The sequence below is a fragment of the Saccharopolyspora sp. NPDC050389 genome, from assembly GCF_040655595.1.
In the GTDB taxonomy this organism is placed as follows: Bacteria; Actinomycetota; Actinomycetes; order Mycobacteriales; family Pseudonocardiaceae; genus Saccharopolyspora.
Genome location: NZ_JBFAKG010000040.1, coordinates 1 through 57,671 on the forward strand (window position 1 = coordinate 1; position 57,671 = coordinate 57,671).

Sequence of the window (57,671 nt, forward strand, 5' to 3'; positions counted from 1 at the left end):
GTCCCGAATCGGGAAGTTGTCCCTTCCGGGGCTTCGATCGCCGAGCGGACTTCCAGGTGCGCATCGTCACGTCCCCCTGCGACAACCAACAGCGGCGTGGGTGACGTCCCGGCCACGACGAGGTGGACCCGGACGGCGGTTTCAGACCTGAGTGTCCGCCGCCGCCCTTCCGGAACGCCCGCCGCGCGGTGGCGGTTCGGAACGTGCAGGGGTAATCCTCACCAGATCGAATCCGTCCGAATGGGACGAAGACATCAGCCGACGAACCGGGACCCTTGGTCGCGGAGATCCTCCGGCCTACCGGGCAGGCAGACGAGATCACCGAAGATGTTCACCCCGTTGTGGATGAGGAAGCTCTCCACCGGAATGTTCGCCACCGGTCGCGCTTCCTCCGGCGCCAATTTGCGACGAACTGTAAGTTCTGGATATTTCAACCAATTTTCGAGCAATTCGTCCGGTTCGACCAGATGCTCGGCGCAGAATTCCAGCAAGGCCGCCAGGCATCTGCGCCGCTCGGCATCGTCCATCCCGACCTTGCGCTCCAACGCTTCCTGCCACCTCGGAACGGATTTCGGCATTGCCGGACCTCCACATCGTGGGACACGGACCGTAGTTGGACAGATCCCTGTTGTGACAACAAACCACGCGCCGGTACATTCTTGTCACGTTGTGTGAATGATCGGGGAGCAGCAACGATGGATACGAGGAAGTCCTCGCAGCGGCATCCGCGCTACTCCGACTCATCCGCGGAGAGCAGCGGTGAGCATCGGCAGTTGCTCCACGACATGGGCAACGAACTCGGCGTGGCGCTCGGCACAGCCGAGCTGCTGGCCCAGAGCGAACAGCTTCCGGCCTCCGCGAGACAAGGTCTCCGCACGATCGCAGAGGCGATCTCACGCGCCGGAGCACTGCGGAGTTCGATCACGCTCCGCAACACCAACCTCCTGGATGCGGCCAATCTGCTGACCTGCCAATCGGCCGTGCTCGAACTGATCGCCAGGAAAGCACCACTCTCCGCGACACTGGCCAGGCTCGCCAGCGGAATGGAACAGCACCTGCCCGGCACCCATTGCTCGATACTCCTGCTCGATTCGGACAGCAGCCGGCTCTACCACGGGGCGGCGCCGACTCTGCCCGCCAGCTACATCTCCGAGATCGACGGCATGTCCATCGGCCCCGTGGCCGGGTCGTGCGGAACCGCCGCTTTCGCGGGCAAACCGGTCATCGTCAGCGACATCCTCGAAGACCAGCGATGGGATGCCTTCCGGGACCTCGGGGTGCGCCACGGCTTGCGGGCATGCTGGTCGTCCCCGGTGGTCAGTCCACGGAGTTCGGACGTCCTCGGCACTTTCGCGGTGTACCACAACACTCCGCACCGCCCGAGCGTCGAGGAGCTAGTGGTCGTCGAGCGGTTCACCCATCTGGCCGCGGTCGCGATCGAGCACCACCGCTTGTTCGGTGCGCTGCACGAAAGCGAGGAGCGGTTCCGCAGCGCTTTCACCGACGCGGCCATCGGCATGGCGTTGGGAGACCGGGACGGGCGGCTGGTCCACGTCAACGCCGCGTTGTGCACCGACACCGGGTACGACGTGGACGAACTCCACGGCACCTACGTGTCCGACCTGATCAGCGGGGAAGGCTCCGCGGAAGTGCGCGCCGCGGTGCGAAAGCTGGTCGCCGGCACGTCGACCAGCTACCTCAAGGTGCACGAGTACCGGCACGCCGACGGCACGCTGCATTCCGCGATCGTGGTGATCTCCCCGGTCAAGGACTCCGAGGGCCGCACCCGGTTCGTGTGCCTCCAACTCCGCGACATCACCGACCGGTTGCGCATCGAACGCGAGACCCGAGCCCGCGAGGCGGCCGAACGCGCCAACCTCGTCAAGAGCGAGTTCGTCTCCCAACTGAGCCACGAGCTGCGCACCCCGATCACCGCAGTGCTCGGCTTCGCCGAGCTGCTCACCCAGGGCGGGTTGCCCACGGACGGCGCCGCGGACTGCGCGCGGCACATCATGGACGCTGCGGAGCACCTGGAGCGGCTGATCGACGACACGCTGTGCATGACGCACGCCGATGCCGGCCGGCTGCCCATCCGGTCCGAGCCGATCGACCTGGCGGAGGTCGTCGGCGACAGCCTGGCGCTCATACGCTCCGTGGCCGAACGCAATGCCGTCGCGCTGCGAGTGCTGGCCACCAGCCGCGAGTCCGTCGTCGTCGGCGATCGTCAGCGCTTGCGCCAGGTGCTGCTGAACCTGCTGACCAACGCGATCAAGTACAACCGGCCGGGCGGCCTGGTGACGGTGCGGACCGAACCGGCTGGGGAGTTCACCCGGCTCGTCGTCGAGGACACCGGGCGCGGCATCGCACCGGCCGACCTCCCTCGCATCTTCGCCCCGTTCCAGCGCCCAGGTGTGCAGCCCGGGGACCCGCCCGGCCACGGCCTCGGCCTGGCTGTCGCCAAGAAGCTCGTCACCGCGATGGGCGGCCGCATGACCGCCGACAGCGAACCGGGCGTCGGCTCCAGGTTCTGGGTCGAACTTCCGCGGCACGATGAGGCAGGCGAAGTGGTGCGCACGCCGTGGGTCCCGCCGCAGCGCTGCGGCGAGAATCCCGTGGTGTTGTACCTGCACAGCGACCTGCACAGCATCGAGGCCGTCGCGGAAGCTCAACGGGCGCGCCCGCGCATCCGGCTGCGGTGCGTGTACCAGTTCTACGGCGAGGTCGAGGAGTTGATCCGCTTCGAACGCCCCGACCTGGTGGTGATCGACCTTGACGACACCGACAGGTCGCGCAGCCTCCTGAGCCTCGTCCGCCGGCATCCGCTGACCATGGAGAGGCCGGTGGTGTGCCTCACCGACACGTCTGCGGCGGCGCCGCCCGACGACGTCGGGGCACCGTACTTCCTCCGCATCCCGGTCGACCTTTCCGAGCTGTTGGAGATCTTCGACCGGAAGCTGCCGATTCCAGGGGAAGCGAACGCGACCTGATGAAGCGCGTGCTCGTGATCGAGGACGATCACCGGATGCGCGACCTTCTGGTCCGCCAGCTCGCCGCGCTGCGCTGCGTCGCCTTCGCCGTGGGCGCTCCGTCGAGCGCCCAGCAGGCCGTCGACGCGCACCGGCCCGACGTCGTCATCGTCGACATCGGACTGCCCGAAATGGACGGATTCGCCCTGGCTGACATGCTGCGCCACAACGGGATTCCGATGATCGCCAGCACGGGAAGCGCGGATCCGGACCTCGACGGACGCGTCCGCGAGGCCGGTTTCTCCGGACTGCTGCGCAAACCGTTCAGGTTGCAGGACCTCGCTCGCGAACTCCGCTGCCCCTTGCCCGGGAACTGACCTGAGACGCCCGACCAGTCCGACGAGAACTGGTCCACGACGCACACCGATCGATTGGAAGGAGCCGCACCACACATGTTCCCCACACGCGCGTCCGGCCACGCCGTGCTGGTCGTTGATGACGACGAGCGCATCCGGCGGCTGGCCGCCCAAGCCCTTCGCGAAGGCGGGTTCGACGTGAGCGAAGCCGGGGACGGCAGAGCGGCTTTCGAGCACGTCCGGCGGAATCGGACGGACTTGGTGGTGCTCGACATTGGCCTGCCCGGTGTCGACGGCCTGGATCTGTTGCACCAGTTCCGCGGCGAGGGGGACATCCCGATCATCCTGCTCACCGCGCGGCGCGGGGAGACCGACCGGGTACTGGGCCTGGAGCTGGGCGCCGACGACTACGTGACCAAGCCGTTCTCCTCCCGCGAACTCGTCGCCAGGGTGCGGACCGTGCTCCGTAGGAGCGGCCGCGACCAGCGCGGCGGATCGCGGCAGGAGTTCGACGGCCTCGTCATCGACGGAGGCACGCGCGAGGTCATCGTGAACGGCGCGGTCGTGGAGCTCACGGCGAAGGAATTCGACCTGCTGGGGCACCTCGCATCCGCTCCCCGGCAGGTCTTCTCCCGACGGCAACTGCTGCAGGCGGTGTGGCACGCCGCGCCGGACTGGCAGGCCGAGTCCACGGTCACCGAGCACATCCACCGGTTGCGGCACAAGATCGAGGACGACGCCTCCCGCCCCCGCCGGATCCGGACCGTTCGCGGGGTCGGGTACCGCTTCGAACCGTAGGGGCCGGCTCTGGGCCGGCTGCGGATCATCCCGGTCCGCAGCCGGTCCAGAGCTGTTTCGCGAGCCGCTTCAGGCGCCCACGGCGAGTCCGGCGGGGATCCGCTGGTACAGCGTCGTGCGCTGCACCAGGTCACGTCCCAGCGGCGCGAGCAGCGCCGTGAAATCGGCTTCGCCCATCATCTGCCCGTGCGCGGCACCCGCGGCGCGGCTGATGTTCTCGTCCATCAGGGTGCCACCGAGGTCGTTGACACCCGCCTGCAGCAGTTGGCGGAGCGCCGGAGCACCCAGCTTCACCCAAGAAGCCTGAACGTTGTCGATCAACCCGTGGTAGAAGATCCGGGCCACGGCGTGCACCAGGACCACTTCCCGCCAGGTCGGCCCGCGCCTGGCCGCACGGCGCAGGTACATGGGTGCCGCCATGTGGACGAACGGGAGCCCGACGAACTCGGTGAACCCGCCGGTCCGGCGCTGGAGGTCCCGAGTCGCGACGAAGTGCCTCGCCCACGAGATCGGCTGCTCGATCGCGCCGAACATCATGGTGATGTTGGACCGCAGGCCCACCTCGTGCGCCGTCTCGTGGCATTCCAGCCACTGGTCGGTGGAGATCTTGTCCGGGCAGAGCAGCCGGCGGACCGGCTCGTCGAGGATCTCGGCCGCAGTTCCCGGCAGCGAGCGCAATCCCGCGTCCGCCAGCCTGCGCAGGTAGTCGCGCAGCGGCTCGTCCAGTCGGCGAGCGCCTTCGAAGACCTCCAGGGCGGTGAACCCGTGCACGTGGATGTCCGGCACCGCTTCCTTCACCGCGCGGGCGACGTCGATGTAGTAGTCGCCGTCGAACCGAGGGTGGATACCGCCCTGCAGGCAGACCTCGGTGGCTCCGGCCTGCCACGCTTCCCGGGTGCGTTCGGCGATGTCGTCCAGGCCGAGCAGGTACGGCTTCCCGCGCAGGTTCAGCGACGACTGGCCCTTGGCGAATCCGCAGAAGCGGCAGCGGAACGTGCACACGTTGGTGTAGTTGATGTTCCGGTTGCGCACGTAGGTCACGTGGTCCCCGACCACTTCGGCGCGGAGGTGGTCGGCGTACTCCGCGACCGCGGCGACATCCGGTCCGCGGGCGGTGAGCAGGGTGACGAGCTCGCCGATCCCCAGCTCGTGCCCCTCGGCGTGACCATCGAGGACCTCCCGCACTGCCGCGGACGGGATGGCACCCGATGGCCCCGGGACCAGCACCGGCGGATCGACGGTGCCGCCGCTGACCCAGGTGCCCGAACGGCGCCCGATGAGCACGACCTCGGCTCCGTCGCCGACGTTCTTGGCGGCGGCCACCCGCTCCGGGAACATCGGCCCGGGGTCGTCCCGGCCCAGCCCGGCGGCGTCGGACCGGTCCAGCACCGGGAAGTGCAGGTCTTCGTGCAACCAGCGCTCCGGGGCCGCCGCGAACTCGGGGTAGACGGGCAGGCGGGGCACCAGGCGGTGGCCACGTTCCTCGGTCACGCTCGTCAGCCGATCGAGGTGCGGCCACGGGCGCTCCGGGTTGACGTGGTCGGAGGTGATCGGCGATACGCCGCCCCAGTCGTCGATGCCGCAGTCGAGCAGCGCTCCCGGGTCGTCGCTGAGGTTCGGCGGTGCCTGCAGGTGCACGTCGTCCGGCAGCAGGACGCGCGCCAGCGCGATCGCGCGCTGGTGCCGCTCGGGGGAGCACGGCGGCGCATCGCGCATGGCGGTGTCGGCCTTCGGCAGGAAGTTCTGCACGATCACTTCCTGGATGTGGCCGTACTCCTGGTGGATCTCGGCGATCGTCTGCAACGCCGCGATCCAGTCGTCGTCGCGTTCCCCGATGCCGACGAGGATGCCCGTGGTGAACGGGATTCCGAGTTCTCCGGCCGCGCGCAACGTCGCGATCCGACGCGCCGGGACCTTGTCGGGGGCCCCGCGATGCGCGGGCAGGTCCTCGACCAGGGACTCCAACATCATGCCCTGGCTCGCGGACACCGGCCGCAGCGCGGCCATCTCCGGACCGGTCAGGGCACCGGCGTTGACATGTGGCAGCACACCCGTCTCGGCGAGGACCGTCGCGCACATCGCGACCAGGTAGTCCACAGTGGATCCGTAGCCGTGCTCGGTCAGCCACTGCTGCGCTCCCGGGTACCGGAGCTCCGGCCGCTCCCCCAGGGTGAACAGCGCCTCGTGGCATCCCACCTCAGCACCCTGGACCGCGATCCGCAGGACCTCCTCCCGGGTGAGGTAGGGGGCGCTCAGGCTCCGCGGCCCCGTTGCGAAAGTGCAGTAACCGCAGCGGTCCCGGCACAGCTTCGTCAGGGGGATGAAGACCTTCGGCGAGTAGGTCACCGTGGTTCCGCGGGTGCGATCCCGCCGCTCCCGCGCCATCGCTTGCAACTCCGCCAGCGGCAGCCGCAGCAGGTCACGCGCCGTTCCTTCCATTCCATACTCCTTCGCGATTGCGCGGTTCGGTTCTGCGGCGATTTCGCGCGAAATCGCCAACCACCCCATGCCGCACGGGCTCTTCGTCGAGGACCTGGTTCGGGCGAGCCGTAGGTTGCTACGTCCCCGCCAGAGCCCCAGCGCCGGCCGAGACCTCCAGCACCTGCCTGGCGAGCGAGACGCCGTCCTGCGGCGTGTTCACCAGGGTCGGCATCGTGGCGGTTCGAATGCCCATCGCGGCGATCTCCACGGTTTCCCCGGCGTCCGCCTCGTCGACGACGAAGAGGTCGCAGATGTCCCGGTACATCGACGCGACACCGGCCGCGCTGTGGCGCAGATCGCGCTGGGCCAGCAGCGCCGCTCGGCTGCGCGCCCGGCCGGCCTCACCCGGGTCCGTGATCGGGACACCGGACACCACCGGGGTCACCGCGATGACCTGGGCCGCGGTCGTGCGCAGCGCATCGCGCACACCGGGCAGGGCGAGCACCGGGCCGACGCTGGCCACCGGGTTGCTCGGTCCCAGGATCACCAGCCTGGAGCGCTCGATGGCTTCCAGCACGCCGGCGGCCGGGCGCGCATCGGCGATCCCGCGGTAGTTCGCGGCCTCGACCTCGTCCCGCGCGCCACGGCGCACCAGGAACTCCTGGTAGTGCATCGTTTCGCCGGTGGCCACCCGGACGAACGTGCTGACCTCGGCGTCCGTCATCGGCAGCACCCGGTGGCGGACGCCCATGCCGGCGGCCAGCCGGCTGGTGGCCTCCGAGAGCGTGCGACCGGACTTGAGCATCCCGGTGCGCAGCAGGTGGGTGGCCAGGTCTCGATCACCCAGCTGGAACCAGGTCTGCTCGCCCAGCCCGCCGAGTTCCGACATGCACCGGAAGGTCTCGTCCGCCACCCCCCACCCGCGTTCGGTGTCCTGGCGACCGGACAACGCGTACAGGACGGTGTCGAGATCCGGGCAGATGCGCAGGCCGTGCAACCACAGGTCGTCGGCGGTGTTGACGACGAAGGTCAGGGGTTCCTCGGCGATCTCGGCGATGCCGCACCACAGCCGGGCGGCCCCGATCCCGCCTCCGAGCAGCGTGATCAAATCAACCACTCCGGCATCTCCGGCGGCACGCGCCGCCCGTTGGCGATGAAGAACGCGCGGATGACGTTGCCCTTGGCGACCTGCTGGCCCCTGGGCACGTCGAGCTGCTCGGAGAACTCCTTGATCTTCGTGGCGTAGAAGCCGCGCTTGCGGTACTTCCGGGTCTGCGTGTTGAAGATCTCGGCGACCATCTCGTCCGGGGTGCGCTCGACGAACTCCGCGAACTTGCGCAGCGTGTCGAGGCGGTCCGCGCGCTCGTCCTCGGTCAGGTCGGAGTCGAGTTGGTCGGCGTAGCGGCGAACGGTTTCGAAGTCGGTGAACAGATCCTGTGACATTGACTCTCCCGAAGTGGAACTGCGGCGGTGGGTGGCGGCGATGTCGGCAGCGCGACATCGCCGCCGACGCGTCACTCCGGCAGGCCGAAAAGCCCTGCCAGAGCACGGATCTCCGCCTTGCGCCACGGCTGCGGGGCAGCCGCCTGGATCTCGCCCGCCTCGATCAGCTCCTGCACGACCTCCGGGTCGCGCTCGAAGCTCTCGCCCCACTTGCCGCGGAAGTACAGCTGCTCGAAGTCCGGGCGCGGCCGCTGACCGCCCGCCTCGGCGTCCTCTGCCGGGTAGCCCAGCAGCTGGATCTGTGCCGGGGTGGCGTGCTCCGGCATGCCCAGCAGCTCGCGGATGCGGTCGCGCTTGCCGGTCAACAAGCCCGTGCCCAGCCCTTCGTCGACAGCTGCGAGCAGGGTGGACCCGATGGCCAGGCCCATCTCGATCGCGCTCAGCCATTCGGCGAAACGCATGTCACCGGCCATCACGTTGAAGTCCGGCGTCTTCATCGGGACTTCGTCGACGAACTGCTCGCTCCAGCCGTAGCTGGAGGTCAGGGCGCCGACTTCGATCAACTTGAGCAGTTCGGGACGCATGCTCTCCCAGCCGCTCATGTCGATGGTCCAGTAGATGTGCACCGGGGCCTGCGCCGCGGCCGGCTGGTTGTACAGCGCCTCGCAGAGCCCGTCCCAGATCTCCTTGGGCGTCTCGTCCCGGACCACGACGACGGCCTTGCGGATCAGCTGGGCGTTGCCGTGGTTGGACTGCAGGCGGGCCGCTTCCAGCACCTTCTGGATCTTCGCCGATTCCACCGGGCGCCACGGCTGGTAGTAGCGGATCGACCGCCGGGTGCCGACGACCTTCTTGAACTCCATGGTTCTCCCTTCACCTTCCCGGCGAATTGCCGGAAGACTCTTCGTCGTTGCGCAGCAGGTGCTTCTGGATCTTTCCCACCGAGGTGCGCGGCAGACGGTCGACGAACTGCATGAACTCGGGGACCTTGAACTTCGCGAGCCGCTGCGCGCACCAGTGCCGCAGGTCCTCGGCGGATGCCTCGGCATCGGTGTGCAGGGCCACGAACGCCTTGACCGCTTCGTCCCGCATCGCGTCGGGCACGGCCACGACCGCGGATTCGAAGACCGCGGGGTGCTCGTTGAGCACGCGTTCGACCTCGGCGGACGCCACGTTCTCCCCGGACCGCTTGATGACGTCCTTGGCCCGGTCCACGAAGTGCAGGTAGCCGTCCGGGTCCGCGCGCACGGTGTCCCCGGTGTGCAACCACCCGTCGCGCAACGCTTTCGCGGTCGACTCCGGGTCGTCGAGGTAGCCGGTCATGAGCGTCCGGCCCGGCTCGCCGCCGACCAGCAGTTCGCCCGCCTCGCCGGTTTCGACGTCCTTCCCCCAGTCGTCGACGATCCGCAGCACGGCTCCCGGGACCGGGCGGCCGATGCTGTGCGGTCGGCGATCTCCGTGCAGCGGCCCCATGGTGGGCGGGGTGACGGTCTCGGTCATCCCGTACAGCTGCACCATGGGAACGCCGAAACGCCCCTCGAACTCCAGCAGTTCCGCTTCGGAGACGTTCTGGGCGAACATCCCGACCCGCAGCCGGTGCCTGCGGTCGTGCTCCGAAGGTTCAGCCGCCAAGATCATGCGCATGGGGGCCGCGAACAGGCTCGTGACCGTGGCTTCGAGCGCCGCGGCCTGCGCCGACCACCGCCGAGCGCTGAACCGGGGCACCAGGCCGATCGACGTGCCGGTGACCAGCGCAGACATCGTCGAGTAGTACTGGGCGTTGCCGTGGAACAGCGGCAGCACCACCAGCTGGCGGTCGTCCGGCCGGAGCCGCAACTGACCCGCGACCGTCTCGCCGGCCGCGACGTAGGCGGCGTGCGAGACGAGCACCCCTTTGGGACGGCTAGTGGTTCCGGAGGTGTAGAGCACGCCGGCGATCCGGTCCGAAGCCGTGTCGATGCCGTCGACCGCCGAGTGCGGTGCGCTGGCACGGACACATGCGTCGAAGTCGTCCGCACCTCCGGAACCGACCACGAAAACAGGTGTTCCGGCCTCGGCCTCCACCACCACTCGGTGCAGATCCCGCTCGGTGATGACCGCTCGGCAGTTCGCGTGCCGCAGCACGAAGCCGAGTTCGTCCGGGCTCGCCAGCGGATTCGTCGGCACCAGGACCGCGCCCGCCAGCGCCGCGCCGAACCAGCTCTCGTAGAACTCGGGTTGGTTCGTGAGGTGCACGTTGACGCGGTCGCCGGGGCGGATCCCGGCGTCGCGGAGCAGACCGGCGACCTGCCGGGCCCGCAGGAAGAATTCGCCGTAGCTGGTCGTGCGCACCTGCCCCGGCTCCTGTTCGAAGGCGAGGAAGGGGCGGCGGGGCGCGTAGGTGGCGTGCCAGGCCAGCAAGCCGTGCAGGGTCCGCCCGCCACCGGCGGTCAGCGTTCTTGTGAGCACGGCAACAGCGTTGCCCGGCGAGATCAGAGCATTCTCAAGGAATTATCAACATTTCATTGCCCGGACGGTTCGACCTCCGCCGGTGCATACCGTGATCGACGGCAACGTCACTGACCGGACGCCGCGTCCGGTTCGAATGTCAGGGAGGCGGCACGATGTCCCATCCCGCAGTGGACACCACCGGATCGACCACTTGTTCAGGTCGGGCGACCATTCCCACGCCGCACGGCGATTTCCAGGCGGTGGCCTACCGCGCCGCGGACGGTGTCGAGCACGTCGCGCTGGTCCGCGGCGAGGTGCGCGGTTCCGAACCCGTGCTGGCCCGCATCCACAGCGAATGCCTGACCGGTGATCTGTTCGACTCCCTGCGCTGCGACTGCGGTCCGCAACTGCGGACCGCGCTGGCCGCCATCGCGAGGGCGGGCCGGGGTGTCGTGGTGTACCTCCGCGGGCAGGAGGGGCGCGGGATCGGCATCGGTTGGAAGCTCCAGGCCTACGAGCTCCAGCAGTCGCTGGGGCTGGACACCGTCGATGCCAACACGCGCCTCGGGCTTCCGGTCGACACCCGGGACTACGGGGTCGCCGCGGAGATCCTCGCCGAACTGGGCGTGCAACGCGTTCGGCTGCTGACCAACAACCCGGACAAGCAGCACGCCCTCCAGCAGCACCGCATCCCGGTAGTCGAGCGGGTGCCCCTGCAAACGCAACCCACCCAGCACAACATCGACTACCTCACCGCGAAGCGGGACCGCCTCGGGCACCTCCTCGACCTGCCCATCACACTCGCGCGCTGACGGCGGGCACCTGACCCGAGCGCAAGGCGTCTCGCAGTGGCCGGCAGTCACCGGCGCGGGCCTCACGGCCACGGGCGACGGGCGAGCGGGCAGTCGCAGCAAATTCCCAGATTGCCTGTCAGCGGACAGTGTCGATCAGCGGAAGGAGTCGAAATGTTGCCTGATGGTGCGAAGATCGGGCGGTGGCAGCCGGTCAGCTGTGGTCGGCACGCCTTCGATCGGGCCGCACGAAACGCCGAACCCGGGTTGGTCGCCAAGGCGTTGTGCGGCGTCGATGTCAGTACTGACGAGTTGCAGCGGATCGCGCCGGAGATCGCCTGGGTACGCGAGGACACCTGCATGGCGTGTTGGCAGGTCCTCGCCTCCCGCCAGTAGCCGAACCGTTCATCGGAGGCCGGCGAACAGCCAGAAGTTCTACCCAACTACCCGACTAGGAACTCCGATGATGAAGGAGAACGCCGAGGTGCCTGCCCCGCACGCCGCTGAGAACGACCCGCTGGGCCAAGCCGACATGGTCGTCGGTGTGCTGGGCGGCACCGGCGACCAGGGGCGCGGCCTGGCCCGCCGGCTCGGCCTGGCCGGGCGCGAAGTCCTGATCGGCTCCCGATCGGCCGATCGGGCGCGTTCGATCGCACGAGACCTCCCCATCGCGACCGGCATGGACAACGCGGAGTGCGCGGCGCGCGCGGACCTGGTCGTCGTGGCGGTTCCGTGGGACAGCCACGAGGCGATCCTGTCCAAAGTGGCCGATGAGCTGACCGGGAAGATCATCGTCGACTGCGTTGTCCCGATGGGATTCGACAAAGGCGGTGCCCACGCGCTGGAGGTGCCGGAGGGCAGCGCCTGCCTGCAAGCCCAGCGGATCTGCCCCGAGAGCCGCGTGGTCGGCGCCTTCCACCACGTTTCCGCAGCGCTGCTGCTGGATCCTTCGGTGCCAAGCGTGGAAACCGACGTGATGGTGGTCGGTGACGACCGGGCCGCCACCGATGCGGTCATCGAACTGGCGGACACCATCCCGGGCATGCGCGGGATCTACGCGGGCAGGCTGCGCAACTCCCGCCAGGTGGAGGCGCTCACCGCCAACCTGATCTCGATCAACCGCCGGTACCGGGCGCATGCGGGCGTCCGGGTGACCGATGTCCCGGGGGCTTCAGCCCGCTGATCACCTCTCGATCGCTGTCGAGGTGGCCGGGCCGTGCCCGGTCATCGGCTTGGACCGGTCCCGGGAATCCTGGCCCGGGCCGTTCGAACGGAACGGAGCGGCCATGGAAGTGAAGCGTCACGTCGACGAACAGAGGAACTCTTCGCAGGTCCGAGTGCTCGTCGCGGACCGCCTTCCGGTGGTGCGGTACGGCGTGAGCCTGCTGCTGGGGGGCGGCCGAGCGTTCAAGCTGGTGGGCACCGCGGGGACGGGGGGCGAAACGATCGAAGCGGGCACCCGCACGCATCCGGACGTCGTGCTGCTCGACCTGCGTTTCAGCGATCTGCTGGCGCCCGAGATCATCACCGAGCTGCGGCGCAGGGACCCGCACGTCCGCACCGTCGTCTTCACTGCCTCCCCGGAGCACGCCATCGCGAAAGCCGCGGTGAACGCCGGGGCGTGCGAGGTGCTGTCGAAAGACGCGGGTCGCGGCGAGATCATGCACACCCTGCTGGCGGTCGCTCGCGGGGATCGGCTACCCAACTCGCCAGGTCGCCGGAAGGTTCGCGGACCGATCACCACGCGGGAGTACGACGTGCTGCGCAGGGCCGCGCTGGGCCAGAGCACCACCGAGATCGCCGCGGCGATGTACCTCTCGCCGAACACGGTCAAGGGGTACATGCAGAACACGCTGCGGAAACTGGACGCCCGCAACCGGATCGAAGCCATCGCCAAAGCCCGCGTCCTGGGCCTGCTGTAGGGCTTGGGCAGAGGTTGGAGGCCGCAGCTGCGGGTGGTTTCGAAGGTGCAGGTGGCATCGTCGGCAGCCGATGGATCCCAAAACCCGAGATCGAGTTGATCATTGCTGGAGATCTTTGATCAGCACATCGGAAGATTGGGGCCTCGGGCAACGGGTTCCGCTTTTGCGCGACCTTACGCGAGCCCCAGCTGGCATAAGCGTGCTGGGCGGGACCAGCTGCGGGCTGCACCGTCAAGGTCGCTCGCTCTTCTCGTCGGTATTCAAGGAGAAGGTCGTGAAGTTGCGCGGCCACTCCTGCCCGCCGCCATGGGCGGCGGCCGAGAAGCTCGAGGGGCGTGATGGGCTCGAAGAGCATCGGGAAAACCTGCTCGGCGAGCAGGGGCGTGGCCTGGATGTCGCCTACTCCACCAGTGTTCTCGTGGGCCGCTTGAACCTCGCAGCAGTCGCCCTGGGAATTCACCGTGCTGTCGTCGACGACACCGTGACCTTCACGAAATCCCAACGACGGTACGGCAAGCCGCTGGCCAATCTAGGGGTGATCAAGGGCAAGCTAGGCAGAATGCAAAGCACCCTCATCAGTGCGGCGTTCGCCACCTATAACGCCGCGTCTCTCCTAGACCGCGGAATCCAATGCGACATTGAACTGATCAACGCCAAGCTCGTCAACTCCCGCACCGTCCTGGATTCCGCCCGGGTCGCGATGGAAGCACACGGCGCATACGGCCTGCTCGCTCACAACTGGATCGAGCGTTACCTACGCGACGCCTACCACACCGTCGCTCCCGTCGGCACCGATGACGTGCAGCGACTACGGCTGTCGAATTCTCGTTGGGAACCGAGAAAACGCAGTGGTCGCAACAACTGTCGCACATTCTCGCGACACCCCGTGACGGAAACCCGACAATCGACCCCCTGCAAGAAGCAGCACCCGAAGAATGGTGATCAGAAACCGCAAATGGCCAGCACACCCGGCAACAGGATTCCCACGAACAGCCCGGGCAGTGAGTCGGGCGCGTTCGGGATGCCATGCTCTTCGATTCCGGTACCGGTGGTGGTTCCTGGAGGACGAGTTCGCCCTCCGGCATCTTCGGTCCCACGCGGCGCGCGGCCCGGTTGAACAACGTCGTGGTCAACGTGATCGCCCTTCTGGTGAATCGTTCCCCTACGGATTCGCCGCGCGCCCGTGCAACGGGTTCGCGAGCGGTTCGACGCGGCTACTTTTCGCCGTGTCGCGGTTGCGGCCAGCCAGAGAGGAACCGGACACCGAAATGAAAGGCACTGCCAAGGATGTCACAAGCCGACTCGCCAGGCTACGTCTGGCGGTCGGATCCCGATCGGTCGAACTCGCGCAACTCGCCCGGATCGAAGACTCCGCAGCCGCATTCACCTCACCGTCGGCACATGTGACCGTCGAGGCGCTGCTTCCCACCGACGGGAGCGCACGATGAGCCGCGCGTGTGCTGTTGGCGGGCACTACCCGGTCGTTGTGGTGGGCGGGGGCCAGGCCGGGCTGTCCGCCAGTTACTGCCTGCGGGAGCGGGCGATCGAACACGTGGTACTCGAATCGCACCAAGTGGCACACGACTGGCGGTCCCGCCGGTGGGACTCCTTCTGCCTTGTGACCCCGAACTGGCAGTGCTCGCTGCCCGGTTTTCCCTACCGTGGAGCGGATCCGCACGGGTTCATGGTGCGCGACGAGATCGTGGCGTACCTGGAGGACTACATGACAGCGTTCGATCCTCCGCTGGCCGAAGGTGTCCAAGTTACGCGGCTGCGCCGCACCGACAAGGGTCTGTTCCACCTCGACACCACTGCCGGTGAACTGACCGCGGACCAGGTGGTCGTTGCTACCGGCGCATATCACGAACCGAGCATGCCCCGGATCGCCGAACGGCTGCCCGGCACCGTCCGCCAGCTGCATTCGGCCGACTACCGCAACGCGGACGCCCTGCCCGTGGGGGCCGTGCTCGTGGTCGGCAGCGGGCAGTCCGGTGCGCAAATCGCGGAGGACCTGCACTTAGCGGGCCGTCAAGTGCACCTAGCTGTCGGGAACGCGCCGCGGGTCGCCCGCTTCTACCGGGGGCGCGACTGCGTGGCCTGGCTGGCGGACATGGGGTACTACGCCAAGACCATCGACGAGTTCCACGACCCCGCCCTGGTCCGCAAACGCGTCAACCACTACGTGACCGGCCGGGACGGCGGTCGGGACATCGACCTGCGCTCGTTCGCCCACGACGGGATGCGGCTGCACGGACGACTGCTCGACATCGACGGTGCGAACGCCGTGTTCGCCGACGACCTGGAGCGCAACCTGGATTCCGCCGATGCCGTCGCGGAATCCATCAAGGACTCGGTCGACACCTACATCGAGGAACGCAGGATTGACGCCCCGAGGGAGGAACGGTACGTACCGGTGTGGCGTCCAGATCCAGCGCAGGGTGGGCGGTTAGACCTGTCCGCGGCCGGGGTGACTTCGGTGATCTGGGCGACCGGGTTCCGCTCCGACTACCGCTGGATCGAGGTGCCCGTCTTCGACGGCCGCGGCTACCCGACGCATTGGCGCGGTGTGACCAGCGCACCGGGTCTGTACTTCCTCGGTCTGCCGTGGCAGCACACCTGGGGATCTGGGCGGATGGAAGCCGTAGGCAAGGATGCGGAGCACCTCGCCGAACGGATCGTGTCCTACAGCCCGCTGCGGCCTGGGGCGCGGCCGGTGCACAGCAGCAACGACATATGCGGCGCGCTCACCGGCTCCGCGACCACCGCCTCGCTGGCGTGCTGAGGAGGGCCGCCGGATGACCACTCGCCGCGTCCACGACGGTCACCGCCACCTCGGCGCGCTGCCCGCACACCCGTTCTACGGCGGTCCGCCGGTGAACCCGGACACCACCGCCCGTGCGACGATCAAAGAGTTGCTGGCCGACCTCGATGCGGAGGGAACGGAACGGGCCCTGGTGCTCCCCAACTACGGGGTGCCCGACCCGGCTGTGGCTTTTTCGCTCAACCACCTGGTGCTGGAGGCTGCCCAGACCGACGATCGTGTCCGGGCCGGGCTCTGGGTTTCGCCTCGGTCCGACGACGAGCAGCGCACCGCCGGAGCCCTCGCCCTGGCGGGCGAGAGCGGGGTCCGGGCGCTGAAGCTGAGTTTCCTGTTGGGCGGCTCCCCCAGCGACCCTGCCTGCCGACCACACCTGGACCGCATCTTCGCCACGGCCGAGCGGCACGACCTCGTGGTGCACGTCCACACCTCCCCAGGGTCCACTTCGGACATCGACGAGGTCGGGAAGCTGGTGGAGTGGTACGCCGACCGCGTGCGTGTGCATCTGGTGCACTTCGGTGGCGGGATGAGCGGGCACATCAAGCTCGCCGGTTCCCGCTTCTTCGACTGGATCAGCGCTGGCAAGCGCGTCTACACCGATCTCTCCTGGGCCATCGGGTTCGCTCCGCACTGGCTGGCCCGGGAGATCGAGCACCGCGGCATCGGACACGACCGCGTGCTCTTCGCCAGCGACCAGCCGTGGGGTGACTTCGCGGGCGAGTTCGCCCGACTGTACGCCGCGGCGGGCGACGGCGAACTCGGCGACCGGGTCTTCCTCGACACGTTCGCCGCGCTCTACGACTGAGCGAATCCCCTTCCACATCCCTAATGAGGAGGACATCCATGTCTGACACCGTCGAACTCACCGACTTGGAGCAGAAGTCGCTGGGCGAGATCCCGCACCCATCGCTGCCGGAAGGATCCAGCATCTACGGATCCACCAAGGTCTTCCCCGACTACCAGGCGGAGAACGGGGAAGCGTACTTCACCCTCGTACACGGCATCGCCCACGAATCCTCGGTGAGCTTCGTGGCCGTGCTGCAGGCGACCCGCGCCCTGCGCAAGGGCTTCGAGACCGCGATCTACTTCTACGGCCCCGGCTCTCTCAACTGCCTGGCCACCCGCGGCTTCCCGACCACGGGCAACTCCGCCTTCCCCGGCGAGCACAACATCAACAACCAGCTCAAGACCTTCATCGCCGAAGGCGGCAAGGTCTACTGCTGCCGCTTCGGCCTGTCGTTGCACGGTGCGCGTGAGGAAGACCTCATCGAAGGCGTCATCCCCGCGCATCCGCTGGACGTGCAGGACGCGATCATCCACTACGCGCGCAAGGGCGCGATCATCAACTCCACCTACCAGCTCTGAGAGGTGCACCGTGAGCGTTGGCACCGACAAGACGCGTACGACAAGCACGGCGGTGGACGTGCGGATCACCACCCGCGCTGAACTCGCCCTGCACGGGATTCGGGTGGACGCCGAGGTCCGGCGGCCGGACGGCGCCGGCCCCAGTGACGACGGGCACGTCCTCGTCGACGGTGCCAACGCCGCGCTGCCCACCAACCCCGCCAGCCCCTACACCGTTCGCGATGGGAAGGTCTGGCTCGGTGAGGAGGACACCGGCCTGGCAATTTCACCCGTGCAGCGCCCGCAGTTCTACAGCCTGTCTACTGAGGACGGTGTTCCGTACGAGCAGATAGCCCGGCTGCACGGCGCCGACGTGCTGGCCACCACGGTGGTCCAGACGTGCCTCCGCTACGGCGAATCCGACCGGTGCCGCTTCTGCACCATCGAGGAATCCCTGCGCTCCGGCGCCACCGTCGCGGCCAAGACACCGGCCCAGCTGGCCGAAGTCGCCGAAGCAGCCGTGCGGCTCGACGGGGTGCGGCAGATGGTGATGACCACTGGCACGACCGCCGGGCCCGACCGCGGCGCCCGCAACTTGGTGCGCTCCGTGCGCGCCGTGCTCGAAGCGGTCCCCGGACTGCCAATCCAGGTGCAGTGCGAGCCGCCGGGCGACCTGCGCTGGATCCGCGACCTGCATGACGCGGGAGCAACCTCCATCGGCATCCACGTCGAGGCGCTCGACGAGGACGTGCGACGCCGCTGGATGCCCGGCAAGTCGACCGTCCCCCTGGCCGAGTACGAGGCTGCGTGGGACGAGGCGGTGCGAGTCTTCGGCCGCAACCGCGTCTCCACCTACCTACTGGTCGGGCTGGGCGAGAACCCCGATGAACTGATCGACGGTGCGGCGGCTCTGATCGAGCGCGGCGTGTACCCGTTCGTGGTGCCCTTCCGGCCCATGCGCGGCACCCTCGCGGCCCGAGACGGCATCGGCGCGCCGAGCTCGGAGGTGCTGCGCTACGTCACCGAAGCGGTCGCGGAGCGGTTGCGGCGCGCCGGCATGTCCGGCGGAGATCAGAAAGCGGGTTGCGCTGCCTGTGGGGCCTGCTCGGTGCTGCGCTCGGCGGGCGGGTGATCCCGGATGGCGTTCGACGACGTACTCACTCTGACGGGGACCGGATCCCCACCACCGGCTCCGGACATCCTCTCGCTGCTCGGTGATCGCGCGACCCTGGCTCGGCAGGCGCCGTTCCGCATCGAGCAGGCTGACGGCCCGGCGGCGGTGGCGGCGTACCGCGCGCTGCGCAGCGATGTTTTCGTCGGAGAACAACGGCTTTTCGCGACCAGCGACTTCGACGATCGGGATGCTGATGCTCGCACCGTGGTGCTCGTGGCCAGGGACCGCACTGGCGCGGTGGTCGGCGGCGTGCGACTCGGCCCGGTCGACGACGGCCCGGACATCGGCTGGTGGCGCGGCGGTCGGCTGGTCGTGGCACGGAATTCTCGCCGGCTCGGTGGGGTCGGCCCGGCGCTGGTGCGGGCGGCCTGTGCCCGGGCCGAGGCCGAAGGCGCACTCCGCTTCGAGGCGACGGTGCAGCCGCGCAACAAGCGGCTGTTCGCCCGCCTCGGCTGGCGACGGGTCCGCGACGTCGTCGAGGCCGGCGCACCCCACGTGCTGATGCGGTGGCCGATCGACCGGATCGGGGCCCAGACATCAGCGACCAAGGCACCGCTGGGCCCGCTGCTGGCGGGACTGGCAGTCGGCGCCGGGACCGGCGCGCTCGGCGGGCCGGGGTTCACCGGCGACGACGGCGCACCGGTGCCCGGCAGCGACCTCGTCGCCGCCAGCGATGCCATCGTGCCGTCCATGGTGGAACGCGACCCGGAATGGGCCGGTTGGTGCTCGGTGCTGGTCAACCTCAACGACCTCGCCGCGATGGGTGCCGCACCTGTCGGGCTGTTGGATGCGCTCGCAGCCCGGGACAGCTCGCACGCGGATCGGGTCCTCACCGGGCTCAGGAATGCCGCGCAAGCGTACGGGCGGATCCCGGTCCTCGGTGGACACACGCAGATCGGCGTGCCCGCCTCGCTGTCGGTGACCGCACTCGGCCGCACCGCCCACCCGGTGCCCGGCGGTGGCGGGCACCCCGGCCACGAGGTGCGGCTCACCGCCGACCTCGGCGGAGCCTGGCGACCGGGCTACCTCGGAAAGCAGTGGGACTCGACCACCCGGCGCAGTCCCGCCGAGCTGACTGCGATGCTCGGTGCCATCGGCGCCGCCCGACCCGCTGCGGCCAAGGACGTCTCGATGGCCGGGATCGTCGGCACGCTCGGCATGCTCGCGGAGGCAAGCGGCTGCGGCGCAGTGCTGGACGTCGCGGCCGTCCCGCGCCCGTGCGAGGCATCCGCCGGCGACTGGCTGACCTGCTTCCCCGGCTTCGCGATGCTCACCACCGACCGACCGGGCGCACCGGGCCTGCCCGCAGGCCCGGCGGTCGGTGCGGTCTGCGGCGAGCTGACGGTAGGAGCAGGCGTCGGGCTGCGCTGGCCCGACGGGGAGATCACACAAGTGGTCACCGGCCCGGTGACCGGGTTGGGGAACGCGTGAGCACGCTACGGATGGCCGCCGTCTCGGCCGGATTCGGACGCGACCTGGAGCAGGACTTCCTCCACATCGAGCAGTTGATCAAGCAAGCGGACGCCGACGGCGTACAGCTCCTAGCGCTGCCCGAGGCATGCCTGGGCGGCTACTTGCTCAGTCTCGATGGCACCGGAGCTGCGGAGGACCCGGGGCCTCCCCCGCTCGACGTGGACGGACCCGAGATCCGGCGCCTCGCGGGCCTCGCGGGAGAGATGACCGTGATCACGGGCTACTGCGAGGCCGGTGCGGACGGGCGCCGCTACAACAGCGCGGTGTGCGTCAACGGTGACGGCGTGCTGGGAAACCATCGCAAGGTGCACCAGCCGTTGAGCGAGGACGCCAGCTACTCGTCCGGCGACGGCTTCCACGCCTTCGACACGCCGGTAGGCCGGATCGGCATGCTTATCTGCTACGACAAGGCCTTCCCCGAAGCGGCGCGGACGCTGGCCCTGGACGGTGCCGAGATCGGCGTCTGCATCTCGGCCTGGCCCGGGTCGCGCACGAACGCTGCGGGCGATCTGGCGCAGGACCGCTGGAAGCGCCGCTTCGACCTCTTCGACCGGGCCCGGGCCCTGGAGAACCAAATCGTGTGGGTCTCCGCCAACCAGGCGGGCTCATTCGGCTCGCTGCGCTTCGTGGGCAGCGCCAAGGTCGTCGAGCCCGGCGGCGAGGTTCTCGCCGATACCGGGGTCTCGCCAGGCATGGCCGTCGCCGAACTCGACGTGGCCGGTTCTCTGGAGACCGCCCGTCGGTTCATGGGACACCTCCGCGACCGGCGCCCGGATGCCTACCTGCACAGCGCAGGAGCGATCAACGCATGAGCACCGTTCAACGCCGACCGTCCGCCTATCGATAGGGGAACGCGTGAAGATCGCCCTCCTGAGCTACTCGACCAAACCGCGCGGCGGCGTCGTACACACGCTGGCTCTGGCCGAAGCACTGGCCGCTGCCGGCGAGGACGTGACGGTGTGGACGCTGGCCCGCGGCGGCGACACGGGTTTCTACCGCCCCGTCGACCCGGCGGTGAAGCTGCAAATCGTGCCGTTCCCCGACGGCCCCCCGCAGGAAACCGTCGGCGAACGCGTCCTGCGATCCATCGACGTGCTGCGCGCGGCCTTCCAACCGACCGAGTACGACGTCGTGCACGCCCAGGACTGCATCAGCGCCAACGCCGTCGGGCGGTGCGTGCGCACCGTCCACCACATCGACCACTTCACCACCCCGGAACTGGCCGCCTGCCACGAGCGGGCCATCGTCACCCCGCACACCCACATCTGCGTCTCGCGGTCGGTCGCCGACGAACTCGCCGACGGCTGGGGCATCAAAGCCACCGTCATCCCCAACGGGGTCGCCTACCAACGGTTCGCGACGACCGACCCCGAAGCCCGAGCACGCTGGAAGGATCAGCTCGGCCGCTACATCCTCACCGTCGGCGGCATCGAACCCCGCAAGGGCTCGATCGATCTGCTGGAGGCATACGCACTACTGCGCGACCAGCACCCAGACGTCAACCTCGTCATCGCCGGCGGCGAAACCCTCTTCGACTACCGCGACTACCGCACCCGCTGGGAGACCCGAGCCGCGGAACTGGGCGTCGAGCCGATCCTGCTCGGCACCCTCCCGGACCACGACCTCCCACCTCTGGTCGCCGCAGCCGAAGCGTTCGCATTCCCCTCCACCAAAGAAGGATTCGGGCTCGCCGCGATGGAAGCCCTCGCCGCCGGCGTCCCCCTGGTCGTCCGCGACCTACCAGTCCTGCGTGAAGTCTTCGACACCGCAGCGCATTTCGGCGACACCCCGCACTCCTTGGCCACCGAACTCAGTGCCGCCCTAACCACCGACAACCCGAGGAAACGGGCTCGCGGGTGCGAGCTCGCCGCCCGCCACACCTGGCGCGAAGCAGCCGAACGCCACATCGCTTTCTACCGGACCCTGCGCTGAACATTGTCGTGCCGCGACGACGGCGACCGCTAATCCGCGCGCTGAGAGCCATATCCGGTCGGTGGGGGTGTAGCGAACCTGTGCAATCTGGCGGCGTAGCACTGCGTTCTCATGCCGCAGGACAAGTACTTCGGCGTCTCCCAGGAGAGCCTGTCAGCGATCTTGTGGGCGCGGTGGTGATCCGACAAGCTGAGGCGCCGATGCCTCGGCGGAGAGGATCATCGTGTCGGAGAAGTCGACGTCGGCGGCCGCGGGGGTCGTCGGTCCCGGAGGATGCGGACGTGCAGGTGCTGTCCGGGGCCTCGTCACTGCCTAGCGGGTGCAGACTGGTTGGCCGACCTGCGGAAACCGACTCCAGGTTGCGTGTAAGACCTGCAAGTAGGAGCGCGAAATCGTCACCACCGAGGGCCGGCCAGTCGAGTCCGGGCGGGCCATCAGAACGCGATCTCGTTCGGGACCGGTTGGGGTGGTGGCGGGGGTCGGTCACTGCTGCGCAGCGCGAGCATCGATCAGGTCCGATAGCGTCACCGGGCGGCCGCTCCGCTTGGCGTGCGGGAGGAGGTCGATCAGTTGATGCCGTTCCCACGGATGGACCTCGGTGTCGTCGGCCAGGCCGAAGACCTGCCGAACCAGTGCATCGAGGTCTGTCACCCCAGATCACCGCCACGGCCCGACTCGAGCTGCCTTGCGGTACGGACTATTTCGCGCATCCGGTCAATCTCCGCGGCGGTGACCTCGGTGTGCTCAAGCAACCAATATTGGGACGCCTCACGCCACGGCTTTCCGGAGCGCAGCCGCGAGGATGCGCATGGACGCGGGCGCGCCAGGGTTGATCAGCACGTCAACGCCTTCTGCCGGCAGCAACCCGGCCAGCTCCGCGGCGGTGACCTCCCGCCAACCCGCGACCCGCACCCGGCGCCGGTGCGCGGGTGCCGTGGTCACCAGCATCGACGACACCCCGTCCGGCGCCGGCGCGACGACCGGATTTCCCTCCTCGTCGACGGCGATCCCGAACACCGCCTCGCGCAACGTCGCCAACAGCGCTCCGGCATCCGCCTCACCCTTGTTCACCAGCCGCAACGTGGCGTCGACCGGATCGGTCGGCGAGCCGGGGCCGGACGGCACGTAGTCGGGGTTGGCGTGGAAGCGCCCGGTCGTTCCGTCGGCCTCGACATGCCAGCCACCCACTACCGCCTGGCGGGGCGGCTGCCGCGGATCGCCGCCCTGCTCCTGCCAGGCCGGGTCGATCAGGAACACCCACTGGTTCTCCGCCGGCAGGGCCGAACCACCGCTCATCGCCATAGCCTCCTACCTCTCGTCCATCTCATCGTCGCCGCCGACAACCGTTTCGCCCTGGAGGAAACCGGCGGGCTCGTTCGCGCTCGTACCGACCGGCACCTGCCCACCAAATTCTGCCCAACCACCATTGGATTGGACCTGCGTGAAGGGGATAATGGGCTTCGACAGCCACGCAACGGTGATTACGTCGGTGGGCGCGAAGACGGTGCCGCTGTGCCCGAGCCTGCTAAGGGCCTGCTGGAAGTCGAAGGCGGATCCACCCGGCTCGTTGAGCTTGCCGGACTTGCAGGCCAGCAGCTGGTAGGAAGCGGAGCCCGACTGCTTCTCCCACAAGGCATTGAAGAGAGCCGCCCTCGTGACGATCACAGCGAAGGCCGCGCCGCCGATCGACGTCTTCGTGCCGTCGGTCCGCGTGACTAAAAAGTCTGTCTCGGTGGCGTGCGTGTTGATAAGGATCGGGTCCTGACCGGGCTCGAGCGGGGTGTCCCAGGGCAACAGCACCGGTGTCTTGGCGGACGCCTCCCACTCCTCCTCCGACATGCCCCGCGCCTCATCCGTGCTGAGCGGACTTGAGTAGTTCACCTTGTCCTCGGTGCCACCGATCTTCGTCCACGTCTGCATGTGCGCGCGCTCAGATGAATTGTGGTGGAAGGTGATCCCGATCAGGTCGCCGTAGCTGTCCTTAAGCGCAAACGACTGGACCTCGCCCGGGTCGAAGCGGACCTCCTCCCCGGTGTCCATGTTCCTCCCGGAGACGACGTCAGCCGCCTGAGCATCGGCCATCGTCCCGTCCCGGAAATGCGCATCGTCCGCATATGCGACGGCTCTCCCGTCCGAATTCACCACCATGAGCGAACCGCCGGAAGAGATCATCGCCCACAAACCATCGACGCTGACCGACACAGCACGACCATCGGGCAACGGATCCACGTTCACCCAGGACACCGCCTCCACACCCGGAAAATCAGGCGTAGCGGCAGGCCACGCCGCGGCTCCGCCGAAATCCGCCGATGCCTGAGCATCGGACTCCGTCACCGTCCCGTCCCGGGAACCCGAGGGCGCGAACTCGGCCAGCAACTCCGGCATATCGTCCATCAGGAATGATTTCAGCGATACCGACGATCCACCGAAACCACGCGGCTTCGTCGCCCAGTCCTTGTACAACGGATTCGGATCCTCCGCAGGACCACGCAACTCCCGCACAAACTCCCGCGCATCCTCCACCCCGCCCCGCTCGTAGCGAGCAACCAACTCGTCGAGATTCCGCCGATGCTGAGCGACCAGATCCCGGTCAACGCCCCCGTAATGCAAGTTCATCCGCCGGGCGAGCTCATGCGCCTTCCGCTTCACCTCGTCAGAAACACCGGACCGCGACACCGCGTCAGTTCCCGCGAATCCGGCTTTCGGTTCTCCAGCCGCGACGTCGTCGCTCGACGTCTCGGCCGCCCGCTGCTTTCCCCCGGCCTTTTCCGACAACGGCCCGCTCGACTCGTTCCCGAGCCGTTGCGAGGAGCGAGCGTCGCCGGATGCCTTCCGGTCCAGGTCCGAGGCCACGGTCTTGAGACCTTCGGTCTGCGTTCCCTCGTCGGTGCCCGAGTGCGGGGTGCTATCGCTGCCGGTCGACGCCGACGACGCCTTGTCCGTCGTCGTGCCCGATTCGATACCCAACTGCTGGCCGGTCGTCTCCGTGCTACCGGAGGTCAGCTGCTGCGCCACCGTTCCCGTCGCGTTGTCCTTCTCGTCCGTTGAATCGAACGACCACGCGGTTCCGGATTCCTCCGCGTCCCAGGCGTTGTCCTCCTCCGTCGGCTCGAACATCCACGTGGTTCCGGATTCCTCTGCTTCCCCACCGCCGACGTTGGTTTCGTCCAGGGCGGGACCGGTGGGCTCGTTCGTGTTCTTGCCGACCGGCACCTTGCCATCGAATTCGGCCCAACCACCGTTGGAGAAGACCACCGTGAAGGGGCTGCTGGGCCCCGGCTTCGACCCGGTGGAGGCTACTTCGGTAGGCGCGAAGACGGTGCCACCGTGCCCGAGCTTGCTGAGGGCCTGCTGGAAGTCGAAGGCGGATCCGCCCGGCTTGTTGAGCTTGCCAGCCTCGCAGGCCAGCAGCTGGTAGGAAGCGGAGCCGGACTGCTGCTCGCACAAAGCTTTGAAGATAGCCGGCTTCGTGACGATCTTGGCGAAGGCCTCGCCGCCGACCGCCACCGTCGTGCCGTCGGTCCGCGTCACTTCCACGGTTGTCGCGGTGGCGTGGGCGTTGATGGTGATCGGGTTCTGACCGGGCCCGAGCGAGGAGTCCCAGGGCAGCGGCACCGGCTTCTTGGCGGACGCCTCCCACTCCTCCTCCGACATGCCCTGCACCGCATCCTCGCTGAGCGGACTTGAGTAGTTCACCTTGTCCGCGGTGCCGCCGATCTCCGTCCACGTCTGCACGTCCTCGCGCTCGTCCGCATCGCTGAGGAAGGTGATCCCGATCAGGTCGCCGTTGCTGTCCTTCAACTCCCACGACTGGACCTCGCCCGGGTCGAAGCGGACCTCCTCCAAGGTGTCCACATTCCGCCCGACGACCCACCCGGGTTCGGAGGCATTACTGGTGGACGGTTCCTCAGAATCTGTGTTGGGCGCCGATTCCTGCTGCGTGGCAGCCGATTCCTGGTCCTCATCGAGGTTCGAGGTCGGCGCCGTATCTTGCTCCAGCACCTGAGTGGAAAGGTCTGCCAGGTCCTGGATCGACGGATCCGCAACCGCCTTTGCCGCCGATGCCTGGTCGGCGGCAGCGGAGCTGAAGGTGACCATCGACGGCCCCGGCGTCGGTTCTGCCTGGGCGTCGTACATCGCCTCGTGCAGCCCGACCCACTGCTCGTGGTGGACTGGGGTGCCGTTGGACTCGGCCTGGATGGACGCCAGCGCGATCTCGTTCGGGACCGCTTGGTGTGGTGGCGCGGGGGTCGGCCACTGCTGCGCCTCGCGGGCCTTGATCAGGTCCGACAGCGTCACCGGGTGGCCGCTCCGCTTGGTGTGCGGGACGAGGTCGATCAGCTGGCGCCGTTCCCACGGGCGGACCTCGGCATCGTCGGCCAGGCCGAAGACCTGCCGAACCAGTGCATCGAGGTCTGTCACGCCGCTGCGCTGCTGGAGGTCGGCGATGCGGCGGACCGAGGTCAGCCAGCTCGGATCGTCGCCGCGGTCCGGGTCGAGCTGCCGTGCGGTGCGGACGATCTCGCGCATCCGGTCGATCTCCTCGGCGGTGACCTCGGTGTGCTTGCCGAGGTGTTTGCCCAGCGGGGTCGGGGCCCGGTGCAGTCCCGTGGTGCGCGTCAGCTCGGCGAGTTCCTGCGGTGTCGGATCGGGTTTGCCCGGGCCTGGTTCCGCGAGCTGCGCGTGCACCTTCACGACCGTGCGGATCGGCTCATCGTCGTCGAAGCCGAACTCGCTGCGTTGTGCGTGCAGGGCCGCCACATCGCGGACGCGGTGGTCGATCACGACCGGCATCGTGCCCACGTCCAAGCCCAACGCTGCGGCGTGCTTGCGCAACTCCTGGACGACGGCCGCACTGCGCTGCTCGCGCGCGCCCAGTTCGTCGGGCAGCGATTCCACCGTGATGTGGACCGGCGGCAGTGGCGCGCCTTGCTTGGCCAGCCACGCCGCGTTGCCGGCGAGCTTGCTGATGAACCGCTTCGTCTGCGTGGTCGCCAACTCGTCCAGTTGCGTGGTACCGGCACCGAACTCGACCTGCACCCGCTTGTCGTCGTGGTCCGGAATGACGGTCAGCACCAGGGCGTTGGGCTTGTCCCCGAGGTGCGATTCGCTTTCGAACAGCGACTCACCGGGCGCGCGGCCGAACATCTCGAACCACCACTGGTCCCCGCTGGTGCCGAGCTCCTCGCCGCTGAGCGCCATCAGCGCACGCACCGCGTTGCCCTTGGCCGCGGCGAGTTCGCCCTTGATCCGCTGCCGCTCCTGGTCCGCAGCGGGGCTCTCGCCGAGCTCGTCCAGGTTCTTCTGGTGATCGATGATCTCCAGCAGGCTTTTCGTGAACAACTCGCGGGATCCGGTGCCCTCGTTCGCCTTCGTCTTCTCCTTCGCCTTCTCCTCGGCGAGGACCTGTTCGAGTTCGTGCACCCGCGTTGCGTAGTGGGTGAGGTTCTCCTCCAGCACTGTGCGCAGGAACTTGTTGTCCTTCTCCCGCCGCCTGGTGTTCTCCAGCACGATGTGGTGCTGGCCGTCGGAGCTTTCCAGCACGACCGGCGCGAAGCGGTAGAACCGCATCCGCTCGACCCGGCGCCCCTCGTCGGAACCGGAGGAGAAGTCCAGCGAGAACCGGCGGCTGCCGTCATCGTTGGTGCCGTGTGAGATCGGCTGGATGAGATAGCCCTCGCCGACCCGCGGACGAGCGTGCTCGTTGATGCCCAGCTTCGCGGCCACCGAGCCTCCCCCACCGGTGCGGGAGAATGCCCGGCCGTAGCCTTCCCCCGGCGTCGGGGAGTCGTACTCCTGCTCGTCCCAGCCCCGGCGCACCTGTCCGGCGGCCCACTCGGCGTCGGCCAGCTCCGACGTGGTCGAGACCAGCGCGTCGGCCAGCTGGTGGGTGCCGGATATCTCCTTGTCGCTGGTGGTGTTGATCTTCGCCGTGGCGAGCTTGCCGGTCCCGCCCGCGCCGGGCGGGCGCGTGTCGTAGAGGACGGCGTGCGTGGGCGAGTCGCCAAGCACGTCGCGGGTGAACTCCTTGGAGATGTCCGAGACACCACCGTCCCCGAAGTCCGGCACCACCCGGTAGAGCCGCTGCATCTTCCCGCCGACGTTGAACTCGATGCCGGTGCTGTCGTCCACCTGCAACTTCACGCCCCCGCCGACGCGGTCGAGGTCGGCCTGCGCCCTCCGCACCACGTCCAGCGTCGCGAAGACCTCCTTGGCCCCGTGACCGTGCGCGGCGATGGCCAGCGTGCCGTCGCCGGAGATCCGCACCGGCGGGTGCTCATCGACCAGCACCGGCCGCGCCCCGAGGAACCGGGGGAAGGACTGGTCTCCCCCATCGATGATCTGCTCGTTGGTCCGATAGGCGAACGGCCCGGCAGCAAGCTTCTGCGCCGCCGCATCAGTGCCCAAAGGGGATCCGAACGTCTGATACTTGGTAGTGGTCCACGAAGCCGGTGCGGCACCGCGGTCCGACATCGAGCGCGGATGCTGGTCCTCGCCCCCAGCCTTCACCGAAGGCGCCTCCGTGCCGCCACCGGCGTTGGAGTGCGTCGGGGCGGAATCGTCCGCACTGACGAGACTTTCCCCGCTGTCCGGTTCCGATGTCGACCCGGCGCTGTCATCGGCCCAGTAGTCCGAAGTATCCGAACTCTCCCCGCCGAGCGAAGCTTCCCCGTCCGACGATTCGGAGATGTTCGCGGCCCGCGGATGGTCGACGGGCAGGGTGAGGACTGCCTCGGCGTTGTCCGCCCAACGCACGAACCCTTCGAGGTCGAGCATCTGGACGTGGTCCACCTCCGGATCAGCGACCGAGAACAGCCGGGTGCCGTCTTGGCGGACCGCCTGGACCAAGACCGGCTGCGCATGCACCCCGATCGTGGCCCGCACCGCGCCGCCACTGCCGTGAACGCGCTCCCACAGCGGCCCCGACTCGGTCCCGCCGGTGATCCGCACCTGCTCCCGGATCACATTGGGACTCATACCGTCCGACAACGCGGCGCGCAGGCCATCGAGCGCGGGCCCGTCCCACATCAGCATCGCGCTCATCGTGGTGCTCCACGCCCTGGTCAGCTCGGCCCACTGCTCGTGGTGAATGGGAGTGCCGTCGGATTCGGCCCTGACGAACTCCAGGGCCGTCTGCTCGATGCTGTCGAAGGAGTCGTGCGCCAGCTGCTGGAGCTCGCCGAACGCCTCCTGCGCCTGGACGAGGTGCTGGCGGATGAACTCGTCGACAGCATTCCCGCCGCGCGCCCGAGCCACCGCGGTTTGGTCGAACCCTGCGCTCAGCGCGTTCAACTGGTCTTCCAAGTGCCGCAGCACGGTGTGGCCGACCTGCAGCAGCCCGCCGACGGTCGGCATCGTGCCCGCCTGCAGACCGTGTTGGGCGAGTAGGTCGCGCCAGGCATGACCATCGGTTCCGAACAAGGCGTTACCGAGGGCCTCTTCGTTGTCCAGCAGCTGCTGGAAGATGGCACCGCGCCCTAGCTGCTCGCGCAGTTCAGGGTTCAGGTTCACCATCGACAGCTGCGTCAGCCGGCGGGACGGGCCCTGCTCCGGCTCGTAACCGGAGTGGCGCAGCAGTGATTCGCGCGCCCGGAACGGGTCCTTGCCCTGGCCAGTGAGGACCGCGATGTTGTCCAACAGCTCCTGCAGACCATGCGGGGAAAGCGGCTGCACCGCCAGTCGCTCGTGCCAGGTGCTGATGCCGTGCTGCGCCGAACCCGAGACCACCACATCCCGCACCGGCACCAGCGCCGCCGACAGCACGGCATCGGCGACCAGCGACTTCAGCCGCGCAACATCAAGGTCAGGCACCAAATCCAGGTTCGCGCGGATCTTCTGCAGCGCGCGCCCCAGCTCCGGCCGCGACAGGATCTCCGCCGTGTAGTCCTCAACCGGGCCGCTACCCGCCCACTCACCCAGCTCTGCACGCGCCTGCCCGAATCGCTGTACATCCAGGCCGAACGCGGCAAGCTCCTCGGCAACCGACACCTGCAGTTCCGGCCTGTCGTCGGGAAGCTCGGACGGCTCTGGCGACTCCGTTGCGTGTTGCGAAGATTCCGACGACGAGGCGTCCGATTCAATCGATTCGTCGGCAGTGGACCACCTATCCGATGTGGACGCCGACGATTCCGGTGGTTGCTGCGTCTTCTTCGTCGGGACCTCGTCCCGGAAGGGCCGGTCCGGCAGATCGACCAGGTCCATCGTGAACTTGTTCCTGCGAGCCCACTCCAGCATTCCTGCCGGGCTGTAGTGGTCGGGGTGGGACTTCTTCGGATCGTGCACCAGGAATGCCTGCTGCCCGTCGCGTTGGACCGCTTCCAGCCGGAGCATGTGAGTGGCCGATCCCAGCATCGCACCGCCGCTGCGGTGCACCCGCTGCCAGCATTCGGCTGCGCCGAACTCTTCGATCCACCGCGCGAACTCCACTTCCCGTCGCGGCAGCCCCTCGCCGAGCAGCGTGGTCTGCAACGCCTTTCCGAGGGAGATGTTGTCCACCGACGCGAATCGCCGGAACGGGCGGTCGAGCACCATGAGCAGCGCCGAGACACCCGCGCTCCAGCCCCAATGGCCGCCGATGAGCTTGTTGGTCAGCACGGGGATGGAATCCGGTCCCTGCGACGGATCGACGATGACCGACAGCTTCTGCATGGTGCGCCCCCACCGCTGGCTGAGCTCGGCCCACGCATCGGGGTTCCGGCTGCCGCTGTCTACCAGCTCCGAGGCGCGGCGCTCGATGTCGTCGAACACCTCCGCCGCCTCGTCGAGGCGGTCGGAAACCAGCTCGCGGATGGTCCGTCCGAAGATCTGGTCGCGTTCGTCGAGCACCCGCGCCCACTGGGCCGGCGGGTTGTCGATCAACGTCCGCACCTGGCCGGCGAGGTTCCGACCGACCAGCAGCAGTCCCGCCGTCGTCGACACCTTGCCGAGCACCTCCGTGTTGGCCACCGACGAGATGCAGGTGGCCAGGAAGCGCTGTTCGTCGTGCCCGCCGGAGGCGAACATCGACTCGACCAAGCTGTCCCTGGAGCTCAGCAGACTCTGGAACAGGTAATCGTCGCGCAGTTGCAGCCGCGCCTGCGGAATCAGGTTGACCAGGGATAGCTGAACCAGCCGCTGCGGCAGCTGGTCCTCCGGCCGGTAGCCGGAGTGCTCCAGCGCGGACCAAGCCGCGTCGAACGGGTCGGTCCAGCTCTTGAGGTTCTTGGCGATGTCCACCAGGACCGCCTCCAGGCGGTTCGGGATCAGCACCCGCACCGCCGACCGCTGCTGCACCGCCGCGTGATCGAGTCCGGCCAACGAATCCGGGGCCGACTCCCGGACCGGCACCAGCGACGCGGCAAGCACCGCATCCGTCACCCAGGCCCGCAACCGGCCACGACTGGTCTCCGGGATCCGGTCGAGGTTGGCGTGGATGACCTGCAGCGCCTCCTGAACACCGGGGTTCGCGGCGATGTCCAGCGAATGGTCCTCCAGGTGGCCGGTGCCGGTGAGTTCCTCGAACTCCGCCCGGACCTCAGCGACCCGCTGCGGATCCAAACCGAGCTCGATGAGGTCGTTCAGCGCCGCCTCGTTTCCGACACCATCAGGCTTCGCCGCGGTCTCGGTGCCGGGCTCGATGTGCGGATCAGCGTCGCTCGCCGGAAGATCCGCATGAGCCGCCAGCCCGGAAGAGAACAACGTGGATCCCGTCCACGCCTGGCTCACCCAGCCCGAGCTGCCTCCTGGAGCACGGCCCCGCCTGGCGAAGTACTCGGCACGTTCCCGCAAGTACCGGTCGTACAACGCGTCTGGATCGACCCCGGACTCCCTGAGCCCGGCCTCGGCGCTGTCCAACCGCGCCTGCGCATCCGCCAGCTGCGCCTCGGCCTCTTCGACATGCCGAAGCACCTCCGGCGCACTCCGCGATCCACCCGCCGCGGAACGGTCCAGCGTTGCCTCTCGTCCGTCGCGCTCCGCGCGAGTTCGCGCGTATTCCTGCCACGCCTGGTATTCCTCGGGCATCACCTCGCCGCCGAACACCCCTTGGAGGGTCTCCCGCCACTGAGCGTCGAACCCACCGATCTCCACACGCGAGGCCTGCGCCGGAAGGTTGTTCCCAATCGCGACAGGCTCGTCGGCATCGGGGGCCTGCCGGCGGTCCGTCGTCCCGGTCGGCTGGTCGTCGTGTTTGGGACGCTTCGACGTGGGATCGGGCTCGTCATCGGCGGGCCGTTTCGGCGGCCCGCTCGGGGGCGTGTCCCCCGGTCCGTCCTCGTGGAACTCCTCCAGGACGATGCGGGTGGACGGCGCGTTGCCGCCGGGGTCTGGGACGTGGTCCACCGACGCCACGCGGAACCGGGTGCCCAGCGGGAACCCGACGGTCAGTTCCTGTTGGCCGGGGATCACCCGGGCGGACCGCCATAAGCTGCCGGGTGCCGGGCGGTAGGCGATGTGGACCCCGCCCGCGGGCTGGCCGGGCGCCGTCGCGAAGACGAACCCCTGGTGTTCGAACACCATTCCCGGCACGAGCCCGTCGTGCATCTCCGGAATCGCCTGGTGGACTTCCCCTCCCGCGTAGAGCGGGAGCCGGCGCAGCCCGGTGTTGATGACAGAGGCGACAGCAGCAGCTTGGAGCCGCCCTTCGGTCAGATCCTCCTCGAAGTTCGGCCACACCTCATTGAGCCGACCTTGAACCGCGTCGTCGAGAGCCGCGAGTTGGGTGATCTGGTCTAGGCGAAGCATCGGACTGACATCGGCGGCCGGTCCCCAGCAGCGGAGCGCATCCGAGACCAGTTCGCTGCCGCGCTGGAGGTGGGCGTTCCATTCCCTCGCAGGCCACAGGCTCTGGTACTGCATGCCGTCGAACGAGATCGGCTGATATCCGGTCAGCACCCGGCCGCGCGGATCCTCTTCGCCCCGCCAACCCTCAAGCCACTGCTTGGCTTCGCGGAGCACGGCCTTCGGATTCGCGCCCGGCTGCGCGACCCGGTAGATCAGGCCATCCGGAATACGGCCGAACAGGGTGCTCATCTCCACCAGGTCGGCGGTGGTGAATGCATCGCCGTCCGCACCGGCGCGCGGCAGGTCGGCGAGGTTCGCGAACCCTACCAGCGCTCTCAGGTCGACGCCCGGGGAGTCCTGCAGCCCCGCGACCCGCTGCGCGGTGATCCCCAGCCGGTCGGCTGCCCAGCTGCGCAGCAACGTGCGCGGATCCAGCCCCTGCTGCCGCGCGATATCAGGGAATTCCCTTGGCTGCAGGCCGGTTTTCGCGCTGTGCTCGACCAGCAGAGCCCGATCGCCGCCGAGCCCGAGCCGGTCCGCGACGTCCACCAGCGCGCGATGGTCGAATCCGGCGGTACCGGACAGCTGCGCCAACCGCACCGGGTTGATCCCCAGCCGCTCCGCCCGCCACTGCGCCACCGCGTGGGCCGCGTGCTGCGGATCCGAGCGGGCCCATTGCCCCAGGGACGAACCGCGGGCTCGCAGGAACTGGCCGAGGTCGCCGAACTCCTCCATCCGCACATCCAACGAGTGGGCGCGCTCGGCGACGACCGGAACGAACACGCGGCTCCCATCCGGAGTGGTGGGCAACCCAGACCGCACCAAGCTCTCGTGCAGGCCCTGGACCCACTCGTCGACGTTCAGCGGGTTGCCCGCGCGGGCCTGGTTCGCCAGATCGGTGCCGAACACGAGCAGGTGTTCCGGGTTGCGCATGCCCAGCAGACGTGCCGCACGAACCAGCGTGGCACCGTCGGCTTCCGGCAGACCGAGCCGCCGAGCCAGGTCGGGGATCTCCTTCGGGACGCGGCCGATCGATGCGGCGTAGGAGATCAGCTCGATCGAGCGCGGGCCCATGCCGATCCGGGAACCGAGCCTCGCCAGCGCCTCGCCGCCGTCAGCGCCGAACACCTGCCGGTAGTCCCCCGCCTCGATGGACAGGGCGCTGGACACCCAACGGTGGACGTGGTCGCGCAATTCCTGGCCGCCCGGCGGCGTCGCGTCGAACGCCCGGAGATCGTTGCCTTCGTGTTCCAGCACACCGACCATGTCGTCCCACCGTTCGAGTTGGGCGACCTCGTCCATGCCCCGCAACTCGCGCAGCGTCACGCCAAACCTGTTCTCCGCCATCACCAACCCGTTGAGCACCTGCAGCGGCCCCAACCGCGTCGGGCCGTAGCCGGTCACCGCGGAGTTGTCGACGAACTGGAACAGCCACGCCCGGTCGGCGTCGGACTCCGCACCCAGCAGGGCAGCGGCATCGCGCAGGCTGCGCACGAACCCGTCGAACTGGCCGGGCGCGTCGGGTCCGACGAAGCCGCGCAGGAACGGCCGCAGGTGCAGCGGGTACACGCCCAGCTTGTCGGCCGCGTCGAACACCGCCTTCTTGGCGGCGATGGGCTCGTGCACCGGATGCGCCGTGCTGCCCAGCTCCGCCAGGATCATTTCGTGCAGCACCGGGTCCACCACGGCCAAGTCGAGTCCGGCATGCTGGGGCAGCTCCGGGTCGTGCTCGGCGTAGGCGGGCGCGTCTTCTCCGTCGCCGGGTTCCGGCTGGGAATCCGCCAGGTCGGGTACAGCTTCGCCCTCGTCGACCGACATGCTCTCGAAGTCCTGCGACGGCGTGAAACCGTCGTCGCCGACGTGCGGCGCGGCCGCCTCGGCCAACATGTGCAGTGCACCGGCCTCCGCGTCGTCGACCGACATGCTCTCAAGGCCCTCGGTCAACACCGTGTCGTCATCACCAACATCTGAACGTTGAGCATCCGGAAGCGACGCCTCGGACTGCACATCAAGTTCATCGGCCCCCTTGTATGCCGCGAGCACAGCGGCGCGCACTTCGTCCGTCGCCGCGTACAGGTCCTGCAAGGACTTGCCGTCTTCTTCCAGAAAGCGTTGCAGGCTCTGGTCGTCCCGCCATCCGTTGTGCTCCAGGCCGTCAACGACGTGCGCGAAGTCGGCCCACGCCGCGGGATTGGTGAGTCCGAGCTGCCGCAGCCGATTCGCCATCGCGTCGATCCAGACCTGGTGCCCGCCTCGGGGGTTCTCGAAGGCGATCAGGTCGTGCCGGAACAGCGTCGTCAGGTGCACCGGCTCGACGCCGAGTGCCGCTGCGGCTCGCAACAGGGTCGCGGCCTTCACCTCGACGCTGCGGGCCGACTGCGGGTCCCCGGGGCGCAGCAAGATCGAGGCTTCGCCACGGGTGTTGCGCGACAACTGCGGGATCTCATCGGGGATTCGGCCCAACTTCCGAGTCAGGGCAACGAGATCCGGCCTGGGGTCGTAGGACTTGCCGTGGAGCGCGGTCAACTCCGGTTGCGTCACGAGCGATTCCAGCCGAGCCGCATCGCGGCGTCCGAACCAGTCGAGGTCCGCCAGCCCGCTCCACCAGGTCGGCTCCGCGTTCCCGGCCCCGTCGAGACGAACATCGGGCTCTGCCAGCGAACGCCACCACTCGCCGGCCAACTGGCGGGCCCGCGCGTCCTCAGCACGCAGGTCGATGGGGGAAGTCCCGTGCTGTTCGACGAAATCACGGAAGTTCGCCAGTTCTCCCGGCCCGACCCGGCCCAGCGACCCGAACAGCGCCAGATCCCCGGGCTGGAACCCGAACTGCCGCATCCACGACCGGACCGCGTGCGCTGCGACCTGCTCCTGGTGCGGCGATGCGGACTGCCCCAACCACGGCAGGTCCACCCGCAATTGCTTCGGGGAGACGCCCAGCGCTGCCGCGACGCGGTACACGAGTCCCGGCCCGACCTGCCACGACGTCGAAAGGCTCTGCACGATCGGCGGGAAACCACCGAAGTTCCGCACCTCCCGGACGAAGTCCAGCGTCTGCTGGTCATCCAGCCCCGCCTGCCCCGCGAACTGCGCCAAAGTGACGGGATTGGCCCCATCCGGGAACGCCTCGTCCAGACCCACCCCCAGCCGCCAGCGGGCGACCGCGTCACGTCCCGCGTTGAGGTCCTGCGCGCGCAACCCCGGCAGATCCACGCCCGAGCGGTCGAGGTAACCCCGGAAGTCCACCAGATGGTGGGGGGCCAGGCGGGTCAGGATGCCCCGGAACCAAGGCAGATCCCCCGGTTCCAAACCGTAGTCGGCGAGCCCCTCGCTCACGGTGTCGGCCATCGCCCTGCGTTCCGCGGACGCCCCTGCCCACGGCCCGCCATATTCGGTCCACGTGTGCGGGTCCAGCAGATCCAGGTCGTCGGGGCTGACGTGCAGCAGGTCCGCCACGTCGTTGCGGAACGCCGTGTCGGCCCAGGCTTCCTGGACCTTGCGGGTGGAGTCCCGCCACTCCCGCACCAGCTCGGTCAGCTCCTCGTCGGAGAAGCCACCGATGTCGTCCAGCTCGGGCAGGCCGGTGTCCTCGGACAGATCGATGTGATCGCGGCCTTCGAGGAACCAGCCGAGGTCCTCCCACTCATGCGGTCCGACCGAAAGCCGGTGCATCCGCTCGAAGAACGCCCTGCCGTCCTCGTCGGCCGAAAGCCCGAACGGCTCGAACTGCTCCGTCAGCTGGTCGCGGAAGGTCCCCGTCACGGCGTACTCCCGGAGCTCACCCGGGTCCAGCCGGAGGTACTGGGCGAGGGAGTAGAGGTCCTCGATCGGGACCCCCCACTCCTCGGCGAGCCTCGGCAGCTCGGTCGGGACACGTCCGAGGTGCTGGCAGTAGGTGACCAGACCAGCGATCTCGGGCGTGGCGAACGGCTTATCGACCTGGCGGGCCAGGTCCATCAGCGCATCTGCGTCGAACCACGGTTCCCTGAGCAGCGCTCTGTGTTCCGGGCCGATGTCCAACACGGCATTGCGGGCATCCCGCCACCCCTGGTTCAGCCGGTTGATCACCCGCTGCCCCAGGTGCAGATCCGCCTCCAGGTCGGCCGGCCGCAGCCCGGCCTGCGACAGCCAGTGGATGTCCAGGACCCCGAGATCGGCGTCCGAGAGCAGGTCGAGCAGGTCCGGACTCAGTGCGTCGAACCAGTGCTCGTCCAGCAAAGCCAAGTCGGCCGGCGCCAGTTCGAGGTGGGCGAGCCTGGTCCGCACCTGATGGGTGGCGGCGTCGGGCGACAGCCCGTGCCCGACCCGTTCGATCACGCTGCGCGCTGCCCCGAGGGAGGCGGGATCGACGTTCAGCCGCGACGCGACCTGGAACAGGTGCGCTTCCGGAAGGCCGGTGCGCTCCGCGGTCGCACGCAGGTCGGCCTCGACGTCGTCGACCGGGCCTCGGCGCTTGAAGTAGTCGGCAAGCAACGCTTCATCGGCAGCCCCCAGGCCGAGCCTGGTCGACAACTCCAGCACGGACTCGACGTTCTGGTGGCGGCCCGCCAGTTCCTGGAAGTCTTCGGCAGCGGCTCGCAACCGCCACCGCAGCACGGCGTCGCGCCCCGCCCGGGGGTCACCGTCGCGCAACTGCTGCGGGTCGATGCCCTCGCGCTGGAGCCAGCGGGAGAAGTCCGATAGCTCGCGACCGCTCAGCTCGTCGACGAGACCGCTGAACCACGGCAAGTCTGCAGGCCGCAAGGCGAACGGCTCCAACCGACCGCGCACGGCCTGCTCCCAAGCCTCTGCGGGCGAGGCAGAAGTGTTCCGCAGCCCCTCGTCCTGGGCCGCCCGCGCCAACTCCACATCGCCTTCGAAGAACGAGAGGTCCTCGCGGTCGACGCCGAGCCGCCGAACGACTTCGTCCTGCAACTCCAGATCGTCGGTATCCCTGCCCCGCTCCTGCGCCTCCAGGGTCGGCTCGACGTTCATCGGGTCGGTCTCCCCAGTCGACCGGGGAGAACCGCCGGCTTCAGCCATCGCCTCGTCCAGGGAACCCGACGGCCCCGCCTCACCGGCCCCGAACATCGGAACGTCGTCCGAACGCGCCCCACCGAACCCGCGCCCACGCGTCGCCCAATCCCCATACAACGGATTCGGATTCTCCTGCGGCCCACGCAGCTCCCGCACGAACGCCCGAGCGGCATCCTCACCGCCCTGCGCCAACCGAGCCGCCAACTCGGTCAGATTCCCCTGATGCTCCGCCACCAGGTCCGGATCAGTACCCCCGTAGTGCAGATTCATCTCACGCGCGATCTCCCGCGCACGCCCAATTTCCGGCGGCACATCACCCGCACGCCACTTCCCCTTCTCCAGCCACGAAGAACCCGAACCCGACGCGGATGAATTCGACCTCCGCTCGGACGTCGACGACTGATCCTGCTGGGGGATCCAGGATTGCCAGGAGGTGTCGCTCTCCGATGGGCGGAAGGTGACGGAACCGTCCGGGCCGGGGTTGTAGTACGGGTTGGGGAGGAACGTGGTCGGGTCGTCCAGCGGGATCGCTCCCTCGATGAAGCGCAGCTGGATCCCGCCGGGGAAGGCGATCTCACGTTCGTCGGCCCCGGCCACCATCGGCCCCAGCGTCCGGTTCACATCGATTCCACCGGGCGCCCGGATCACATAGCGGAACCCGACGTGATCGTCGAAATCGGTGTCGCCCGTCTTTCCCATCAGCGCCGACCGGCTGGTGCCGACGTACATCGAATGCTTGCCCTCGTTCGCATACCAGGCGAGGTCCACGTTCGTCGTCGGCCCGTCACCGATGGGGTGGATCGACCCCTGGTTGTCCGAGGACCGCGGTACGAACCCGCCTGATGCGGCGATCTGGTCCGGCGAGCGCTCGTCGACCCGGAACAGCGGATCCTCGTCGACACGCCACATCGGCGACGGCGTGATGTTGCTCAGGTCGACGGTCTGGTCGACCGCGGTCAGCAGCGGGTGGGACATCGGTTGCGCACTGGCCTGGTGCTGTTCGATCGGATGCCCGGCGTGCACATCGGTTGTGCCGACCAGCAGCCCATCCGGTTGGTCCGGACTCGCCAGATCCGTTCGGTGCCACTGGAAGACCGGCTCCTCGCGCTCATCAACCCCATGTGGACGCAACACGCCCGTCAAGAACCCTCCGTGCGGCCCCCCAGCGGCGTCGATGATCTGCACAGTGCCGTTCTGGGACTCCTTGCGGAACCACCGATCGTCCACACTGAACTGGGCCAGGTCCCCGTTGGCCAGCAGCGTCGGCTCACCCCAGCGCAGCGGGTACTGGTACGGCATGTCGTCGTAGCGAAGCCCCGGTGGCTCTTCCGGCACGGGCTTCCCGACCCGCACGACATCGGTGGTCTCGTCCATCAGCGCGCCGGATTCGGGGTCCAACACCACCTGACCGCCGAAGAACTCGACCTGGATCACGCCATCGTCCGTCAACGACCAGGGGCCGCGGAACGCCGCGCCCGTACCGTCGGTCAGCATCGCCTGACTGGTTCGGAAATCACGCCACAACGACCCGAAGCGTTCCGGCTGAGGCCCCGAATCACCCGAAACCACCGACCCAGGTTCCGGTTCGTGGAAGATCCCGGAGCGCTGCTCCACCAACGTTCGGGTGGGCGCGTCGAACCGGAGGTAGTCACCCGCGCCCTGCTCGACCAGTCGGAACTCCGTCTGCGACACCGGTTCCCAGCGCAGCGTCCGCGTGGTGCCGGCGGGCAGGTAGTGCACCGCCTCGTTCATCCCGGGCCGCCGGTCCAGGACCACGTGCCCCATCGACTTCTGGTCGGCATTCAGCAGGTTCATCCGCTGCTGCAGCACTACGCCATCGGAATCGCGGAGCGCGAACTCACCGGCCTGACGACCATGCAACGTCGTCGTCAACGTCATCCCGGTATTCGGATCCTGCTCCACGCGGAAACGCTGATCCTGCGACAACCACGACGCACCACCACCCGGATGCCCCGCCGCATCCCGACCAGCCCGCTCCTCCGCCTCCCGGGCGCGCTGCTCAGCGAACACCGCACCCGGATCGTGGTAGCCCAACGACCTCAGCCCCTGCTCCGCCTCGCGGAGGGCCGCCCGCGCCACCTCCAAGTTCTCCTGCGCACGCTGCTTCGCCACCGAACCCGAACTCGACTCCCCGACCTCGTGCCACGCCGGGTCTTGCGTCCACCGCGCCACCTCGGTCCGGGCCCGCACGTAGCGCTCCCAGGCCTCGACACCCGTCGCAGGCGTGGCCCCCTCCGCGCCGGACGCTCCCCGCGCCAGCGGGTCGTAGTGCTTGTTGACCAGATACCAATCCGGCTCGTCCGGAGCCTCCGCGCCCATGATGAACTCGCGCCTGACCCCACCCGGGAACGCGATTTCCCTCTCGGAGGGGTAGCGGGTGGCGGGACCGAGGGTTCGGTTGACGTCCACCCCGCCAGGCGCGTCGATGTCGTAGCGCAGCTTGTCGTCGAAGTCCTCCAGGGCTTTCGCCCGGGTCGTGCTGACGAACATCGACGCGGGCGCCGGCTCCTGGAGGGAGTAGGAGGCCAGATCGATGTCCGTGGCGCGTCCGTCGTCCAGCACCTGCTGGTTGCTCGGATTCTTCGGCGCGAAGCCCTCCTCGAAGATGGAATCGGGTTCGCGGCCGTCAAAACGGGACAGCAGTTCCGCGTCCTTCCGCCACAACGGGGCCGGGATGATCCGGCTGATGTGATCAGGGCGGTAGATCGCCGCCCGCAGCGGGTCCGATGCAGGAGCCGGGGACGGCTCGTACCGCTCCGCCGGGTGAAACTCGGAGACGTCGGAACTGCCCACGTACATGCCTTCAGGATTGTCTTCTGAAGCGAGATCGACCCGGTACCAGTCGTAGGACACCGCCACGACGAGCGGTGTGCCGCCGTTGTCCACGGTCTTCCGGGACAGCTTGCCGACCAGGCGGGGGTTCTCACCTGGTGGAACCGCTTGGACGATGCTCACGTTCCCCTCGGAGTCCACGTATCGCCACCAGCGCCCGTCGTGGCTGGTCTGCACCAAGCGCCCGTCAGGATCGACACTGGGCTCGTTCCACCACTCCGACGAGATGTACTCGACGACGTCGCCGTCGTATTCGGGCTCCATGGTCGTTTTCGGCGAGTCGAGGTGTACCGCTTCGCCGACGTTCAGCTCGACGAGCTCGCCGTTGCTGGGAAGGACCACGATCTCGCCGTCGGGGAGCGTGATCTTCAAAAGGCTTTCCTCCTCCGTGGCACCCCATCCGACATGAGCCCGCCCGAGGCTGTCGGTGACCACGACCCGACCCGTGTCGACCTCATGGACCACCCGCGCCGAGCGGTCCGCTCCGCTACCGAGGCCGAAGGAATGCATGACGAGGCTGCGGGTCGCCAGGTCGAACTCAAGGAAATCTCTGGTGCCGGGGTCGGTCAGCCGGAAGCTCGGGCCCGACGGAGCCAAGCGATCCGAGTACTCCATCACCATCAGGTCGACACCGTCGTCGCGGTAGTAGTGGGTAGTGGGCTCGTTGCCCCGGAAGCTCACGATGGCGAAGCCATCGTCGTCCGTCGGTCCGTGCAGGTTGAACCGCTGCTCCACGACCTTCCCGCGACCGTCGCGTATCACGTACTCGCCGTCGAGGGGGCCCTGCAGCGTCCTCGTGATCGTGTGCTCGGTACCTTCGATGGCCTCCGTGATCTCCATCTCGCCAGGCAACCGGAAGGAGAAATGCTGCGAGCCTCCGGCCGGGAATCCACGCCCAGCGCGGTAGGCGTCCTGCCTCGCCTCCCACTCAGCCACCAGCGCCGCCGGGGCATGCCCCCACGCCCGCAACCCACGCTCGGCAACCCGCTTTTCCGCCTGTGCTTGTCGCAACGCCTCTTGCGCCCGTAGCATCGCAGCGGGAGCGGTGCGCGAACTGCCCTCACCCCGCAACGCGGGATCGTGCGCCGCCAGGTTCTCCTTTGCCAACGCGGTTGCGTACTCGGTCCACGCCTGGGCCCGGGTCGCAGGCGCGTTCTCCCCCGACTTCGGCCAGTGCCCGCGACTCTGCTCTTCGAGATATCGATCCCACGACTCCCGGCTCGGCCCCATGTCCGCCGCCCTGCGAGCCCCGCTGGCCACCGTCAGGTTTCGACCATCCTTTTCGTCCGGCGTCGACTCCACGTCCGACCGGGTTCCCGACCGCTGTTCCACCAGCGTCCGCGTCGGCGCATCGAATCGCAGGTAGTCCCCCGAACTCGGGTCGACGAGCTGGAACTCCCTCTCCGACACCGGTTCCCACCTCATCGACCGCGTCGTGCCATCCGGCAGGTAGCGCGTCGCCTCGTTCATGCCGGGGCCCCGGCCGAGGATCACGTGCCCCAACGACTCCTGGCTGGAGCCAAGGAGGTTCATCCGCTGCTGGACCACCACGCCATCGGCATCGCGGAACGCGAACTCGCCGGCCTGACGACCATGCAAGGTCGTCGTCAACGTCATCCCGGTGTTCAGGTCCGTCTGCACGTCGAAACGCCGGTCCTGCGGCTGCCACTCCGCACCGCCGGCCGGATGTCCGGCCGCATCCCGGCCTGCCCGCTCCTCGGCCTGCCGGGCGCGCTGCTCGGCGAATATCGCGGCCGGGTCGTGGTAGCCCCAGGACCGCAGACCCTGCTCCGCTTCGCGGAGAGCCGCCCGCGCCGCCTCCAGGCTCTGCTGCGCTCGCTGCTTCGCGACAGAGCCCGTGCTGGACTCCCCAGCCTCGTGCCACGCCGGGTCGTGCGTCCACCGCTCCACTTCGGCCCGTGCCCGCACGTAGCGCTCCCACGCCTCGATCCCCGTCGCAGGAGGCGGGTTCTCGTCCCCGAGCGCGAGGCCCTGGGTCATCCCGGTCAGGGTATCCACATCGGACACGCTGTCCGGCAGTGCCGTCCCGAGCGGGTCGTAGTGCTTGTTGACCAGGTACCAATCCGGCTCGGTCGGGTCCTCCGCACCCATGATGTACCGGCGCTTGATCCCGCCCGGGAAGGAGATCTCCCGCTCGCCCGGATAACGGGTGGCGGGCCCCAGGGTCCGGTTGACATCCAACCCACCGGGAGCATCTATGTCGTATCGCAGCCGCCCGTCGCCCTCCATCCCTTCCGACCGGGTGGTGCTGACGTACATCGACAGGGTGTTCTGGTGGGTGAAGGTGACCAGGTCGACGTCGGTGCTGCGGCCACCCCCCAGCGGCCACTGGTTGTCCGGGTCCATCGGAACGAATCCTTCTTCGAAGATGTCCTCGAACCGCCTGGAGTCGAATCGGTGCAGCAGATCCGAATCCACCCGCCACAGCGGCTCCGGGATCAGCCCACTCAGGTCGGTTGGGCGGTGCACCGCCGCCTGCAGCGGGTCGAAGTCGGGATTCGCGGTCGGCTCGTGCGCCTCGACCGGGAGGACCTCACCGACGTCCGAGCTGCCCAACTGGACACCGTTCGGCGCCTCCCTGGAAGCCAGGTCGACCCGGTACCAGTCGTAGCGCGGTTCGACCACCAGCGGCGTGCCGTCGGCGTGCCGCGCTCTCACCTCACGGGTGAGCTTGCCGACCAGTTGGGACTGCTCGCCCGGCCGAACCGCTTGGGCGATGGTCACGTTCCCCTCGGAGTCGAACAGTCGCCACCAGCGCCCGTCCGCGCTGAGCTGCATCAGACGCCCGTCGTCGCTGGCGTTCGGCTCCCGCCACCTCTCCACCGGTTCGTAATCGACGCCGTGGTCGACGGCCCACGCCGGCGTCGGGACGTCGTGGCGGTGGCCGAGGTGCACGGCCGGATTCACGTGCTGCTCGGCCACCTCACCGCCGGCGGGGTCGACCACGAAGGTCCCGTCGGGAACCGTGATGTGCAGGAATCCGCCATCGTCGTGCACACCGGAACCGAAGTGCGCCCGCCCGAGACCGTCGGTGATGAGGACGCGGCCGCTGCCGACCTCGTGCCACACCCGGCCGAACCGGTCCTCGCCGCCGAGCCCGAAGGACTGGCGGACCACGGCGTGGGTCTGGTGGTCGTACTCCTGGAAGTCGCCGGTGTCGGGATCGGTCAGCTGGAAGCTGCGGGTAGGTCCGTCGGTGTGTTCGGAGTACTCCAGCTCGGTCGAGTCGCCGCCCTCCTCTTCGAAGAAGTGCGCGATCGGCTGCTCGTTCCGGTGATCCACGATGACGAAACCGACGTTGTCACCCTGGTCGAACAGGTTGAGCCGCTGCGCCAGCACGGTCCCGTCGCCATCGCGCAGGACGTACTCACCCGCGCCGTCCAGCGTGGTCGTGATCGTGTGGTCGGTGCCGGGAACGGTCTCCGTGTGTTCCGCCGCGCCGAACGCCCCGCCCGAGCTCGAATCGGTCTCCGACCCAGAACTGCCATCGGCCTCGGTCGTCGCAGTGCCCTGGGAACCGGACGTCCCGGCTTCGCCGGAAACGTGGGTCGGAGCATCGGATTGGCTTCCGCCGCGCAGACCGGGCACGCCGTTCTCGTGTTGCAGCGTTGCAGCCGCCGCGCGGCGACCGCGCAACGCATCGCGGAGTTCGCCCCGGATTCCGTCGGCCGCGGCCTGGTCTCCCCGGGCCAGGGCGTCGGCGAGGCGGTCCACCCACTGCGGCAGCTGGGACTGGTCGACGATGAAAACGGCACCCGCGCGACGACGCTCGTCGACGTACGCCCGGACCTCGGATTCGATGGTCGTCCGAGCTTCCGCGTCGACCAGGCCGTCGACATGCCAGCCAGTCCCGGTGTCGTCTTGCGTTTCGTGATCGATCGGGTCGACCGGCGACTCCTGCGGGTCTGGGCGGTCTTGGTGCGCGGCGGCGCTGCTCGCCGCGGTGTGCGGCTCGGACGGCGCCTGCTCCATCGTGGCGGACCGCTGACCATGTTCGTGAGAACGGGACGAACCCGAAGCGTTGCGGTCGGTGTTCAGCAAATCCGAGGACCGCGCCCCGCCGCGAAGGCCCGGTTTGGCGTCCTTCGACTCGATCTGTCCTGCGCCGAGAAGACGCGCCCGTTTGTCTGCGCCTTGCGACGACTCCGCGCGGATGGTGCGCTTTCCGTACAGCGCGTCGCGCAGTTCCTTCCGGAGTTGATCGACTTTTTCCCCATCACCGCGCAGGAAGGCGTCGGCGAGCCTCTCGTGGTACTTCGGCGGCAGCGACTCATCCACCATGAACACCGACTGCGTGGCCCGCCGCTCGGCCTTGTACGCCCGGGCCTCCATCTCGGCCACCTGTTTGGCGATGGTCATCGCTTCCTCGGCCGAGCCCACTCGGAGGTTCCCGAGCGCAGGCTTGTGGTTCGCCAGATCGGTGTCCGTGGCCTCGTCTTTCGCCGTCCAGATGACGTCCTTCGTCCACCCCCCACGGTCGTCACGGACCATCTCGATGACTTCGACGATGTCCTCCTGGGGAATCTTCCCGAGGAAGGCCACCTCCTTCTCCCGTTCCGCGGCGAACCAGTCGATGCCGCGCACGTCGAAGGTCTTCCGGACATCGATCCCGGGCTTCGACGCGCGGATCTCGTAGCGATAGCGACGATCGTCGTGGTGGTAACGCGGATCGATCGTGGTCGACACGAACTGCGAATGGCCGAACGCGCTGACGTGGAATTGGAGTGAGTCGGTACGGCTGGCGTCCCTGGGCAGGAGTCCGTAGTCCAGCACCACGGCCGGATGCTCGTTCAGCCACCGGAACGCGGTGATACCGGTCTCGGTGTGCACGAAACCACCTGAGACGTCATCCGGGTGCAGGAGGTGGTTCTCCGCCCCGCCGAACGGTGGACGCTGCAAGCCGTGCTGATCAGTGACCACGACAGCGGCCGGGTCCGAATCAGGATTGTCGTGCTGCTCACCGGGATTGACCGGCACCTCCGGCGTGGGGTCCGACGACGACACCGCGGCCGGTGAAACCGGTGGTGCCGACTCGGTGTTCGACGACGAGCTTTCCAACTTCGCCAGTTCCGCTTTGCTCGGGCCACCCGGCAAGAACGGCGAGGTCGCCACCAGGCCCTTGTCGAGCTCGTACCACTGCCAGACGGGGTAGCCCGGTTGTTCGGACACCACCCCGATCCGCGTGCCGTCACCGGAAACCGCGCCCCAGAAGTGGATGTCGTCGACCGACTGACCACGAATCGTCCAGTTTCCGATCGTGTGCTCGCTGCTGGCGAAGTCGTCGGAGTTGAACAGCGAGTCGAAGGTGTCCGCGTCCTCGCCTGCCAACCCGTACCGGGACAGGTCATCGACGTTGGCGTACGCCGGGACGAGATCCACGTCCATGTCGGAGTGCTGCGGGCTTCGGGATCCGGACGACTCGGCCGGAGCACCGGTCACGTCGTAACCGGATCCGCCCGGCGACTGCCACGCATCCCTCGAGCCGCCGCGCAGTTTCGCCTGGTGCTGAGCCGGGAACTGCGACTCCTGGTTCGCGGCATCGTGCGGCTCGGACAGCGCCTGCTCCATTGTGGCGGGCCGCGAGAACTCGCCCAGCCGGTGGATCTCCTCCCCCGGCTGGGACCGCAGGTGCCGCTGGGCCTGTTCCGGCAGCTCGACGCGGCGCTCCTCGTGCTCGTAGCCGGTGATGCTGACCAGTTCGCGGTCGGTGACGGTCCGCACCAGCCCGGCCAGTTCCGGCCGCTGCGCGAGGTAGCCCAGCGCGGCAGTCCAGATCACATCCGGTGCCTCGTGCTGGTGCACAGCATCGGCCACCAGGGTCAGGTGCAGGTCACCGTCGCGGTTGTACAACTCCCGGACCAGCGTCTGCACAACCTTCTTGGTCAGTTCGACGGTCGCCGCGCGATCGCCCAACAGGATCGACGGCTGCGGGCGGGGGCGGGCGACCCACTGGCCCCCGGTGTTCATCGCCGGTCCGGTGATGGCTCCTCGGTCCCCGCCTCCGTGACCGAGTTCGTCGGCGAGTTTTGCGATGTTGATCGGGCCGGTGCGGGAGGTGACCGAGTAGCGGTGCGGCCTCAGCTGCGAATTGGTGACGAAGCTTTCGGCGGGGAGGAAGGCTGGCACCTTGTGGACCTCGCGCTGCGGCTTGCCGTAGTTGTCGCGCATCCGCTCGAAGAACTTGTCCGCGAACGGGTGCCCCTTGGGCAGCACGAGGAGGTCGTTGTTGACCCTGCCGCCGCGCTTGTGCATCCCGTACGCCTCGCGGGAGTCCAGCACCTGCTGCATCTCGTCGAGCAGTTGCCAAGTGGTCTGGTACTCGCCGTCGCTGTACGGGAGGCCGAAGCGTTGTCCGACCGCCACCCGCAGGTAGTCGCTGGCCGCGGTGTAGCCGGGCTTGGTCTGCTTCGCCAGCTCGGCCAGGAACGCCTCCTGCTGCGGCATCGGCCACGAGCTGTGGAAGACCTCGTGGACGTTGACCAGCGTGACGTTGTTGTCCTCGGCCCACGCCAGCATCTCGCGAACACCGGCCAGCGAGTCCGGTTCGTGGTCGACCGGGAGTTTCGCGGCCTGCTCGAACAGCGCACGTGGTACGTCGGTGAACACCACCATCGGTGCCGAGCCCCGCAATTGCTTCTCGGACTCCGCGATGTTGTCTCGCATTTCGACCTTCGCCGGACTGCTGGTGTCCAGCGGGCCGCCCAACCAGATGGAGGCGCGGGCGCGCAGCAGTTGAAGTTCGGCGGGTAGCGGCGTTTCGTTCTCCGCCCAGCCGCGTTCGTGCTCGGGCAGTTCCCGTGTCAGGACGAAGTCGTCGAGATCCCGCAGGTTGTGCGGCGCGACGCCGGACCAGTTCGGTGCCGGACGCTTCAGGTCGAGCCGCTGCAACAGGTCCAAGCCCTGGCCAGAGGTGATCTCCGAGTAGTCGTGCCCGCGGAGGAACTCCGGCGGGTCAGCGGGCGTGAGCAGCCCGAACAGGTCGGATTCGGGCAACACACCGGCGGAAGCCGGGTCCGACAGCGTCGCCTCGTTCAGCTCTGCCAAAAGCTGCCCGGCTGGGTCGGACTCTGCCTCGCCCGGCAACACGTCCGAACCCTCCAGCACCAACCCGGTGTCCACAGCAGACGACTCACCGCCGCCCTGCCGATTCGACGGTCCGGCCCCGTTGTTCTGGGTGTCCAGATGCGGCGTGCGCGGCTGTTCGACGCCGTCCGAAGGTTCGTGTCCGGAGTGCTGCGACGACTCCTTTCCAAGCCCCTCGGATCCGCTGGCAGCATCATCGCCGAGCCCGTGCACCTGGTTCCACGACAACTTCCCCAGCCGCTTCTCCGACATCGGCTGTTCCGAGCCGTGCCCGCCGGTCGATCCGGCGTCCTCCTGCTTCGGCGCGAGGAAGTCGCTCAACGACTCCGACTTCGCCGCTGCGCGGGAGGATTCCGCGACAGTCTGCTGGTGCTGGACGGTGTGCACATCGTCCAGCACCACCGGCTCCTGCTCGGTGTGGACGTGCTCTTCGGGCGTCGTTCGCTCATGCGCTGGGGCATGGTCTTCCGGTGGTTCGAGTCCCAGCGCACGGAGTCCCGCTTCGTCGGTTCGGAAAACCGCGCCGCCGGGCTCGCGCACCACCCGCGGCTCGCTCCAGTGCGCGGGCACGTTGGTACCGCGGTACTCGGGGGTGATCGACCAGCTCACGTCGCTGCTGACCAGGTAGGTCTTGCCTGACGAGGAATGCTCCTGTTCGAAGGTCTTGCCGCCGACCTCGCTGGTGTCGGTGACCACCTTCTCCGCCTCCGGCCCCTTGATCGAGACCTCGCCGGCCAGGCGCCCGATCTGGCCGGGCCCGGGGCCGCTTGGGTTGGAGTTCCACAGCAGTCCGCCGAGCCCGGCGCGGGTGGCCGTGCCGCCCGTCAGCGTCTTCTGGTGGGTGGCCTTCAGCGTCTCGCTGCTGGACTGCTTGCCCTCGAAGGAGCTGCCTTCCGGGGCGACGGCGGTGACTCGCGGATTGCGCAGTTCCGCATGCAGCGTCAACGACTTGATCGGCCCGTGGTTGAGCGCGCCGGCCTCGAAGTAGCGGTCCTCGTCGAGGCCACCGATCCGGTAGCCCTGTTCACTCATCGCCGACTTGAGCTGCGACGACAGGGTGCTCTGGGTGGTCATCGCGGAGATCTGGTGCCGCGTTCCCGTCGCCCCGGCGGGCAGCGACGGCGCGGGCCTGCCCTCGGTTGCCGCGTTCAGCCCGCCGTTGAGCAATGAGTCGATTTCCGCACGAACGCGGTTCACCCGCACGGCCCCGCGACTGCCCTCCGGGAGTTCGTGCTTCGGGGCCGCCCAGTCCACTCCGGACGTCGCGGAGTTCTGGAGCTGTTCGAGAGGTTGGGCGTCCGCCTCCGGGACGAGGCGGCGAACCGCGTCCTTGATGCTGGCGTGCACGTGGACCGGTTCGGAGGTGGTGGCCGGGAAGAACCGGTCCAGCACGCCGAACGACAGGCTCTGCGGCAGCCTCCCCCAGCCCGACGTCTTCTCGATCGAGATCGTCAGGTCCAGGTCGTGCACGAACGCCACCGTGCGCCCGGTGTGCTCGCTGCTGTAAGTGGTCTCGGTGCTCTTCGTGTCCTCGACGGTGGTCTGCGACTTGTGGCTGGCTTCACCGGTCCCTGCGGTGCCGGGGTTCTTCTGGATCTGCCCCTCCGGGAAGATGCTGAAGACGGCCTGCCCCTGGAAGGTGTGCGTCGTGGCGGTCATGTGCTGCCCGACGACTTTGCTGGTGGTCTTGGACTCCTCGCTCAGCGTCCACTTGTCCGAGACCGCTTCGACCCTGCCGGGCTTCTCGGTGCCCGTGACCGTGATCGTGATGTCTGTGCGTCCGAGCGGCCCGTCGTAGTGGTAGGTGGTCCGGATCCCGCCGCCGACGATGTCGGAGTACAGGGCACCCAACCCCGACGGGGCGAGCGCGGGGAACAGCCGCGAGTGCACCATCGCGTCGAGCCGGCCCGCGCTCGGGTCCATGAGCCAGGAATACGCCGAGGACGTCACGTGGGTGACCGAGTGGTAGAGCCACCTGATGTAGCTCGTGCAGACGCTGTCGGGGAGTTGGTCGCGGGTGACCGAACCGAGCGCGTCTTCCAGGTGCGACAAGAGGTTGTGGGTGACCTCGGGGCGCACGTTCACCCAGCCGTCGGCCAGCTTCGCGTGGTCCGGCTCCGCGAACTGCCCGCCCTGGTAGTGCGTGGCCGCTTCGTCGTGGGGGTGGTCGACGTGCCACTCGATGTCGTTCGGCCCGGCGATCTGGTGGATCTGGTCGGCCGGAACCCACAACCGAATCACGTCGTGCGCGTCCACCTGCGAGTGCGTCCACTCCGACTTGTGGTACATGTCCCCGACGGGGATGACGAGGTGTTCGGTGTTGCGTCCGCTGAGGACGATGCTGGCGTCGAAGGAGACGAGGTAGCCGGGCCCGTCGTAGGCCCGTTTCTGGGAGCTTTCGTGCTCGTGGGCGTGCGCGGTGCCCGCCCCGGATTCGTCGGTCGCGGTGTGCGTGCCCTGCGGCACCAGCGAGGCCTGTTGGTTGAGGCGCGCGTTGGTCCGGCCGTCCAGTGACGTGTCCGACGAGGTCTTGGTGATCTCGCCGTGTCCGGTCGAACTCTTGCTCTTCGCGGTGAGTTCGAGACCGATGGATTCGGCGTGGTCGATCACCTTGGGGTTGCTGAGGGACAGGTGCATCGCGGCTTCGCCGAGGCTGTCGGAGTACCCGGTGAGCAGTTCGCCCTGGCGGTACCGCTCGACCTGCGCGTGGTAGGTGCCGGTGACCGCGCGGTCGAGGTTCGCCCCGATCTCGGTCGGTCCGGCGAAGTTGTGCACCCGGTTGGCCGCGATCACGCCGTCCTCGCCCAGGTGTCCGAGCGGGTTGCCGGCCGCCGCGTCGTCGCCGAGGCCGTCGAACGCCTTGATCTCGAGCATGAGCTTCTCGCCCATGCCGTGCGGGAGGTTGAGGCTGTGCACGGCGTAGTCGTCGGGCAGCGTGGATTGCTTCCAGCCGCCGGGCCGGGCCGGGGTGGAGCCGTAGCGGTCGCGGAACTCCGCGGTCGGCGCGGGTGGGGTTTCTCCCGCCTGCCCGCCCAGCGGGTGTGATCCGACGGGGACCTCGGCGGTGGCGTCGGCCGTGAAGGAGCGCTCGCCGATGCGTCCGTTCGGGCCGAACACCTCGATGTCGTAGTGGATCCGCTGCGTGTTCTGGTAGTGCGTGCCGGTCTTCCAGGAGGAGGCGTTCTCGTGACCGGCGGTCACGGTCACGGTCCGTTCGAAGTCGCCGATCTTCCTGGTGTAGCTGCCGGAGATCTGTGCGGTGCGCAGCGGGAAGTTCGGGTCGATGGGGATCACGCCGCCGAAACCGCCGGTGCCGATCCAGTTTCCCTTGATCTTGGTGGTGTGCTCGTCGTGCGAGGAAGACGTCAGCGTGCTCTTCAACTCGCCGCCACCCGGCACCGCCACCGGCGTCGCCTCGTAGCGCCCTGGGGTGGCGCGGATTTTGACCCACACGTGTTCGGTGCCGGTCGAGGTGCCGACGTGGGTTTCGCGCGGCAGCACGAACGACCAGCCGTCGCCGACGAGCTCGGCGGCGTGCGCGGCGAACGAATCCGGGGTGATCAGCGCGTTGATCCGATCGACGTTCTTGCTGACGTGCGGGGGCTGGTGGCCCGTCCCGTGGTGCGGCGGCAGCACGTCGCCGTCGAGGATCTGGTGGAGTTCGGTGGCGACCCGGTCAACACCTCCGAACTCGACCTTGCCGCCGAGCACGCTCAACGGGGAAATGCCGCTCAGCGGGGTGGCCGTGTCGGATTGCGTGGGTGTGCTGCCGGATGGATCGGGGTGCTGCGACAAGGAGTCCCAGCCATTGCTGACGGCATCATCGGGGCTCATCCAGACGGTCGCGCCCGCTTCAACGTGGTGCGGCTCGGCGTCGATGCCGGTGCCGTCGTCGAAATCGATGTGGACGTCGTATTCCAGTGCCGTCCGGTAAGCCCGCAAAGTCCCGGTTTGGGTGTGCTCGGATTCCAGAGCAGCACCGGTGGTGTTCTTCATGGTGTGCTCGTCGCTGCCGGTACCGCCGACCTTTGCCTGGATGTTCACGTCGCCGCGGGCACCGGCCGCGAAGCTCGCGTCCTGCACGCGGGGTATTGCGACCAGACCGCCGCCCCCGAACCGGACGTCGGTGCTCTGCTTGGTCATCTCCGACGCAGCGTGCTCGGTCTTCGCACCGCCGCTGCCGGTGACCGTCGCGTCCTGCTCGTGGATGAGCGTCGGCGAGTGCACCGAAGATCCGATGTGGACGGTGGCGGTGCGCGTTCGGCCGTGGTGCTCGTACTGCAGGGTCTGGGTGATCTTGCGGCCGCCGAGCAGGTCGCCCGCCCGCAACGACAGGCCGGAGCCGCCCAGCGTCTCGCGGAGCTGCCCCCGCGCCGTCGAGCCGACTGTGTCGAGCTCGCGCCGCAGCGGGTGGTTCTCCGGCAACGCTTTGGTGATCTTGTCGAAGAGCTTTTCGTCGCCGCGCAGGTGCGCGGAGTGCATGTGCTGCGGGTGCGGAACCCGCGTGTCGGTGACCGGAGTGGATTCGGTTTCCGCCTGCAGCGCTTCGGGAATCGTTACCTCGATCCCGGATTCCTGCGTGCCGTGCCGCGTGGCGGAAGCCCCGTCGTGGCGGGTGACGGTGATCTTGTGCCACAGGTCGTGGCGGGTTGAACGGGTACCGCCGGGCAGTTCGACCTTCGAGGAGTGCTGTAGCGCCGAATCGGTGCCGAACTTCCACCCCGGCACGGCAGCCGCCTTGACGCTTGCGCCGGCCTCCACCGCGCCCATCGGGTTGGTGGTGCCGAGCCCGAACATGCCGGTGAGGTCGGCGCCCTTCTCCCGCCGCACCGTGGAGGCGTTCTCATCGGAGGTCTTACCGTAGTCGCCGGAGGCGTTTTCCACCTCGTGCTTCGCCTCATCGACCGTCGGCCCGGCAACGGGCGACTCCTCGCCGACCAGGCGGGTGCGCACGGTGACCTCGACGGAGCCTGCGCCGTGCCCAATCGACTTGGTCACGCCTTCCTCGGACAGCGCGGTGAAATCGTCCTTCAGCTGCACGTCCGAGAAGGCCGCCCGGAACGCGTTCTGGACCGACTCACCGATGCCGAGCTCGGTCATGGCGCCGGCCAGATCGGCGCGCAACTTCGTCCCATCGACATCGGTTGCCTTGACCAGGTTGGTCGCCACCAGATCCTGCTTGCGCTGCGTCGCGGGACTGGCCGTGGGCGGGGCGTCGTGGTGGAGCTCCTGCAGCTCGATGTCGCCCGAACCCATCTCGATGCTGACGTGATCGGACTGGTGAGCCGTGTCCGAAGTGGACTGCGTTGCAAGGTTCGACGGCCCTGCTTGGCTACCGGAAACCGGGGCTTCCGTCAGCTGCCCAGCACCGCCCTTCTGGGATCCCACAGGCCACGGACTCCCGCCCGGAGCACGCCCCTGACTGGCGTAGCGGGGCAACTGGCTACCACCGAGCGCGCCACCCCGCGCGGCGAAATACTCAGTACGCTCCTGTTCGTACAACGCGTGCAGATCGTCCGGATTCACCCCAAGCTGCCGCAGCGCGACCGCCGCACCATCCACCCGCTCCCGCGCATCCCGGAACCGCGCTTCGATCTGCTCCGCACGCTCCAACAACTCCGCCGCCTGTCGCGAACCACCCTCAGCGGAATCATCCAACCGCACCCCATACCAATCACGCTCAGCCCGAGCACCCACATACTCCTGCCACGCCCGGTACTCGACCGAATCCGGCGTCACCTCACGCCCGAACTCCTCACCCAGCATCGCCCGCCACTGCGCATCAAAACCACCGACCTCGAACCGCGGAACCGAACCACCGGAATGCCGCTGCTGCGACCACGTGACAAGACGCTCGGACGCCCGCTGAGCCTCCAAAGCCTCATGCTCATCGAGAAGCCCCTTGACGCTGTACGTACTGATCTCGTACCTCGCAGCCAGCTCCTCGTTCGTCGAACCGGCCTCACGACCGGCGCTGACCTGCTGACCAAGCTCCGCGCGATCCGAACTCCCCAGCGGGGGCAATTTGACATAAGATCTCTGCTCAAAACCAGACTCTTTGAGGAGCCAGTCGACGCTGCCGCTACTGATATTGTACTTCGCAGCCAGTTCCTTGTTCGTCAAACCGGCCTCACGACCGGCGCTGACCTGCTGACCAAGCTCCGCGCGATCCGAACTCCCCTTCGGGGGCAATTTGGCTTTAGGTTTCTGCTTAAAACCAGACTCTTTGAGGAGACTGTTGACGGAGCTCTTACTGATCTTGTACTTCTCGACCAGTTCCTTGTTCGTCAAACCGGCCTCACGATCGGCCTTGACCTGCTGAGCAAGCTCCGCGCGCTCCGCACTCCACTTCGCCGGCATGTTTCCTCTGCCGGTCGCGTCGACAGCTGATATGCTCGCGGGGATCTCCTCGCGCCCCACATGCGACGACCCCAAACCACCATCGGATCCAAGCTGAAGAACCTCATTCACGACACCAGGATCCACACCAAGCTCCGCAGCGAGCTGCTCCGGCGACTTGCCTTCTCCCAAGTGCCCGAAACTAATCTGGAAAATCAGGTCCGGATCCAACTCCGCAGAACTCAACCCACCGACGTCAGTCATCTCCACATCAGGACGACCGAGAATCCCCGCATCCGCAAGAACCTGCTCAACCACGGAAACATCGAACCCGAACTCCTGAGCAAGCTGCCCCACATCTTTACCATCGTGCAAAAAGCCGAAGGTGAGCTGAACAAGCTGCTCCGGATCAGGACCACCAGCTGCCGTCGTGTCGTGCGAACCCGACGAGCCGGCCTCTTCCAGCACTGGCGGCACGCCCTTGTGCGGATGCGACTGCTGCTGCCCGCCCGGCGCCCCGCCGTAGAGACGCCCCTTCGTCGCCCAGTCCTTGTACAGCGGGTTCGGATTGTCCTTCGGGCCGCGCAGCTCGTGCACGAACTCCTCCGCGGCTTTCCCATCGCCGTGTTCGTACAGAGCTGCCAGCTCGTCGAGGTTCCGCTCGTGCTCTGCGATCTTCTGCCGATCCAACCCTCCGTAGTGCAGGTTCTTCTTCCGCGCGAGCTCGTGCGCCTTCTGCTTCGCCTGGTCCGAGACACCGGAGTGCGAAGTCGCGTCGGTTCCTGTAGGTCCGGGGTTCGGCTTTCCAGCTGCGACGTTGTCGCTCGACGACTGGGGCGCCCGCATCGGCCGCTTTCCCGCGGCCTTTCCTGACAGCGGTCCGCTCGACTTGTTCTCGGGCCGTTGCGGGGGTCGGACGTCGCCGGTCGTGGCAGCTGCGGCGGCTGCGACTTTCTTTCCTTGCGTGGTCGACGTGGTGGGGCGCGATTCGGTGGCGGGGGTGCGGGAATTGCCTTGGCTCGCAGCGTGTGAGGCGCCGGACGACGTCGTGGTGGGGCGCTGTGTCACGGGAGTCGGCGAGGTAGTCGGGGTAGGGCCTCGCTGCGCGGTCGACTGCGGCTGGTCGACGGTGGTGTGGTGCGCGGTCGGCTGGGCCTGCGGCGGCATCATCATCGGCGGCGGCGTCTGCTGCGTTGTGTTCGCCTGCTCCGAGGAGTGCTCCGACTGCGTCGAGCCGGTCTCCTGCTTCGGGGTGGAATCCAGGCTTGGGGCGACCGTCTCGTGCTGCGCGGTGGACGGGATCGTGCCCGCCTTGTGCGTGCTCTCGCTGGTGGTCGGCGTCTGCGTGGCCTGCGCGGACGCCGTCTCCGTTGAGGACTCGGAGTGTGCGCTGGAGGTGTTCGAGCTGGTTTTTTCCGTCGACTTCGTCGCGAGATTGCCAGCGGTTTCCTGCTTCGCGGCCGTGGTTTCCGTCGAATGGACCGGTGTTTCGTGCTGGGACTTATCGGATTCGCCGTGGGCTGCGTGCGATTCCACCCCATGTTCGGTGGTGTGCGAGTTGTCGTGCTTCGCAGCCCCACTGTGCTGCTCGACCGGATTGGTGGTCTGATGCTGTGGCGAACCGTCCCGGTGCTCGGCGCCGACCCCGTGCTGGGACTCCTCCTGATTCTCGGCAGAAGCCTCCTGGTGCTGGTCGGCCTCGGGGTGGGTTGCCACTTGCTGGTGCTGCCCACCCCCCTGGTCCTGACCCGCTGCCTGGTGCGGCGCGGCTTCTTGCTGCTCGCCGACCTGAGCAGCCTCCTGGTGCGACGAAGCAACCGCCTGCTGACCGACCCCCTGAGATTGGCCAGCGCCATGATGCGCTGCAACTTCCTGCTGCTGACCAGCCCCCTGGTGCTGACCGGCCCCCTGGTGCTTGCCGACCTCCTGGTGCTGGGTGGTCGGCTGCTCTTGGTGGGTTTGCGGGTGTTCGGAGGCGGTTTGGTGGTCCTGGCCCGTCGACGTGGTCTGGAGACCTGCGGTCTGCTCTTCCGTGCCGGTGCTGGTCGCCTGCGAAGTGCCGTCGCTGACGGTGGACATCGAAGCGGCCTTGTCCGTCGCCGTGCCCGACGAAGTGGTCGGCTGCTGCTGCCCGGTGGTGCCCTGTTCCTGCTTGGCCGCTGCTTGCCCGGCTGTAGCGTTCCCGGAACTGGTGGCCGAGTGCTGTCCCGTCGTGCCCGAAGCACCGGACTGCTGGGAAGTCGTCGCCGCTTGACCCGCCGCGGCGGTCGCCGCAGCCGCAGTCCCGGTGTTGTTCGCGGCGCCGCTCTCGCCGCCGGTTTCCGAGTACCCGGGAAGCGTCGAGTCTTGCTTGGTGTAGGTCGGAAGCCCTTCTCCGGCCTCGGTTTCCGACGTAGCACTGCCGAGGCCGCTCTTGTCGGTCGATCCCAGCGACTCGGTCTGCACACCCTTCGCCGATGCTGCCGTCACCGGGCCGAGAGACTCGGTCTTCGGCGTCTGAACCGACGTGTCGCCGGCGGCCTTGTCCACCGCGGCTGCCGAGGCGGCGGCGTCCGCCGCCGTCGTGTGCGACGTGGACTTGCCGCCGCCGAGACGGCCGAAGCCGCCTGCCATGGCCGAGGTGAAGGAGTAGCTGTTGGTTTCGTCGTGGCCCTGCGCCGCCCCTGCCGCTTTTTCGCCCGCATAGCCGGCGGCTCCCTGCATACCGGCGTTGGCCACCGCGCCGGCCGCCTGGCCGGCCGCGGTCTGCAGGCCCTTCTTCGCCGCCTCCCCGAGCGCACCGCGGGCGATGGCCCGCCCCACGCCCTCCGCCGCCGACGTCGCCAGCCCACCGCCGACACCACCGAAAGCCCCGCTGATGGCCGCGCCCTTGAGCCGATCGTCGTTCCACTCTGTGCGCTGTCCGGTCGCCAGCTGGATGCCCTGGGTCCCGGCCTCGGTCCCCATGGCGATGGCTTCGCCGATCACGACGTTTTTCGCGACGTTCTTGGCGATGTTCAGCAGGACGTTCTTGATGATCTGGCTGATCGCGATGCGCACCGTCGCCACGATCCCGCCCGAGATCACCCCGCCGACGATCGGGATGAACGCGGTCGCGATGGCCGCCGCGACGAAGCCCAGTTGGACGATGATGGAGACCTTCGCCGCCTGAATGTCCGCCGCCGTATTGCGCGCTTGGTCCGACCGCTCCTGTGCGTTCTTCTTCAGCTCGGCGAGACTTTCCGCGCCCTTCGTTTCGGCGTAGTTGCGGTAGGCGTTCGCGAAGTCCCCGCGCATGTCCCGCGAGACATCGGCGGCCGACGCCCGCACGGCATCTTCGAGGACTTCGATGTCCGAAGCCATCTTCTTCCAGGCGTCCGCGATCCGGTTCAGCCCGTCCTCATCGCCTTCAGGCCAAGCCTGTCCACCGACGATGCGGAAGGCTTCCTGCAACGCGGCGGGGAGTTCTGTGGGCATGATCGCGGTCCTTCAACCTCAGGAAGTGCAAGGGGATCGGGTTCGGTCGAAAGCGGCTGCCCACGGTCCGACCGGAACCACGCGAGTTCTTCGCGGCCGGCCTGGGGAAGTACCGATCAGGACTTGGTCTCCGGAGGAGACTCCTGGTAGAGATCGGCTGCTGCGGCGCGGACGTCCTGGGCGTTGTAGTCGTCCTGCTCCTGCAACAACCGGGCGGAGTCGGGCAGCACCTTCTCGGCCACCTGGAGCAGGTTCGTGCCGGTCTTCTCCAGGCCCT

General features: G+C 68.2%; 25 protein-coding genes (1 of these 25 running past the window's edge). 15 read left to right on the top strand and 10 right to left on the bottom strand.

Translation table 11 applies throughout. The annotated features are described in order from the left end of the window. Positions 1 to 254 precede the first annotated feature (254 nt). The gene (locus AB0I53_RS25215) at positions 255 to 545 is read right to left on the bottom strand and encodes a hypothetical protein (RefSeq protein WP_358607576.1); all 291 of its coding nucleotides are present in this window, start codon (positions 543 to 545) and stop codon (positions 255 to 257) included. A 150-nt stretch (positions 546 to 695) separates the two neighbouring features. On the opposite strand from AB0I53_RS25215, the gene AB0I53_RS25220 reads away from it, so the two are divergent. The 3 genes from AB0I53_RS25220 to AB0I53_RS25230 all read left to right on the top strand — a co-directional run bounded on the left by AB0I53_RS25220 (position 696) and on the right by AB0I53_RS25230 (position 4,120). After that, positions 696 to 2,987 carry an ATP-binding protein gene (locus AB0I53_RS25220; protein ID WP_358607579.1) on the top strand — a complete coding sequence of 764 codons (2,292 nt, stop codon included), beginning with the start codon at positions 696 to 698 and terminating at the stop codon, positions 2,985 to 2,987. Next, entirely contained in the window at positions 2,987 to 3,343 is a 357-nt protein-coding gene (locus tag AB0I53_RS25225) for a response regulator (RefSeq protein ID WP_358607582.1), read from the top strand. Before AB0I53_RS25220 ends, AB0I53_RS25225 begins: the two co-directional genes overlap by 1 nt. A gap of 75 nt (positions 3,344 to 3,418) precedes the next feature. Further along, positions 3,419 to 4,120, top strand: a complete 702-nt coding sequence (locus AB0I53_RS25230; RefSeq protein ID WP_358607585.1) for a response regulator transcription factor — start codon at positions 3,419 to 3,421, stop codon at positions 4,118 to 4,120. A gap of 69 nt (positions 4,121 to 4,189) precedes the next feature. Here the strand turns inward: AB0I53_RS25230 and cofH are convergent, their stop codons facing one another. From cofH to AB0I53_RS25255, 5 genes are all read right to left on the bottom strand, one after another. Continuing rightward, positions 4,190 to 6,559, bottom strand: coding sequence for a 5-amino-6-(D-ribitylamino)uracil--L-tyrosine 4-hydroxyphenyl transferase CofH (gene cofH, locus AB0I53_RS25235; protein WP_358607588.1), 2,370 nt, complete (start codon positions 6,557 to 6,559; stop codon positions 4,190 to 4,192). 118 nt (positions 6,560 to 6,677) lie between these two features. Continuing rightward, positions 6,678 to 7,658 carry a 2-phospho-L-lactate transferase gene (gene cofD, locus AB0I53_RS25240; protein ID WP_358607591.1) on the bottom strand — a complete coding sequence of 327 codons (981 nt, stop codon included), beginning with the start codon at positions 7,656 to 7,658 and terminating at the stop codon, positions 6,678 to 6,680. Beyond that, positions 7,646 to 7,984, bottom strand: a complete 339-nt coding sequence (locus AB0I53_RS25245) for a hypothetical protein (RefSeq protein WP_235883898.1) — start codon at positions 7,982 to 7,984, stop codon at positions 7,646 to 7,648. Before AB0I53_RS25245 ends, cofD begins: the two co-directional genes overlap by 13 nt. Before the next feature lie 71 nt (positions 7,985 to 8,055). Continuing rightward, on the bottom strand, positions 8,056 to 8,847 hold the full coding sequence (locus tag AB0I53_RS25250; protein ID WP_358607595.1) for a nitroreductase family protein: 792 nt from the start codon (positions 8,845 to 8,847) through the stop codon (positions 8,056 to 8,058). Between the two features lie 10 nt (positions 8,848 to 8,857). Further along, on the bottom strand, positions 8,858 to 10,432 hold the full coding sequence (locus AB0I53_RS25255; protein ID WP_358607598.1) for an AMP-binding protein: 1,575 nt from the start codon (positions 10,430 to 10,432) through the stop codon (positions 8,858 to 8,860). Positions 10,433 to 10,587: 155 nt separating this feature from the next. On the opposite strand from AB0I53_RS25255, the gene ribA reads away from it, so the two are divergent. The 12 genes from ribA to AB0I53_RS25315 all read left to right on the top strand — a co-directional run bounded on the left by ribA (position 10,588) and on the right by AB0I53_RS25315 (position 21,868). Then, positions 10,588 to 11,226 (top strand): GTP cyclohydrolase II, encoded by a 639-nt coding sequence (ribA, locus tag AB0I53_RS25260; protein WP_358607601.1) that lies wholly within the window; start codon positions 10,588 to 10,590, stop codon positions 11,224 to 11,226. Positions 11,227 to 11,379: 153 nt separating this feature from the next. Beyond that, complete coding sequence (locus tag AB0I53_RS25265) at positions 11,380 to 11,601, top strand: zinc finger protein (RefSeq protein ID WP_358607604.1); 222 nt, start codon at positions 11,380 to 11,382, stop codon at positions 11,599 to 11,601. Positions 11,602 to 11,668: 67 nt separating this feature from the next. Further along, positions 11,669 to 12,388, top strand: a complete 720-nt coding sequence (gene npdG, locus AB0I53_RS25270; protein WP_358607606.1) for an NADPH-dependent F420 reductase — start codon at positions 11,669 to 11,671, stop codon at positions 12,386 to 12,388. Positions 12,389 to 12,491: 103 nt separating this feature from the next. Further along, positions 12,492 to 13,127, top strand: coding sequence for a response regulator transcription factor (locus AB0I53_RS25275; RefSeq protein WP_358607609.1), 636 nt, complete (start codon positions 12,492 to 12,494; stop codon positions 13,125 to 13,127). Positions 13,128 to 13,401: 274 nt separating this feature from the next. Then, a complete protein-coding gene (locus AB0I53_RS25280) occupies positions 13,402 to 14,244 on the top strand; it encodes an acyl-CoA dehydrogenase family protein (RefSeq protein ID WP_358607612.1) in 843 nt (280 codons plus the stop codon). A 327-nt stretch (positions 14,245 to 14,571) separates the two neighbouring features. Further along, positions 14,572 to 15,909 (top strand): MSMEG_0569 family flavin-dependent oxidoreductase, encoded by a 1,338-nt coding sequence (locus tag AB0I53_RS25285; protein WP_358607615.1) that lies wholly within the window; start codon positions 14,572 to 14,574, stop codon positions 15,907 to 15,909. Between the two features lie 13 nt (positions 15,910 to 15,922). Continuing rightward, positions 15,923 to 16,750, top strand: coding sequence for an amidohydrolase family protein (locus AB0I53_RS25290; RefSeq protein ID WP_358607618.1), 828 nt, complete (start codon positions 15,923 to 15,925; stop codon positions 16,748 to 16,750). Positions 16,751 to 16,788: 38 nt separating this feature from the next. Further along, on the top strand, positions 16,789 to 17,310 hold the full coding sequence (locus tag AB0I53_RS25295; protein ID WP_358502466.1) for an MSMEG_0572/Sll0783 family nitrogen starvation response protein: 522 nt from the start codon (positions 16,789 to 16,791) through the stop codon (positions 17,308 to 17,310). 10 nt (positions 17,311 to 17,320) lie between these two features. After that, a complete protein-coding gene (locus AB0I53_RS25300; protein ID WP_358607621.1) occupies positions 17,321 to 18,421 on the top strand; it encodes an MSMEG_0568 family radical SAM protein in 1,101 nt (366 codons plus the stop codon). Between the two features lie 6 nt (positions 18,422 to 18,427). Then, a complete protein-coding gene (locus AB0I53_RS25305; RefSeq protein WP_358607624.1) occupies positions 18,428 to 19,894 on the top strand; it encodes an MSMEG_0567/sll0787 family protein in 1,467 nt (488 codons plus the stop codon). Then, positions 19,891 to 20,748, top strand: a complete 858-nt coding sequence (locus AB0I53_RS25310; protein ID WP_358607627.1) for a carbon-nitrogen hydrolase family protein — start codon at positions 19,891 to 19,893, stop codon at positions 20,746 to 20,748. The genes AB0I53_RS25305 and AB0I53_RS25310 overlap by 4 nt, the downstream gene beginning before the upstream one ends. A gap of 43 nt (positions 20,749 to 20,791) precedes the next feature. Continuing rightward, positions 20,792 to 21,868 carry an MSMEG_0565 family glycosyltransferase gene (locus AB0I53_RS25315; RefSeq protein ID WP_358607629.1) on the top strand — a complete coding sequence of 359 codons (1,077 nt, stop codon included), beginning with the start codon at positions 20,792 to 20,794 and terminating at the stop codon, positions 21,866 to 21,868. A gap of 483 nt (positions 21,869 to 22,351) precedes the next feature. Here AB0I53_RS25315 and AB0I53_RS25320 read toward each other — a convergent pair whose 3' ends face one another. The 4 genes from AB0I53_RS25320 to AB0I53_RS25335 form a co-directional block, all read right to left on the bottom strand. After that, positions 22,352 to 22,519 (bottom strand): hypothetical protein, encoded by a 168-nt coding sequence (locus AB0I53_RS25320; protein ID WP_358502476.1) that lies wholly within the window; start codon positions 22,517 to 22,519, stop codon positions 22,352 to 22,354. Between the two features lie 117 nt (positions 22,520 to 22,636). Further along, positions 22,637 to 23,164 (bottom strand): type VII secretion system-associated protein, encoded by a 528-nt coding sequence (locus tag AB0I53_RS25325; RefSeq protein WP_358607632.1) that lies wholly within the window; start codon positions 23,162 to 23,164, stop codon positions 22,637 to 22,639. 12 nt (positions 23,165 to 23,176) lie between these two features. After that, positions 23,177 to 57,394, bottom strand: coding sequence for a hypothetical protein (locus tag AB0I53_RS25330; protein ID WP_358607635.1), 34,218 nt, complete (start codon positions 57,392 to 57,394; stop codon positions 23,177 to 23,179). A gap of 116 nt (positions 57,395 to 57,510) precedes the next feature. Further along, positions 57,511 to 57,671, bottom strand: partial view of a hypothetical protein gene (locus AB0I53_RS25335; protein ID WP_358607638.1) — the final stretch only. The gene runs 196 nt beyond the window's last position; 161 of the gene's 357 nt are visible here — the last part of the coding sequence; the start codon falls outside the window, past its right edge; its stop codon occupies positions 57,511 to 57,513.

What these genes read in the sequence shown, in the direction of transcription:
- AB0I53_RS25220 (WP_358607579.1), top strand. Translation starts at nt 696, where the DNA reads ATGGATACGAGGAAGTCCTCGCAGCGGCATCCGCGCTACTCCGACTCA.
- AB0I53_RS25225 (WP_358607582.1), top strand. Translation starts at nt 2,987, where the DNA reads ATGAAGCGCGTGCTCGTGATCGAGGACGATCACCGGATGCGCGACCTT.
- AB0I53_RS25230 (WP_358607585.1), top strand. Translation starts at nt 3,419, where the DNA reads ATGTTCCCCACACGCGCGTCCGGCCACGCCGTGCTGGTCGTTGATGAC.
- cofH (WP_358607588.1), bottom strand. Translation starts at nt 6,559, where the DNA reads ATGGAAGGAACGGCGCGTGACCTGCTGCGGCTGCCGCTGGCGGAGTTG.
- AB0I53_RS25245 (WP_235883898.1), bottom strand. Translation starts at nt 7,984, where the DNA reads ATGTCACAGGATCTGTTCACCGACTTCGAAACCGTTCGCCGCTACGCC.
- AB0I53_RS25250 (WP_358607595.1), bottom strand. Translation starts at nt 8,847, where the DNA reads ATGGAGTTCAAGAAGGTCGTCGGCACCCGGCGGTCGATCCGCTACTAC.
- ribA (WP_358607601.1), top strand. Translation starts at nt 10,588, where the DNA reads ATGTCCCATCCCGCAGTGGACACCACCGGATCGACCACTTGTTCAGGT.
- AB0I53_RS25265 (WP_358607604.1), top strand. Translation starts at nt 11,380, where the DNA reads ATGTTGCCTGATGGTGCGAAGATCGGGCGGTGGCAGCCGGTCAGCTGT.
- npdG (WP_358607606.1), top strand. Translation starts at nt 11,669, where the DNA reads ATGATGAAGGAGAACGCCGAGGTGCCTGCCCCGCACGCCGCTGAGAAC.
- AB0I53_RS25275 (WP_358607609.1), top strand. Translation starts at nt 12,492, where the DNA reads ATGGAAGTGAAGCGTCACGTCGACGAACAGAGGAACTCTTCGCAGGTC.
- AB0I53_RS25285 (WP_358607615.1), top strand. Translation starts at nt 14,572, where the DNA reads ATGAGCCGCGCGTGTGCTGTTGGCGGGCACTACCCGGTCGTTGTGGTG.
- AB0I53_RS25290 (WP_358607618.1), top strand. Translation starts at nt 15,923, where the DNA reads ATGACCACTCGCCGCGTCCACGACGGTCACCGCCACCTCGGCGCGCTG.
- AB0I53_RS25295 (WP_358502466.1), top strand. Translation starts at nt 16,789, where the DNA reads ATGTCTGACACCGTCGAACTCACCGACTTGGAGCAGAAGTCGCTGGGC.
- AB0I53_RS25305 (WP_358607624.1), top strand. Translation starts at nt 18,428, where the DNA reads ATGGCGTTCGACGACGTACTCACTCTGACGGGGACCGGATCCCCACCA.
- AB0I53_RS25325 (WP_358607632.1), bottom strand. Translation starts at nt 23,164, where the DNA reads ATGAGCGGTGGTTCGGCCCTGCCGGCGGAGAACCAGTGGGTGTTCCTG.
- AB0I53_RS25330 (WP_358607635.1), bottom strand. Translation starts at nt 57,394, where the DNA reads ATGCCCACAGAACTCCCCGCCGCGTTGCAGGAAGCCTTCCGCATCGTC.